Annotated in this window: 47 protein-coding genes, 7 tRNA genes and 2 pseudogenes; 9 read left to right on the top strand and 47 right to left on the bottom strand. The window is 60.9% G+C overall.

Annotated elements, in window-relative coordinates; genetic code table 11:
• The first annotated feature begins 24 nt into the window (after window positions 1-24).
• Window positions 25-3321 carry a PAS domain S-box protein gene (locus OIU19_RS23230; RefSeq protein ID WP_264236973.1) on the top strand — a complete coding sequence of 1099 codons (3297 nt, stop codon included), beginning with the start codon at window positions 25-27 and terminating at the stop codon, window positions 3319-3321.
• A gap of 177 nt (window positions 3322-3498) precedes the next feature.
• Here OIU19_RS23230 and OIU19_RS23225 read toward each other — a convergent pair whose 3' ends face one another.
• From OIU19_RS23225 to uvrB, 13 genes are all read right to left on the bottom strand, one after another.
• Window positions 3499-3945 (bottom strand): Hsp20 family protein, encoded by a 447-nt coding sequence (locus OIU19_RS23225; RefSeq protein ID WP_264236972.1) that lies wholly within the window; start codon window positions 3943-3945, stop codon window positions 3499-3501.
• Between the two features lie 179 nt (window positions 3946-4124).
• Window positions 4125-5099 carry a tRNA-dihydrouridine synthase gene (locus OIU19_RS23220; protein ID WP_264236970.1) on the bottom strand — a complete coding sequence of 325 codons (975 nt, stop codon included), beginning with the start codon at window positions 5097-5099 and terminating at the stop codon, window positions 4125-4127.
• Between the two features lie 50 nt (window positions 5100-5149).
• Window positions 5150-5584 carry a thioesterase family protein gene (locus OIU19_RS23215; protein ID WP_186557673.1) on the bottom strand — a complete coding sequence of 145 codons (435 nt, stop codon included), beginning with the start codon at window positions 5582-5584 and terminating at the stop codon, window positions 5150-5152.
• Between the two features lie 43 nt (window positions 5585-5627).
• The gene (locus tag OIU19_RS23210) at window positions 5628-6461 is read right to left on the bottom strand and encodes an alpha/beta fold hydrolase (RefSeq protein WP_186557672.1); all 834 of its coding nucleotides are present in this window, start codon (window positions 6459-6461) and stop codon (window positions 5628-5630) included.
• Window positions 6462-6486: 25 nt separating this feature from the next.
• Complete coding sequence (locus OIU19_RS23205; protein ID WP_264236968.1) at window positions 6487-7026, bottom strand: TetR/AcrR family transcriptional regulator; 540 nt, start codon at window positions 7024-7026, stop codon at window positions 6487-6489.
• 168 nt (window positions 7027-7194) lie between these two features.
• Window positions 7195-7270 (bottom strand) — tRNA-Glu (locus tag OIU19_RS23200).
• Between the two features lie 43 nt (window positions 7271-7313).
• A tRNA-Ala gene (locus tag OIU19_RS23195) sits at window positions 7314-7389 on the bottom strand.
• A 64-nt stretch (window positions 7390-7453) separates the two neighbouring features.
• Window positions 7454-7529 (bottom strand) — tRNA-Glu (locus tag OIU19_RS23190).
• A gap of 44 nt (window positions 7530-7573) precedes the next feature.
• Window positions 7574-7649 (bottom strand) — tRNA-Ala (locus OIU19_RS23185).
• Window positions 7650-7702: 53 nt separating this feature from the next.
• Window positions 7703-7778: transfer RNA gene (locus OIU19_RS23180), tRNA-Glu, on the bottom strand.
• A 76-nt stretch (window positions 7779-7854) separates the two neighbouring features.
• Window positions 7855-7930, bottom strand: a tRNA-Ala gene (locus tag OIU19_RS23175).
• Window positions 7931-8210: 280 nt separating this feature from the next.
• On the bottom strand, window positions 8211-9692 hold the full coding sequence (gltX, locus tag OIU19_RS23170; protein WP_264236966.1) for a glutamate--tRNA ligase: 1482 nt from the start codon (window positions 9690-9692) through the stop codon (window positions 8211-8213).
• Window positions 9693-9914: 222 nt separating this feature from the next.
• Entirely contained in the window at window positions 9915-11930 is a 2016-nt protein-coding gene (gene uvrB, locus OIU19_RS23165) for an excinuclease ABC subunit UvrB (protein WP_264236963.1), read from the bottom strand.
• A 278-nt stretch (window positions 11931-12208) separates the two neighbouring features.
• Here uvrB and OIU19_RS23160 point away from each other — a divergent pair, with 278 nt between their 5' ends.
• Together OIU19_RS23160 and OIU19_RS23155 are read left to right on the top strand one after the other, a co-directional pair.
• Window positions 12209-13405, top strand: coding sequence for an amino acid aminotransferase (locus OIU19_RS23160; protein ID WP_186556855.1), 1197 nt, complete (start codon window positions 12209-12211; stop codon window positions 13403-13405).
• A gap of 65 nt (window positions 13406-13470) precedes the next feature.
• Window positions 13471-13546: transfer RNA gene (locus OIU19_RS23155), tRNA-Asn, on the top strand.
• 63 nt (window positions 13547-13609) lie between these two features.
• Here the strand turns inward: OIU19_RS23155 and OIU19_RS23150 are convergent.
• From OIU19_RS23150 to OIU19_RS23130, 5 genes and pseudogenes are all read right to left on the bottom strand, one after another.
• Window positions 13610-13804, bottom strand: a pseudogene (locus OIU19_RS23150) (cupin domain-containing protein); the annotation flags it as partial.
• A 92-nt stretch (window positions 13805-13896) separates the two neighbouring features.
• On the bottom strand, window positions 13897-14457 hold the full coding sequence (locus OIU19_RS23145) for a DUF1285 domain-containing protein (RefSeq protein WP_264236962.1): 561 nt from the start codon (window positions 14455-14457) through the stop codon (window positions 13897-13899).
• A gap of 12 nt (window positions 14458-14469) precedes the next feature.
• Entirely contained in the window at window positions 14470-15075 is a 606-nt protein-coding gene (locus OIU19_RS23140; protein WP_186556859.1) for a DUF4823 domain-containing protein, read from the bottom strand.
• A 66-nt stretch (window positions 15076-15141) separates the two neighbouring features.
• Complete coding sequence (locus OIU19_RS23135; protein WP_264236961.1) at window positions 15142-16110, bottom strand: GTP 3',8-cyclase MoaA; 969 nt, start codon at window positions 16108-16110, stop codon at window positions 15142-15144.
• A gap of 106 nt (window positions 16111-16216) precedes the next feature.
• Complete coding sequence (locus OIU19_RS23130; RefSeq protein WP_264236960.1) at window positions 16217-16852, bottom strand: TetR/AcrR family transcriptional regulator; 636 nt, start codon at window positions 16850-16852, stop codon at window positions 16217-16219.
• 72 nt (window positions 16853-16924) lie between these two features.
• On the opposite strand from OIU19_RS23130, the gene OIU19_RS23125 reads away from it, so the two are divergent.
• Entirely contained in the window at window positions 16925-18061 is a 1137-nt protein-coding gene (locus OIU19_RS23125; protein ID WP_264236959.1) for an aminotransferase class V-fold PLP-dependent enzyme, read from the top strand.
• 331 nt (window positions 18062-18392) lie between these two features.
• Here OIU19_RS23125 and OIU19_RS23120 read toward each other — a convergent pair whose 3' ends face one another.
• The 12 genes from OIU19_RS23120 to OIU19_RS23065 all read right to left on the bottom strand — a co-directional run bounded on the left by OIU19_RS23120 (window position 18393) and on the right by OIU19_RS23065 (window position 28281).
• The gene (locus OIU19_RS23120; RefSeq protein ID WP_186556869.1) at window positions 18393-19175 is read right to left on the bottom strand and encodes a TatD family hydrolase; all 783 of its coding nucleotides are present in this window, start codon (window positions 19173-19175) and stop codon (window positions 18393-18395) included.
• Window positions 19176-19210: 35 nt separating this feature from the next.
• Complete coding sequence (locus OIU19_RS23115) at window positions 19211-20197, bottom strand: DNA polymerase III subunit delta' (protein WP_264236958.1); 987 nt, start codon at window positions 20195-20197, stop codon at window positions 19211-19213.
• On the bottom strand, window positions 20190-20822 hold the full coding sequence (gene tmk, locus OIU19_RS23110) for a dTMP kinase (protein ID WP_264236957.1): 633 nt from the start codon (window positions 20820-20822) through the stop codon (window positions 20190-20192). The genes OIU19_RS23115 and tmk overlap by 8 nt, the downstream gene beginning before the upstream one ends.
• Before the next feature lie 9 nt (window positions 20823-20831).
• Entirely contained in the window at window positions 20832-22037 is a 1206-nt protein-coding gene (gene mltG / locus OIU19_RS23105; RefSeq protein WP_264236956.1) for an endolytic transglycosylase MltG, read from the bottom strand.
• A gap of 3 nt (window positions 22038-22040) precedes the next feature.
• A complete protein-coding gene (gene pabC / locus OIU19_RS23100) occupies window positions 22041-22862 on the bottom strand; it encodes an aminodeoxychorismate lyase (protein WP_264236955.1) in 822 nt (273 codons plus the stop codon).
• Window positions 22862-24106 (bottom strand): beta-ketoacyl-ACP synthase II, encoded by a 1245-nt coding sequence (fabF, locus tag OIU19_RS23095; protein ID WP_264236954.1) that lies wholly within the window; start codon window positions 24104-24106, stop codon window positions 22862-22864. The genes pabC and fabF overlap by 1 nt, the downstream gene beginning before the upstream one ends.
• A 163-nt stretch (window positions 24107-24269) precedes the next feature.
• Window positions 24270-24506: an acyl carrier protein gene (gene acpP / locus OIU19_RS23090; protein WP_008096410.1), complete on the bottom strand. Its 237-nt coding sequence runs from the start codon at window positions 24504-24506 to the stop codon at window positions 24270-24272.
• Between the two features lie 214 nt (window positions 24507-24720).
• The gene (fabG, locus tag OIU19_RS23085) at window positions 24721-25461 is read right to left on the bottom strand and encodes a 3-oxoacyl-ACP reductase FabG (RefSeq protein ID WP_186556909.1); all 741 of its coding nucleotides are present in this window, start codon (window positions 25459-25461) and stop codon (window positions 24721-24723) included.
• Window positions 25462-25477: 16 nt separating this feature from the next.
• Window positions 25478-26416, bottom strand: coding sequence for an ACP S-malonyltransferase (gene fabD / locus OIU19_RS23080; protein ID WP_264236953.1), 939 nt, complete (start codon window positions 26414-26416; stop codon window positions 25478-25480).
• 127 nt (window positions 26417-26543) lie between these two features.
• Complete coding sequence (plsX, locus tag OIU19_RS23075; protein WP_264236952.1) at window positions 26544-27554, bottom strand: phosphate acyltransferase PlsX; 1011 nt, start codon at window positions 27552-27554, stop codon at window positions 26544-26546.
• A 3-nt stretch (window positions 27555-27557) separates the two neighbouring features.
• Window positions 27558-27740 (bottom strand): 50S ribosomal protein L32, encoded by a 183-nt coding sequence (gene rpmF, locus OIU19_RS23070; protein ID WP_008096416.1) that lies wholly within the window; start codon window positions 27738-27740, stop codon window positions 27558-27560.
• A 13-nt stretch (window positions 27741-27753) separates the two neighbouring features.
• Window positions 27754-28281: a YceD family protein gene (locus tag OIU19_RS23065; RefSeq protein WP_186556915.1), complete on the bottom strand. Its 528-nt coding sequence runs from the start codon at window positions 28279-28281 to the stop codon at window positions 27754-27756.
• 95 nt (window positions 28282-28376) lie between these two features.
• Between OIU19_RS23065 and OIU19_RS23060 the strand changes: the two genes are divergently transcribed.
• Window positions 28377-28955: a nucleoside triphosphate pyrophosphatase gene (locus OIU19_RS23060; protein WP_264236951.1), complete on the top strand. Its 579-nt coding sequence runs from the start codon at window positions 28377-28379 to the stop codon at window positions 28953-28955.
• Window positions 28956-28993: 38 nt separating this feature from the next.
• Here OIU19_RS23060 and sppA read toward each other — a convergent pair whose 3' ends face one another.
• The 3 genes from sppA to rluC are packed head-to-tail and all read right to left on the bottom strand — an operon-like array spanning window position 28994 to window position 31629.
• Entirely contained in the window at window positions 28994-29983 is a 990-nt protein-coding gene (sppA, locus tag OIU19_RS23055; RefSeq protein WP_264236949.1) for a signal peptide peptidase SppA, read from the bottom strand.
• A 2-nt stretch (window positions 29984-29985) separates the two neighbouring features.
• The gene (locus OIU19_RS23050) at window positions 29986-30666 is read right to left on the bottom strand and encodes an HAD family hydrolase (protein WP_264236948.1); all 681 of its coding nucleotides are present in this window, start codon (window positions 30664-30666) and stop codon (window positions 29986-29988) included.
• A 6-nt stretch (window positions 30667-30672) separates the two neighbouring features.
• Window positions 30673-31629 (bottom strand): 23S rRNA pseudouridine(955/2504/2580) synthase RluC, encoded by a 957-nt coding sequence (rluC, locus tag OIU19_RS23045; RefSeq protein WP_264236947.1) that lies wholly within the window; start codon window positions 31627-31629, stop codon window positions 30673-30675.
• Window positions 31630-32382: 753 nt separating this feature from the next.
• On the opposite strand from rluC, the gene rne reads away from it, so the two are divergent.
• Entirely contained in the window at window positions 32383-35652 is a 3270-nt protein-coding gene (gene rne / locus OIU19_RS23040) for a ribonuclease E (RefSeq protein WP_264236946.1), read from the top strand.
• 183 nt (window positions 35653-35835) lie between these two features.
• Here the strand turns inward: rne and murB are convergent, their stop codons facing one another.
• The 8 genes from murB to OIU19_RS23000 form a co-directional block, all read right to left on the bottom strand.
• The gene (murB, locus tag OIU19_RS23035; protein WP_264236945.1) at window positions 35836-36855 is read right to left on the bottom strand and encodes a UDP-N-acetylmuramate dehydrogenase; all 1020 of its coding nucleotides are present in this window, start codon (window positions 36853-36855) and stop codon (window positions 35836-35838) included.
• Window positions 36852-37316 (bottom strand): low molecular weight protein-tyrosine-phosphatase, encoded by a 465-nt coding sequence (locus OIU19_RS23030; protein ID WP_264236944.1) that lies wholly within the window; start codon window positions 37314-37316, stop codon window positions 36852-36854. The genes murB and OIU19_RS23030 overlap by 4 nt, the downstream gene beginning before the upstream one ends.
• Complete coding sequence (kdsB, locus tag OIU19_RS23025) at window positions 37316-38080, bottom strand: 3-deoxy-manno-octulosonate cytidylyltransferase (RefSeq protein ID WP_264236943.1); 765 nt, start codon at window positions 38078-38080, stop codon at window positions 37316-37318. The genes OIU19_RS23030 and kdsB overlap by 1 nt, the downstream gene beginning before the upstream one ends.
• Complete coding sequence (locus OIU19_RS23020; RefSeq protein WP_028633616.1) at window positions 38077-38262, bottom strand: Trm112 family protein; 186 nt, start codon at window positions 38260-38262, stop codon at window positions 38077-38079. Before OIU19_RS23020 ends, kdsB begins: the two co-directional genes overlap by 4 nt.
• 42 nt (window positions 38263-38304) lie before the next feature.
• On the bottom strand, window positions 38305-39315 hold the full coding sequence (gene lpxK / locus OIU19_RS23015) for a tetraacyldisaccharide 4'-kinase (protein ID WP_264236940.1): 1011 nt from the start codon (window positions 39313-39315) through the stop codon (window positions 38305-38307).
• Window positions 39315-39749: a biopolymer transporter ExbD gene (locus OIU19_RS23010; RefSeq protein ID WP_264236939.1), complete on the bottom strand. Its 435-nt coding sequence runs from the start codon at window positions 39747-39749 to the stop codon at window positions 39315-39317. Before OIU19_RS23010 ends, lpxK begins: the two co-directional genes overlap by 1 nt.
• Complete coding sequence (locus OIU19_RS23005) at window positions 39746-40381, bottom strand: MotA/TolQ/ExbB proton channel family protein (RefSeq protein ID WP_186556935.1); 636 nt, start codon at window positions 40379-40381, stop codon at window positions 39746-39748. The genes OIU19_RS23010 and OIU19_RS23005 overlap by 4 nt, the downstream gene beginning before the upstream one ends.
• Window positions 40382-40606: 225 nt before the next feature.
• On the bottom strand, window positions 40607-42826 hold the full coding sequence (locus tag OIU19_RS23000) for a DNA internalization-related competence protein ComEC/Rec2 (RefSeq protein ID WP_264236938.1): 2220 nt from the start codon (window positions 42824-42826) through the stop codon (window positions 40607-40609).
• Between the two features lie 142 nt (window positions 42827-42968).
• Between OIU19_RS23000 and OIU19_RS22995 the strand changes: the two genes are divergently transcribed.
• Entirely contained in the window at window positions 42969-43595 is a 627-nt protein-coding gene (locus OIU19_RS22995) for a DUF2062 domain-containing protein (RefSeq protein ID WP_186556937.1), read from the top strand.
• On the opposite strand, the gene OIU19_RS22990 is transcribed toward OIU19_RS22995, so the two are convergent.
• The 3 genes from OIU19_RS22990 to OIU19_RS22980 form a co-directional block, all read right to left on the bottom strand.
• A complete protein-coding gene (locus OIU19_RS22990) occupies window positions 43479-44258 on the bottom strand; it encodes an ABC transporter permease (protein ID WP_264236937.1) in 780 nt (259 codons plus the stop codon). The genes OIU19_RS22995 and OIU19_RS22990 overlap by 117 nt on opposite strands.
• On the bottom strand, window positions 44255-45187 hold the full coding sequence (locus OIU19_RS22985; RefSeq protein ID WP_264236936.1) for an ABC transporter ATP-binding protein: 933 nt from the start codon (window positions 45185-45187) through the stop codon (window positions 44255-44257). The genes OIU19_RS22990 and OIU19_RS22985 overlap by 4 nt, the downstream gene beginning before the upstream one ends.
• Window positions 45188-45331: 144 nt before the next feature.
• Window positions 45332-45955 (bottom strand): glutathione S-transferase, encoded by a 624-nt coding sequence (locus tag OIU19_RS22980; protein WP_264236935.1) that lies wholly within the window; start codon window positions 45953-45955, stop codon window positions 45332-45334.
• Between the two features lie 225 nt (window positions 45956-46180).
• Between OIU19_RS22980 and OIU19_RS22975 the strand changes: the two genes are divergently transcribed.
• Window positions 46181-48628, top strand: coding sequence for an acyl-CoA dehydrogenase (locus tag OIU19_RS22975; protein ID WP_264236934.1), 2448 nt, complete (start codon window positions 46181-46183; stop codon window positions 48626-48628).
• An 83-nt stretch (window positions 48629-48711) separates the two neighbouring features.
• On the opposite strand, the gene OIU19_RS22970 is transcribed toward OIU19_RS22975, so the two are convergent.
• The gene (locus OIU19_RS22970) at window positions 48712-51015 is read right to left on the bottom strand and encodes a hypothetical protein (RefSeq protein ID WP_264236933.1); all 2304 of its coding nucleotides are present in this window, start codon (window positions 51013-51015) and stop codon (window positions 48712-48714) included.
• Between the two features lies 1 nt (window position 51016).
• Window positions 51017-53305, bottom strand: a complete 2289-nt coding sequence (locus OIU19_RS22965) for a hypothetical protein (RefSeq protein WP_264236932.1) — start codon at window positions 53303-53305, stop codon at window positions 51017-51019.
• 210 nt (window positions 53306-53515) lie between these two features.
• Between OIU19_RS22965 and OIU19_RS22960 the strand changes: the two genes are divergently transcribed.
• A complete protein-coding gene (locus tag OIU19_RS22960; RefSeq protein WP_264236931.1) occupies window positions 53516-53926 on the top strand; it encodes a PA2817 family protein in 411 nt (136 codons plus the stop codon).
• A 22-nt stretch (window positions 53927-53948) separates the two neighbouring features.
• Here the strand turns inward: OIU19_RS22960 and OIU19_RS22955 are convergent.
• Window positions 53949-56958: pseudogene (locus OIU19_RS22955) on the bottom strand (hypothetical protein); the annotation flags it as partial.

Below are 56958 nucleotides of genomic sequence, written 5' to 3'. Positions count from 1 at the left end.
TCATTCGCCAAAGGTCTGGTAACGATGCCCAAATCAGTTAATCGCTTTGCGCGCCTGCCGCGCATTCCTGCGGCCGACCCGCAGGCGTCGGAACAGGCTTGGCAGAATGCCCCACAACTATTGGCCGCCCTCAATGGCGCACGCCTGGGCGCTTGGCTGTGGGACATCGAGAGCGGTCGGGTCAGCTGGTCGCGCGGCACCCAGGCATTATTCGGCTTCGACCCGCAGCGGCCGCTGCCCAGCGACATCGACTACCTCGACCTGCTGCCTGAAGAGGACCGCGCGCGCACCCGCCAGGCCTTTCAGGCGGTGGTCAACGGCGAACCGATCGAACAAGCCATGCGCCATCGCATCCGTTGGCCAGATGGCAGCCTGCACTGGCTGGAGATCAACGGCAGCCTGACCCAAGACCGCCATGGCCGGCGGCAGATGATCGGAGTGATCCGCGAGATCACCCGCCAACGTGAACGCGAAACCGCCCTGATCAACTCGGAAAAACGCTTCGCCACCCTCTTCCACCTGAGCCCCAATGCGATTCTCCTGACCCGCCGTAACGACGGCATGCTGTTCGAGGTCAACCAGCACTTCGAAGACATGTTCGGCTGGCCCGGCGCGCAGATCGTCGGCAAGACCAGCATCGAGCTCGGCCTGTGGGTCAATCCCGATCAGCGCCACCAGGTGCTGGAAGCCACTCGCATCACCAGCGGCCCGGTGACCATGGAAGTGCAGTTTCGCGCCAGCAGCGGCAAGATCCACGACGGCATCCTCTGCACCCAGGGCATTGAGCTTGAAGGCGTCACGTTCCTGCTCAGTACCTTCGTCGACACCAGTGAACGCAAGCGCGCCGAACAGGCACTCAAGGACAGCCAGGAGCGCCTGGACCTTGCCCTGGACTCAGCACAACTGGGCACCTGGGATTGGCACATCCCCAGTGGCATGCTGTATGGCTCGGCCCGCGCCGCACAGCTGCACGGGCTCGACCCAGTACCCTTTCACGAGTCGTTCGATGCCTTTTTCGAAGGCGTGCCGGAACAGGAGCGCAATGTCATGCGCCAGGCCTATCGCAGTTTGCGCGAAGGCCCGGCGGGCAATTACCAGATCACCTACCGGGTGGAGTTGGAAAACGGTGCCTCGCGTTACATAGAAAGCCGCGCCCGGCTCTACCGCGACGAACAAGGCAATCCGCTACGCATGGCCGGCACCTTGCTCGACATCACCGACCAGGTCGAGCGCGAACTGCGCCTGAGCGCGTCGGAAGAGAAGTTCGCCAGCCTGTTCCAGGTCAGCCCCGACCCCATCTGCGTAACCCGCCAGGATTCTGGCCAGTTCATCGAGATCAATCCGGCATTCACCCAGACCTTCGGCTGGAACGCCGAGCAGGTGATTGGCCGTACCGCCGAGGAGATTGGCCTGTGGGCCGAATCGGCCGAACGCGCGCACCGCATCGAGCGGGTAATCCGCGAGCAGGACTTGAGCAATGTCGCGGTGGTGGTCAACCACCGCAGTGGCACAGCCCTGACCTGCGTGATTTCCAGCCGCCTGATCACGGTCGACAACCAACCCTGCAGCGTCACCTCGCTGCGCGACATCACCCAACAGCAACGCGCCGAAGCGGCGCTCAAGGCCAGCGAGGAGAAGTTCGCCAAAGCCTTTCACTCCAGCCCCGACGCTATCACCATCACCGAGCGTGGGACCGGCCGTTACCTTGAGGTCAACGATGGCTTCTGCCGACTGACCGGCTACAGCGCTGCCGAGGTGGTCGGGCAGTCGGTGTATGAGATCGGCATCTGGGCCGATGACAAACAGCGCAGCGCCCTGCTCAACGAGCTCAAGGAGCGCGGCCGGGTGCATCACCGGGAGATGCTCGGGCGCAACAAGCGCGGCGATATTCTCACCGTCGAAGTGTCGGTAGAACCCATCAGCCTCAACGAGAGCGATTGCCTGCTGCTGACCGCGCGCGACGTCAGCCAACTGAAAAACGCCCAGGCGCAGATCCGCCACCTGGCCTACCACGACCCACTGACCAACCTGCCCAACCGCGCCTTGCTGATGGATCGCCTGAGCCAACAGATCGCCCTGCTCAAGCGCCACAATCTGCGCGGCGCGTTGCTGTTCCTCGATCTCGACCATTTCAAGCACATCAACGACTCGCTCGGCCATCCAGTCGGCGACACGGTGCTGAAGATCATCACTGCGCGCCTGGAAGCCAGCGTGCGCCTTGAGGATACCGTGGCGCGCCTGGGCGGCGATGAGTTCGTGGTGCTATTGACCGGCCTTGAAGGCAGCCGCGAGGCGGTCGAAACCCAAGTGCGTGAGCTGGCCGACACCCTGCGCGAGCTGCTCGCCGAGCCAATGTCGCTCGATGGCCAGCGCCTGCAAGTGACCCCCAGCATTGGGGTGGCGTTGATCCCCGACCACGGCGCAACCCCTGCCGACCTACTCAAGCGCGCCGATATCGCCCTGTACCGGGCCAAGGACTCCGGGCGCAACACTACCCAGCTGTTCCACACCACCATGCAGAAGGCCGCCAGCGAGCGCCTGCGCATGGAGAACGACCTGCGCCTGGCCTTGGCCCGGGGTGAACTGGCATTGCACTTCCAGCCCCAGGTGGATGCCCGCGACAACCGCATCGTCGGCGCCGAAGTGCTGCTGCGCTGGCACCATCCGCAACTGGGCCAGCAGCCACCGGCCCAGTTCATTCAGGTACTCGAAGAAAGTGGCTTGATCCTGGAAGTTGGCAGCTGGATCCTCGACGAAGCCTGCGATGCCTGCGCCCATATGCTTCAGGACGGCCTGATCGATGCCGACGATTTCAGCCTGTGCGTGAACATCAGCCCTCGTCAGTTCCGCCAGAACGATTTCGTCGAGCGAGTGCTGCGCAGCCTCGACGACTATCGCCTGCCACGGCACATGCTCAAGCTGGAGATTACCGAAGGCATCGTCATCCAGAACCTGGAGGACACCATTGCCAAGATGCGCGAGCTCAAGCGCTATGGCGTAAGCTTTGCCATGGATGATTTTGGTACCGGTTATTCATCGCTGACCTACCTCAAACGGCTGCCGGTGGATGCGCTGAAGATCGACCAGACCTTTGTCCGCGACGCGCCGATCGACGCCAATGATGCCGAGATCGTCCGCGCTATCGTGGCCATGGCCCGCAGTCTTGAGCTGGCGGTCATTGCCGAGGGTGTGGAATTGACCGAGCAGCTGGAGTTTCTTGAGCGGCTGGGCTGTCACCTGTACCAGGGCTACCTGCACAGCCGGCCACTGCCGCTGCAGGAGTTCCGGCAGATGCTGCTGGAAGCGCCAGCTGACTACTGAAAGAAATACGTGGTAGCGGGCTTGCCACGCGATTCTCGTTTGCGAGGCCGGCTTCGCCACTTGTGCCTTGGCAATCGCGGGGCAAGCCCGCTACCACGCTATGTACATCCATAACATGTACATCCATGACACGCAGAAAGGGCACCCGAAGGTGCCCTTTGGTACATCCCGACAAACTTAGTTCAGCGCAGGTTTGTCGCTGTTGATCGGGATGCGTTTGGCCTTGGCCTCTTCCGGGACGACGCGCAGAAGATCGACGCTGAGCAGACCGTTGGCCAGACCTGCCGACTTCACTTCGATGTGATCGGCCAGGCGGAACGACAACTTGAAGGCCCGCTGGGCAATGCCCTGATGCAGATAGGTCACTGCCGCGGCGTTGCCTGCGTCGCGCTTGCCTCCGCTTACGGTCAGCACGCCTTTTTCAACCTGCAGGTCGAGATCGTCTTCCTGGAAGCCAGCTGCGGCAACCACGATGCGATAGTGGTCATCGCCATGTTTTTCCACGTTATAGGGTGGGTAGCTGCTACCCGCCTCGTTACGTGCCGCGGATTCGAACAGGTCATTGAAACGGTCGAAGCCAACGGAATGGCGGAACAGTGGTGCGAGAGAGAAGGCGGTAGTCATGGTCATAAACTCCTGAGATTCAGCAAGTAAGTCATTACGCGACCCTACTTCGGCATCGCGTACTCAAGAGATAAGGTCCAGGGAAAAGGTTTCAAGTGCAGACCGCAAAATTTTTTTCTAGCTCTTTGTGGGAGCGGGCTTGCCCCGCGATAACGCCCGCACTCACACAACAGGTTCTATCAGGCTACCGCCTCGCACCGCGCCTCACGCCTATCCACCCCCAGCAGCTGGCTGATCCGCTCACAGTCATCCACCCGCCGCAGCTCTGCAAACATCACCACTGCCTCGGGATAACTGCGGGTCAACATCGCCATCCACTGCTTCATGCGCCCCGGCGCATAGCGCGGCGACAGCTTGGCCTGGGCCTGGCGCCAGAACTCTCGCAGCAGCGGCAGCAACGCTTGCCAATCCAACGGCTGGTAATCGCGCCCATCCCGCGCGGCAGCGATCTGTAGGGCCAGATCTGGCCGTGACACCAGCCCGCGACCGAGCATGATGTCCTCTGCCCCGCTGACCTCACGGCAGCGCCGCCAGTCATCCACTGTCCAGATTTCGCCGTTGGCGAACACCGGCACTTTGACCACATCCTGCACGCGCGCCACCCATTCCCAGTGTGCCGGCGGCTTGTAGCCCTCAACTTTGGTGCGCGCATGCACCACCAGATGCGCAGCGCCACCCTCGGCCAGTGCCGTGGCGCAGTCCAGTGCGCCGTCAGGGCTGTCGAAGCCCAGGCGCATCTTGGCCGTCACCGGTATATGCGCCGGCACCGCCCGCCGCACCTGGCTGACAATCGCATGCAACAGCTCCGGCTCCTTGAGCAGTACCGCCCCACCGCGCGACTTGTTCACGGTCTTGGCCGGGCAGCCGAAGTTCAGGTCGATCACCGGCGCGCCAAGCTCGCAAGCCAGCACGGCATTTTCCGCCAGGCACACCGGATCCGAGCCGAGCAGCTGCAGGCGCATCGGCACGCCCGCCGCCGTGCGTGCGCCCAGGCGCAGCTCCGGGGCGAGCTTGTCGAATTGCGAAGGCGGCAGCAGGCGGTCGCAGACGCGGATGAACTCGGTAACGCACCAGTCGATGCCGCCGACGCGGGTAAGCACGTCGCGCAGAATGTTGTCGACCAGCCCCTCCATCGGGGCCAGGGCAATTTGCATGAAGGGGTCTCGGCGAAAAAGGCGGCAGTCTAGCAAACAATCACAGCAGTTCAGGCACCGATCAGCGCCTGACCGTAACCCTCGATAAATTCCGTCGGCATGCGCTTAGGCTTGCCAGTGGACAGTTCGATGCAGACAAAGGTGGTCTGCGCCCGCAGCAAGATTGCACCATCGCGTGGGCGCTTTAGCTGAAAGCGCCGGGTCATGCGCAGGCGCTGGTCCCAGTCGATGATCCAGGTAGCCAGCTGCAGCTCGTCGTCTTCGTAGGCGGCGGCCAGGTAGTCGATTTCGTGGCGAACCACGGCCATGGCCCGGTCCAGACGGCGGTATTCGGCCAGGTCCAGACCCAGGCGCTGCGAGTGGCGCCAGGCGCAGCGTTCCAGCCAAGTGACGTAGACCGCGTTGTTGGCGTGGCCGAGGCCATCGATGTCGTCGGCACCGACGCGAAGGTCGATGATAAATGGCGATGCCAAATCCCAGCTCATGCCCGCTCCCAAAGTCAGTGAACGGGCGGAGTGTAACCCAAGCTCAAGCGCTTTGCCGGGTAGGTTCCTGGGTGCGCGCGAGCAAATCCAGCACCGCTTCGCTCAGGCGCGGATCGGCCAGCACTCGCTGGTGGCCGCCCTCTTCCAGCAGCATCAGGCGGCTGTCGAACCAGGCCTTGTGGATAAGCTGCGCCTCGCCGACCGGGACTAACTGATCGTCAGCCGCGTGCACCACCAGGCCCGGTAGCTCCAGCTGGTAGCCACTGACGTCCAGGCGGGCGATCTGCATGCCGACATCGTGTTCGATCTGGCGAATGAACGCTGCCCTGGCCCGCGCAGGTAGCCCTAAACGCTGAGCAAAGCCGCGCAACACGCCGATTAACTGCGCAGGCGCGGCGATACTCACTGCGGCCTCGGTGCGCAACCCCCATTGCAAGGCCAACATGACACTGGCGCCGCCCATGGAATGGCCAATCACCGCCCGCAATGGTGGCAACTCTGCAGCGGCCTCGAGCAGCGCGCGGGCGAACAGCACCACGTTGGCTTGCTGACCAGGCGACCGGCCATGGGCTGGACCTTCGAGGGAGACCACCGTGTGACCCGCATCGACCAATGCCTCGATCAGCGCCGCAAATTGCGTCGGACGCCCTTCCCAGCCATGCATCATCAACACGGTGGGGCCATTCCCCCAGCGCAGGGCCGACAGTCCGAAGCGCAAGGTGATCCGCTCAGCACGCGCCAGCAGCGGCAGTTCCCACGGTCTGGGTGGCAGGTTGCGGGGCGTCATGAAGGCCCGTCGCATCTTGCCGGCAACATGCTCGGGAGCCAGCCGACCGAGAGTTCCGTTGACGCCGCGAATCCAGCTCAGGGTAGTCATCGTCTTGCTCCAGGGTTGAGGGTGCTCAGATCACCGCCGACTTGGCGGCGCGCAGGATACGGTCGGATAACTCGGTGCCGCTCAAGGCGCGAGCCAGGGCCAAACCACCGACCATCAGGGCCAGGTCGGCAAAAGCTTTATCGATGTCTTCCGGGCAATCGACCATCTGCGCCGTCATCAACTCGACATGCTCGGCCAGCACCTCGCGAAACGCTTCAGGCAGGCGCTGCATTTCGCTCAGGGAGTTAGGTAGCGGGCAGGCGTGCTGGTGAGCGTCACGGTGCTTGCGCGAAAGGTAGAAAGCCGCGGCCAAGGCGCGACGCCCGGCACCATCCAGCGCTGGATCGACCTGGGCGAGCAAGCCTCGGCGCTCGCCGAGCAATTGGCGAAAAGCCTCCAGCATAAGCTCGTCCTTGCTGTCGAAATGCGCGTAGAAACCACCCACCGTCAACCCAGCCGCACTCATCACCTGGCTCACACTGGGGTCCGCCGGGCCTTGCTGGATCAGCGCACTGCAGGCTGCGTCGAGAATGCGCTCGCGGGTCTTGCTCTTCTTGTCGCTCATGGCCTGCCTCGCAAATATTATGGTTGAAATATTATCCCTATAATATTTTTAGGCAAGCGAAATTTTCGAACCCTGGTCGACGCTCAAGAAAAGTGAAATTACAGACAAACAAAAGGCCCATTCAATAATCGAATGAGCCTCTAAAGTCCCGCAAAACGCGGGTAAAAATGGCGTCCCCTAGGGGACTCGAACCCCTGTTACCGCCGTGAAAGGGCGGTGTCCTAGGCCACTAGACGAAGGGGACATGTAACCTTCGTAGAGATCCGCTTTCACGAATCCTGGCAAATTGGTGGAGCTAAGCGGGATCGAACCGCTGACCTCCTGCATGCCATGCAGGCGCTCTCCCAGCTGAGCTATAGCCCCGAAAACAAAAGGCCCATCCAATATGCGAATGAGCCTTTAAAGCCCCGCAAAACGCGGGTAAAAATGGCGTCCCCTAGGGGACTCGAACCCCTGTTACCGCCGTGAAAGGGCGGTGTCCTAGGCCACTAGACGAAGGGGACATTACAACCTTCGTAGAGATCCGTTTTCACGAATCCTGGCAAATTGGTGGAGCTAAGCGGGATCGAACCGCTGACCTCCTGCATGCCATGCAGGCGCTCTCCCAGCTGAGCTATAGCCCCAGATTTCTAGCCTCGCGGCCCAGCGACATCCTGAAACATCGCTTGTGTAAAACTGGCGTCCCCTAGGGGACTCGAACCCCTGTTACCGCCGTGAAAGGGCGGTGTCCTAGGCCACTAGACGAAGGGGACGAACCTTCTACCTTGAAACCCGGCGCTTAATCCGGATTTCATCCCCAGTCGCCTTGGCAGACTGAGAATCGGAATTTGGTGGAGCTAAGCGGGATCGAACCGCTGACCTCCTGCATGCCATGCAGGCGCTCTCCCAGCTGAGCTATAGCCCCACGAATGTCGCTTTGAACTGGAATCGCCGGCTGGGTGCCTGGCGCTTCGTTTCGTTCATCGCTGTGGACGGGGCGCATATTAAGAGCGGATCGCAGGGCTGTCAAACGAATTTTTGAAATTAATCAAAAGTTTTTTCACAGATAACAATCACTTACCGCCCTGCCCCATCTCTGCTGGGATTTTAACGTCCCGCTGCAGGCCTGTCCCGCGATTGCGATGGTGGATTTGCCATTGCAATCGCGGGGCAAGCACGCTCCCACGCAAATGTTACTGGGTGGTTCAGGCGATGTTCGCCAGCAGCTTTTCCCACTCTTTGTTTTCTTTCTTCGACACGCCGCCGAGCAGATCCAGCGCCTGGCGCAGACGGAAGCGGGTCAGGTCAGGGCCGAGGATTTCCATGGCATCGAGCACCGAGACCGAGCTCGCCTGGCCGGTAATGGCAGCGAACATCAATGGCATGGCGTCGCGCAACTTCAGCTCCAGGGCTTCGACCACGGCTTGGATACAACCGGTGATGCGCTCTTTTTCCCACTGGCGCAGGCTTTCGAGTTTCCACAGGATCAGCTGGATGACCTGACGCACCTGGTCTGCCGAGAGCTTCTTGTGCTCGAACAGCTTGGCATCGAGCTTGAGCCCCCCTTCGAAGAAGAAACCACCCAGCGGGGCGATCTGGCTGAAGGTTTCGACCCGGCCCTGCACGTGGGGGGCGATCTTCATCATGTAGTCGCTGTTGAAGGCCCATTTCTGCACGCGTGCGGCGAACTCTTCGACGGGCAGATCACGCAGCCACTGGCCGTTGAGCCAGGACAGTTTCTCGATGTCGAAGATCGGGCCACCCAGGGAGATGCGCGACAGATCGAAGTGCTCGACCATTTCCGCCAAGGAGAACTTCTCGCGCTCGTCGGGCATCGACCAGCCCATGCGCCCGAGGTAGTTGAGCATGGCCTCAGGCATGAAGCCCATGCGCTCGTAGAAGGTTACCGAGGTCGGGTTCTTGCGCTTGGACAGCTTGCTCTTGTCCGGGTTACGCAGCAGCGGCATGTAGCACAGCTTGGGCTGCTCCCAGCCAAAGTACTCGTACAACTTGATCAGCTTGGGCGCCGAGGGCAGCCACTCTTCGCCACGCAACACGTGGGTGATGCCCATCAAGTGGTCATCGACCACGTTGGCCAGGAAGTAGGTCGGCAGGCCGTCGTTCTTCATCAGAACCTGCATATCCATGCGGTCCCACGGGATCTCGACATCGCCGCGAAGCATGTCCGGCACCACGCAAACACCTTCGCTCGGCACCTTCATGCGAATCACGTGCGGCTCGCCCGCGGCCAGGCGGCGCTGTACTTCCTCGGTGCTCAGTTTCAGGGCGCGACCGTCATAACGCGGGGTTTCGCCACGGGCCATTTGCTCGGCGCGCATCTGGTCGAGCTCTTCGGCGGTGCAGAAGCAGTAGAAGGCATGACCGGCGTCGACCAGCTCCTTGGCATACTTGGCGTAGATCTCGCCACGCTCGCTCTGCCGGTAAGGGCCGTGCGGGCCGCCGACGTCCGGGCCTTCGTTCCACTCGATGCCCAGCCAGCGTAGAGCGTCGAAGATCTGCTGTTCCGACTCACGGGTAGAGCGCAGCTGATCGGTGTCTTCGATGCGCAGGATGAACTCGCCGCCGTGCTGCTTGGCAAAGCAGTAGTTGAACAGGGCGATGTAGGCGGTGCCGACATGGGGGTCGCCGGTGGGCGATGGCGCGATACGCGTGCGAACGGTGGTCATGGAGAGTCTCGAACGAAAGATGAAACAAAGGCAGGATGTTAGCAGGGAGCAGGCACCTGGCTCCAGCAATGGCGCGATCGTCACTTGTGATCCGACCGTCAAACGCTGCTAATCGTGTAGGGCCGGACGTGCCCGCGATAGCCTCATTGCTGACAAAGGCGACGCCCAGGTAGGCGCTACTACGGCACAAGCCCGCGCCTACAGGGGCGTGACGCTTGCCGATCAACTGGTAATCAAGCGCTCACGTAACTTGGTGATCTCGTCGCGCAATTGCGCGGCGGCCTCGAACTCCAGGTCGCGGGCAAGCTGGAACATCTTCTCTTCCAGCTGCTTGATACGCTTGGTGATCTCGCCAGGGGTACGCAGTTCGGCCTCGTAGCGGGCGCTCTCTTCGGCCGCCTTGGCCATGCCTTTGCGCTTCTTGCTGCGCCCACCCGGGATGTTGGCGCCTTCCATGATGTCGGCGACATCCTTGACCACGCCTTTGGGCACGATGCCGTTGGCTTCGTTGAAGGCGATCTGCTTGGCCCGGCGGCGCTCGGTCTCATCGATGGCGCGCTGCATCGAACCGGTCATGTTGTCGGCATACAGGATCGCCTTGCCGTTGAGGTTACGTGCGGCGCGGCCAATGGTCTGGATCAGCGAACGCTCGGAGCGCAGGAAGCCTTCCTTGTCGGCATCGAGGATGGCCACCAGCGACACCTCCGGCATATCCAGGCCTTCACGCAGCAGGTTGATCCCCACCAGAACATCGAAAGTACCCAGACGCAGATCGCGGATAATCTCGACCCGCTCGACCGTGTCGATATCCGAGTGCAGGTAGCGCACGCGCACGTCGTGATCGGCTAGATAATCGCTCAGGTCTTCGGCCATGCGCTTGGTCAGTGTGGTTGCCAGCACGCGCTCACCCGCCGCGACCCGCTTACCGATTTCCGACAGCAGGTCATCGACCTGGGTCAGCGCCGGACGCACCTCGACCAGTGGATCGACCAGGCCAGTCGGGCGTACTACCTGCTCGATTACCCGGCCGGCATGTTCGGCCTCGTACGGGCCTGGGGTTGCCGAGACGAAGATGGTCTGCGGGCTGACCGATTCCCACTCATCGAAACGCATCGGCCGGTTATCCAGCGCCGATGGCAGGCGAAAACCATACTCCACCAGGGTTTCCTTGCGCGAGCGGTCACCCTTGTACATGGCGCCGACCTGGGGAACGCTGACGTGGGACTCGTCGATCACCAGCAAGGCGTCAGCGGGCAGGTAGTCGTAGAGGGTCGGTGGCGGCGCACCAGCCGGACGCCCGGACAGGTAGCGCGAGTAGTTTTCGATGCCGTTGCAGTAGCCCAGCTCAAGGATCATCTCCAGATCGAAGCGCGTACGCTGCTCCAGGCGCTGGGCTTCGACCAGCTTGTTGGCCTTGTGCAGGTACTCAAGGCGCTCCTTGAGCTCTTCCTTGATGCCCTCGACCGCCTCGAGCAGGGTTTCGCGTGGGGTGACGTAGTGGCTTTTGGGGTAGAAGGTGAAACGCGGCAGCTTGCGGATCACCTCCCCGGTCAATGGATCGAAGGCGGCAATGTTCTCGACCTCGTCATCGAACAACTCGATGCGGATCGCCTCCAGGTCAGATTCGGCCGGGAACACGTCGATCACATCGCCACGTACGCGGAAGGTGGCCCGGGCAAAGTCCATTTCGTTGCGGGTGTATTGCAGGTCAGCCAGGCGGCGCAGCAGCGCACGCTGGTCGAGCTTGTCGCCGCGGTCGATGTGCAGAACCATTTTCAGGTAGGTCTCGGGGCTACCCAGACCGTAGATGCAGGACACGGTGGTAACGATGATCGCATCACGCCGCTCGAGCAGCGCCTTGGTCGCCGACAGGCGCATCTGCTCGATATGGTCGTTGATCGAGGCGTCCTTCTCGATGAAGGTATCCGACGAGGGTACGTAGGCTTCGGGCTGGTAGTAATCGTAATAGGAGACGAAGTACTCGACTGCGTTATTCGGGAAAAACGCCTTGAACTCGCCATACAATTGGGCGGCCAGGGTCTTGTTCGGCGCCAGCACCAGGGTCGGGCGCTGCACCTGCGCAATGACGTTGGCCACGCTGAAGGTCTTGCCCGAGCCGGTCACACCCAGCAGGGTCTGGTGCGATAGCCCGGCCTCGATGCCCTCGACCATCAGGCGAATGGCCTCGGGCTGGTCGCCGGCCGGCTGGAAACGGGTGACGAGCTGGAACTCGGACATGTCTGACCTCGAGCAACTGTAAATATAGCCAGTAGTCTATACCGAAATGAGCCCTTTCAGGATCGCTTTCAGGTTAGCTGAGTGAGTGTATGTGTCAGTGGACCTGGCAATACGACCAATGGTTGAAAAAAATTCGGTAAAAACGCCGGAAAAGCTGCGCCAGACTGTCGCAGTGACCGATGGGTATCACTATACTGACTCCCCGTTTGTGCACCGCTTCAGTGCATTCGGCTGGAGCGTGCACGTCCTATCACACTCCATTCAGAGCCAAGGTAACAATGAGCCTGTTTTCCGCTGTCGAGCTGGCACCCCGCGACCCTATCCTGGGCCTCAACGAAGCTTTCAACACCGACCCACGTACCGACAAGGTCAACCTGGGTGTGGGCGTTTACAGCAATGAGGAAGGCCGTATCCCGCTGCTGCGCGCGGTAATCGAAGCCGAAACCCAGCGTGCCGCCCAGCATGCCTCGCGCGGCTACTTGCCGATCGACGGTATCGCCACCTACGACCAGGCCGTGCAGAAACTGCTGTTCGGCGCCGAGTCGCCGCTGCTGGCCGCAGGCCGTGTAGTGACCGTGCAGGCAGTGGGCGGTACCGGTGCTCTGAAGATTGGCGCCGACTTCCTCAAGCGCCTGTCGCCCAACGCCGTCGTCGCCATCAGCGATCCAAGCTGGGAGAACCATCGCGCGCTGTTCGAGACCGCTGGCTTCCCAGTGCAGAACTACCGCTACTACGATGCGCCGAGCCACGACGTCAACCGCGCCGGCATGCTCGAAGACCTGAACAACCTGCCAGCGGGCTCGATCATCGTCTTGCACGCGTGCTGCCATAACCCGACTGGCGTCGACCTGAGCCTGGACGACTGGAAAAACGTCCTGGAAGTGGTCAAGGCCAAAGGACACGTGCCATTCCTCGACATGGCCTACCAGGGCTTTGGTGATGGCATCGCCGAAGACGCCTTCGCGGTGCGCCTGTTCGCCGAATCCGGCCTGGACTTCTTCGTTTCCAGCTCGTTCTCCAAGTCGTTCTCGCTGTATGGCGAGCGCGTCGGTGCGCTGTCGATCGTGACCGCGTCGAAAGACGAAAGCAGCCGCGTGCTGTCGCAGGTCAAGCGGGTGATTCGCACCACCTACTCCAACCCGCCAACCCACGGCGCGACCATCGTTGCCACCGTGCTGAACAGCCCTGAGCTGCGTCAAATGTGGGAAGCGGAGCTGGGCGAGATGCGCGAGCGCATCCACGGCATGCGCAAGCAGATGGTCGAGTTGCTGAGCCAGTACGGCGCGAAAACCGACTTCAGCTTCGTCGGTCGCCAGCGCGGCATGTTCTCCTACTCGGGCCTGACCGCCGAGCAGGTAGCGCGCCTGAAGGATCAGTTCGGCATCTATGCTTTGGATACCGGCCGCATCTGTGTCGCAGCGCTGAACCAAAGCAATATCCACGTGGTCACCAAGGCCATCGTAGAAGTGCTGTAACTGATTGATTGTTAAGGGGGAGCAGGCTTGACTTCCCCTTTCCAATCAGTAAGATAGCCGCAGATTCCGCGATAGCTCAGTCGGTAGAGCAAATGACTGTTAATCATTGGGTCCCTGGTTCGAGTCCAGGTCGCGGAGCCAAACATTGAAAACCTCCAGATGCGCAAGCACTGGAGGTTTTTTCATTTCTGTCGCGGGCTTGGCTTACTTCAGCGGCTCAATGACGGGCTTGCCTTGATCGACCAGGCTCCACACCAGCAACTTGGTCGACTGGCTCACACTGGCATTGCGCGAAACGCTGTGCACGGCCCCCGGCGCTTCGTACCAGTATTGCCTCGCCTTGTAGGTTTTCTCCTGCTTTTCGTTCAGCTTGGACACCACCACGCCCTCCAGCACGACGCCATGACTGCGCCCAGGTTATGCCCAGGGACTGCAGCGACAATTGGCCAATTCAGAGAAAAACGGGAGGCCGTCAGTAAAACACGTCGATATCAGTCAACACGCCCAATCGGGTAAAACTGGCCGTGACTCCATACCCCAAGCCACTCTTGGCCATCGATTTGACGCGGCACCGCCAGCTCCACCAACTGATAGAACACATTGCGGTGAATCAGCGCTTCGAGGTTGGTGCGCATGAGAATGTAGGGCGATGGCTCCTGGGTCGCAGGATCGACCTGCACCCGCAGCGGATGATCGACACCCGCCTCGGCCTGGTCGTCGACGTTACTGGTAAAGCGCAAGACCTGCTGCTCGCCACTGCTCAGCACCTCCAGCGTCACCGCAACGAACGGCACGTCATCCACCTGGATGCCCACTTTCTCCACCGGAGTTACCAGGAAGTAAGCGTCGCCATCGCGGCGAATGATGGTGGAGAACAGGCGCACCATGGGTTTGCGGCCGATCGGCGTGCCTTGGTAGTACCAGGTGCCATCACGGGCGATGCGCATGTCGATATCGCCGCAGAAATCCGGATTCCACAGATGCACCGGCGCCGGTCCTTTCGCCTTGGGGATCTGCGCCAGCAGATCATTGGCCTTGGCGGAATCGGTCATCACCCTCTCCTCTCAGCGGCTCATGCCTAACAGACTACGAGCGTACTCGCGCATGGGGGCCGCGAGCAAATCCTGCGGGGCGTTGTCGTGGAACGTCAACAAACCGCCACGGCTCTTGATGCGGGCAGTGTCGACCAGATAGCGAGTGCTGGTCTCGATCAACATCAGCTGGACCACGCCGGTATCCCAACCCAGCCGATCCACTGCCTGCTCGTCATACCATTGATCGCCATTGCCGATGCGGTCATCGGTGCGAGCGAAGCGGGTGTACAACACATAGTGCGCGCCCACCGAGCGCGCCTCGGCAATCGCCTCTTCCAAGCCAAGAGGGCCTTGGGCGCGACGCACCAGCGGGAAGTATTCGACGAAGCTCTTGAAGGCTTCTTCGGCCACCACATTCTGCCCTGGCACTGGGCCTTTGCCGGGTGGCACGAATGCGCCCTGGCCAATGAAGATGAATGAGTCGGGCTGCAAACGAATCGACAGATTACGCTGGGTATCACTGTGGTCGAGCAACCCCGCATCGCTCATGTGATAACGGACACCTTCGCCCATATCGCTGACATTCATGCAGCCGCCCAACGCCATCAGCGCCAGCAGCAAGACCAGGCTACGCATCTTTCCTCCAGAAACCGGTGACGAAAAACCGGCGAATAGCCGCCAGATGCAGCTTTTGCGCCAGAGTCAGCCGCCGATCACCTTCATCACCGTCACCCCCCCGGAAAACGCCATGTCCTGCTTGTCTGCCAGGGCCTTGACCAGCAAGCGCTGCAGCGCCGGCAGCGCTTGATGGCGCGGCTTGTCGAGCAGATCGCCGATGAAATGACGATTGCCTGAGGACAGGCAGCCATGCAGCCAGCCCGTGGAGGACAAGCGCAGGCGCGAGCAGGTACGGCAGAACGGCACGCTCTCGTTGGCGATCACTCCAAAATGGCCCCTGCCCGGGATCTGGTAGCGCAAGGCAGTGGCATCCAGGGCGGCACTGGCCTGCTGGTAATCATACGCCTGGCCAATCAGCGCCAGCAGCTGCTCCAGACTGACAAACTGCTGCAAGAAGGCATTGCCGTCACGCGCCAGGTGCCCCATGCGCATCAGCTCGATGAAACGCAGTTCGTACCCCTGAGCCAGGCAGTATTCGAGCAACGGCAGCACCTGATTCAGGTTCTGCCCGCGCATGGGCACCATGTTGACCTTGATGCTCATGCCCGCCGCACGCGCCTGGTCCATGCCATCGAGAACACTGGCCAGATCACCGCCCCGGGCAATCTGGCGGAATTTGCCAGCATCCAAGGTGTCGAGGGAGACGTTCAGGCGGCGGATACCCGCCGCGCGCAGCAGCGGCAACTTGCGCGCAAGCAGCTGACCGTTGGTGGTCAGAGAGACATCTTGCAGGCCCAGCCCGGCTAGTGAATCGAGGAAGGCTTCCAGCCGCGGGCTGATCAGCGGTTCACCGCCGGTGATGCGCAGCCGCTCGATCCCTGCCGCCTCCACCAGATAGGCTACGCCTCGGGCCAGTGCCTGGCCGCTAAGCTCATCCTGCGCTGCCACCAGGCGCTTGCCGTCGGGCACACAATAGGTACAGGCGTAATTGCAGGCAGCCGTGAGGCTGACCCGCAGGTTGCGAAAGCGCCTGCCTTGAAGATCGACGATCATGGATGACTCCGGCATGGAAGAATGGGGCGTGCAAAACCTGACTCATAAATCAGGTTTTTGCAAGCCTCCATATCGGAGCGCGCCGGACGGATGCCGGCAAAGACCTTCAGTTGGCCGGTTCTGGGTCGCGCTTACGCTTGTTGCCCATCCGCACACCGATGTCCATCAGGAACTGGAAGAAGCCTTCCTGATCTTCCAGGACATTGCTCCAGAACGGCGAGTGATAAAGCGCCACGGCGCCGTGGACCAAGGCCCAGGCTGCGCAGTAATGGAAGTACGGCGGTACGTCTTCAAGCTTGCCTTCGCTGATGCGGCCCTTGATCAGCTGGGTCAGGCGGTCGAAGTTGGACGCGCGGATGCGGTGCAACTCCTCGACCATCTCCGGCACCTGGTTGCCCTTGACCACCTTTTCTTCCAAGCGGTCGAACAAGCGGTAGCGCTGCGGATCACGCATGCGAAACTCGAAATAGGCACGCGACAGGGCCTCTTTGTCGCGGTCGACATCGGCCGAATGCAACAAGCCGTTCAAATCACGCTCGTAGTCGAGCATCAGGCGCAGGTAGATCTCTGCCTTGGATTTGAAGTGCTTGTAGATCGTGCCTTTGCCGATACCCACGGCGTCGGCGATCATCTCGACGGTGACGCTGTCTTCACCCTGTTCGAGGAACAGCCTGAGGGCGGTATCGAGGATCTCTTGTTCGCGGCGGCGAAACTCACGGACCTTACGAGGTTCTTTCTGCATAGGAAGGACTGGTTGACAATCGAAGCCGATTATTATGCCTAACTTGCAGGAAATTGCACGGATCATCCAACCATGTCTATGTTTCACGATGAGTTCGAGCAGGCCCCGGGCCTGTGCTATCTGAACCATGCCGCCGTGGCGCCGTGGCCTAGACGCAGTGCCGATGCGGTGGCGCGCTTCGCCCGCGACAACGTTTGCCTAGGCGCCAGCGAGTACCCGCAATGGCTGGCTACCGAGCGGCGCCTGCGCCAGCGCCTGGCGCGGATGATCAATGCCCCAAGCTCAGGCGATATCGCGCTGGTGAAGAACACTTCCGAGGCGCTCTCGCTGGTGGCATTCGGCCTCGACTGGCAGGTGGGCGATCAGGTGGTGATCAGCGACGAAGAGTTCCCTTCCAACCGAATCGTCTGGCAAGCCCTGGCCGATCAGGGCGTGCAGGTGATTCAGGTCAGGCTCGCTGGCGACGACGAGCCAGAAACGGCGCTGCTGGCCGCTTGCACTGAGCACACCCGCCTGCTGGCGGTCAGCGCTGTACAGTTTGCCAGCGGCTTGCGTCTGGACTTGGCCCGCCTGGGCCAGGCCTGCCAGCTACGTGGCGTGCTGTTCTGCGTCGATGCCATCCAGCAGATCGGCGCCCTGCCCTTCGATGTGCAGCACTATCAATGCGACTTTGCCATGGCTGATGGCCATAAATGGATGCTCGGGCCTGAGGGGCTCGGGGTGTTCTACTGCCGGGCGGCGCTGCGACCACGCCTCAAGCTGCACGCCTATGGCTGGCACATGCTGGAACATCTAGGCGATTTCGAGCGTGAACACTGGCAAGTCGCCCGCAGCGCACGTCGGTTCGAGTGCGGCAGCCCGAACATGCTCGGTGCTTGTGCGCTGGAAGCTAGCCTGTCGCTGCTTGAGGAAGTGGGCATGGACAGCGTTGCACAGCAGCTACAGCTGCGCATCGAGCAATTGCTTGAGGGGCTTTCGGCTATCCCAGGGGTAATGTTGCTTAGCCCGCGTGAGCCAGGACGCCGGGCCGGCATCGTGACATTCGCCATTGATGGGCATGACAGTGGCCGGGTTTTCCAGCAGCTGAGCGAGCAACGCGTGATCTGTGCAAAACGCGGCGGCGGTGTGCGCTTATCACCGCATTTCTACACGCCAGAGTGGGTCATCGACGAAACACTTCGACATATTCGGCGAATTGCCAAGCACTGAATGCGCTATGGATCCCGCACGTATTCCAAATCTGTTTAAAAAACGACCAGCTGTCGCTGGCAGTGCGCCAAACCTGACCAATACTTGAAGTGTTGGCGCGGCGCATCCCCCCAAGTGGCGCGCCGATAAAGGTGCTCAGGGACCGCGTACCTTTGTTTTACTCCTAATGGTCTTAACCCGGATTCCCCCCCCCAGAACCCGGGTTTTTTTTGGGCTGTTTACAGGGAGGATGGGCAGGTGCTGCTGTGTAGTGTTTGCTCTGGCCTCATCGCGGGCAAGCCCGCTCCAGGGGTGGCGATAACCGCTCGACCGGCGTAAACGGCCGCAGGAATCACGCAACCCGGGCTAGCGGGAACAACCGCTTGAAGTTACCGGTGGTCTGCTCAGCCAACTGCTCATAGCTGACACCGCGCAGCGAGGCGATGTATTCAGCCACTTCACGCACGTACTGCGGCAGATTCGGCTTGCCGCGGTGGGGGATCGGCGCCAGGTACGGCGAATCGGTTTCCACCAGCAGACGATCAGCCGGCACCTGGCGAGCCACCTCACGCAGGGCATCGGCATTGCGGAAGGTGACGATGCCGGACAACGAGATGTAGTAACCCAGGTCCAACGCGGCCTTGGCCATCTCCCAGTCTTCGGTGAAGCAGTGCAGCACGCCGGCTTGTGGCAGATTGACCTCGCGCAGCAATGCCAAGGTGTCAGCCCGCGCCGCGCGGGTGTGGACGATCACCGGCTTGCCGGTCTGGCGCGACGCTTCCAGGTGCAGGCGGAAAGACGCCTGCTGCAACTCAGCGGCCTCAGGCTCGTAGTGATAATCCAGGCCAGTTTCGCCGATCGCCACCACGTGCGGGTGCGCCAGCTCCTTGAGCAACCAGTCAAGCGCAGGCGTCTCGCCCGGCGCCAGATCGAGCGGATGGATTCCCACCGAACAATCGACGTCGGCATATTGCTCACTGAGCGCCTTCACTGCCCCAGCGTTATCAGCGCTGACACCAATGCACAGAAAGTGGCCCACGCCGCGCTCGCGGGCAGCTTGCAGGGCGGCATCGAGCGAGCCCTGATGGGCGCTGAGGTCAAGACGGTCGAGGTGGCAATGGGAATCTACGAGCATGGGAGCACGACACACAAAAAGAAATCTAAGAAAAATTACCGGGCGCCTGGCAATTGGACCCAATGGGCCAGCAAGGCTTCCAGCAACAGCACACGATTAAGGTTGGCCTTGCCCAGCACCTTCTGGCGCTGTTCAAGGATCCACGCCTGGATATCCAGGACCTTGCCCTGCCGGCTCTTCTGCGCGAGGTACTGCACCACCTTGCGCATATCAGCCAAGCCTAACCCCTCCTCGTCCTGGGTCAATTGATAACGCAGGATCAACTGCGACCAATCGAAGAACCAGTCGAACAGTTGCAGCAACGGCACAGTATTCCACGCCTCGGCCAGCTGGCTGGGGGACTGTTGCTGCTTGAGCAGCTTCTTCACCCCATCAGTGACCAGTGCACGCTGATCGCGTACACCCTGCGCCTGTAGGCTGACCGCCATCAGCGGTGAACCGGCCGCCAGGGTCAGCAGCTCTTCGCGCTCGACCTCGTCACTGTCAGGCAGAGCGCTGGCCAGCCAGGCCTGGCTCTGGGCCAGGCTTGGTTGCGGGCAGGTGACCTGCTGGCAGCGGCTCTTGATGGTTGGCAACAAGCGACTGGGTTGGTGGCTGACCAGCAGTAATACTGTATCGCCAGAGGGCTCTTCCAGGCTTTTCAGCAAAGCGTTGGAGGCGTTGATATTCATCGCCTCCACCGGCTCGATCAAGATCACCTTGCGCCCGCCCAACTGCGCCGTTTGCACGACGAACGCCACCAACTCACGGACCTGATCGACCTTGATCGGCTTGTCCGCCTCTTCCGGCTCAAGGATAAAGTTGTCCGGGTGACTACCAGCCTTGAGCAGCAGGCACGACTTGCACTGGCCACAGGCATCAAGCCCCTGCGGTTGCTGGCACAGCAAACGCGCCATCAGCCGCTCGGCCAGGGCGCGTTTGCCAATACCTTGCGGCCCATGCAGCAGGTAGGCATGGGCGTGCTGGCTACGACCGGCCAACTGCTGCCAGAGCGGCTGCTGCCAGGGGTAGGCCTCAGCCACGGCAACGCTCCAGGATGCCCGGCAGCAAACCGTCGATGGCCCGCTGCACGGCGTCCAGGGACTGGCCAGCATCGACAATGCTGTAACGCTGTGGCTCACCTTTGGCGCGCTCAAGATAAGCCTGACGCACCGCTTCGAAGAACGCTTGGCCCTCTTGCTCGAAGCGGTCCAGGCGACCGCGCGCAGCAGCGCGTGCCAAGCCGACCTCAATCGGCAGATCGAAGACCAGGGTCAGGTCCGGACGTAGCTCGCCCTGAACGAAGTTTTCCAGAATGGCGATGCGCTCCACCGGCAGGCCACGACCACCACCTTGGTAGGCGTAGGTGGCATCGGTGAAGCGATCGCACAACACCACCGCGCCGCGCGCCAGGGCCGGCCGGATCACCTGGGCCAGGTGCTGGGCACGGGCAGCGAACATCAGCAGCAGCTCGGTATCAGCTGCCATGCGCTCGTCACTGGGCGCCAGCAGTAGCTCGCGGATCTGCTCGGCCATGGGCGTACCACCGGGTTCACGGGTCAGCACCACGTCCAGCCCGTGCTCGCGCAGACGCTGCGCCAGGTATTCGCGGTTGGTGCTCTTGCCCGCGCCTTCGGGGCCTTCCAGGGTAATAAACAAGCCGCTCACGGGCAGTCCTTAATGTTGTTCGTCAGGTACCGGCGCATCGGCTGGCACAGGGTCGGTAGCAGGGGCGTCGGCCTCGGGCGCCGGGTTATCGCCTGGCGCTTGGTTGGCGTCGGCCGGCGCTTCACCGTTCTCAGCAGGCGCCTGGCTTGGCGCCACGCCCCCTTCTGCCCCAGGCTGGGCCTGTGGCGCGGGGCTGGAGCGGTAGTCGGCGCGGCGCTTGAGTTGGTACTCGCGCACTGCGGTGTTGTGATCGTCGAGGTCGTCGGAGAACACATGGCTGCCGTCGCCACGTGCGACGAAGTACAGGCTGGTGCCGTTGGACGGATTCAACGCGGCATGGATCGCCTCACGCCCGACCATGGCGATCGGCGTCGGCGGCAGGCCGCTGATGGTGTAGGTGTTGTAGGGCGTCGGCTCACGCAGGTCGGCACGGGTGATCCGGCCGTTGTAGCGCTCGCCCATGCCGTAGATCACAGTCGGGTCGGTCTGCAGCATCATGCCCAGGCGCAGACGGCGTACGAATACCCCGGCGATCTGCCCACGCTCCTGCGGTATGCCGGTTTCCTTTTCCACCAGCGAGGCCATGATCAGCGCCTGGTAAGGGTCGCGGTACGGCAGGTCGCTGACCCTCTCAGCCCACTCTTTGGCCAGCACCTCTTCCAGGCGCATGTAGGCCTGCTGGAGCAATTCGACATCGCTCATGCCGCGCACGAAGCGATAGGTGTCAGGGAAAAAGCGCCCCTCGGGGAACACGCCGGAATGGCCAAGCTTGTCCATCACTTCAGCGTCGGACAACCCTTCGAGGGTGTGCTTGAGCTTTTCGTGCTTGGCCACGGCGGCGCGGACCTGGCGGAAGGTCCAGCCCTCGACCAGGGTCAGGTTGTACTGCACCACATCACCCCGACGCCAAGCGTCGAACAGCTGTTCCACGGTCATGCCAGGGGTCAGGCGGTATTCACCGGTATGCAGCGGCGTGCCGGCCATATTGAAGCGCCAATACAGGCGCAGCCAGACCGCGTCGTCCAGCAGCCCTTCGCTTTGCATGCGATAGAACATACGGTTGGGCGTGGTGCCGTTGGGCACGTCGAGCATGCGTTCTTGCTCAACGTGCAGCGGCTGCTCCAGGACCGAATGGACCTTCCAGGCCGACCAGCCTAATGCCAGGCCAGCAAGGATAAGGCCCATTTCCAGCAGCAGCAGGAATTTGCGTCTCACGAATCAGGTATCCAGTAGCGTACGGGCAACGGCCTGCAGTTTACGGGTGAGCGGCCCCGGCGGCCAGTCAAGCGTGTGTGCAGGGCACGCACACACGGGCCAAATTCCATACACGCTGTTGCAAACGAAGACTTCGTCGGCCTGCTCCAGGTCCGCCAGCTCAAGGTCTCGCACCTCAAACGGGATACCCAGCACTGCCGCCTGCTGCAGCAACGCTGCGCGCATCACTCCAGCCACGCCGCAACGACTCAGGTCGGCAGTCAGCAAGATGCCATCGCGAACCAGAAACAGATTGCTGTAGACGCCCTCGATCAACCGCCCTTGGGTATCACGCATCAGCCCTTCGGCATGCTCGGCGTCCTGCCATTCGGCACGGGCCAGCACCTGCTCAAGGCGATTGAGATGTTTGAGCCCGGCCAACAGCGGTTGTTCCGCCAGACGCGTCTGGCAGGCGAACAGGCGCACGCCTTGGTCGGCATTGGCGGCGGGATAAGCTGGCAGCGGGCTGCCTTGCACAATGCGTCGCGCCGGTGATCCTGCGACGGGCGCATAGCCGCGCAGGCTGTCGCCGCGGGTGAGGATAAACTTGGCCACGCCATCGCCAAGCTGGCTGGCGTAACGCGTCAGTTCATCGCGAATCAAGGGTAGATCGGCTTCGATCGCCAGGCGCTGGCAACCCAACGCCAGGCGTTCGAGATGCAGCTCCAGCAGGCTCGGCCTGCCGGAGTGCACGGCAATGGTCTCGAACAGACCATCGCCGTAGGCCAGCCCACGATTGTGCAGATTCACCGCAGTCGCAGGCTGACCGTCGATCCAGCTGTGCATCAGTCGGCGAACCGGCGGAATACCAGCGAACCGTTGGTTCCACCAAAGCCGAACGAGTTGGACAGCACCACATCGATCGGCATGCTACGCGCTTGATGCGGCACGAAGTCCAGGTCGCAACCTTCGTCCGGCTCCTCCAGGTTGATGGTCGGCGGCGCCATCTGGCTGTTGATCGCCAGGACGCTGAAGATCGCCTCCACCGCACCCGCCGCACCCAGCAAGTGGCCGGTCATCGACTTGGTCGAGCTGACTGCCAGCTTGTAGGCGTGCTCACCGAACACGCGCTTGATCGCGGCCACTTCAGCGATGTCGCCGGCAGGGGTCGAGGTGCCGTGGGCGTTGATGTAGCTGACCTGCTCAGGCTGGATGCCGGCGTCGCGCAAGGCGTTGGCCATGCAGCGGGCAGCGCCTTCACCCGAATCAGGTGGCGAGGTCATGTGGTAGGCGTCACCGCTCATGCCGAAACCAACCAGCTCGGCATAAATGGTCGCACCACGCGCCTTGGCGTGCTCGAGCTCTTCGAGCACCAGTGCACCGGCACCGTCGGAGAGTACGAAGCCATCCCGACCCTTGTCCCACGGACGGCTGGCACGGGTCGGCTCGTCATTGCGCGTCGACAGCGCACGCGAGGCGCCAAAACCACCCATGCCCAGGCCACACGCGGCCATCTCGGCACCGCCGGCGATCATCACGTCAGCTTCGCCGTAGGCAATGTTGCGCGCGGCCATGCCGATGCAATGGGTGCCGGTGGTACAAGCCGTGGCAATGGCGTAGTTCGGCCCTTGCAGACCCAGATGGATCGACAGGAAGCCGGAAATCATATTGATGATCGAACCTGGCACGAAGAACGGCGAAATGCGCCGCGGGCCCTGCTCGTGCAGGGTCCGGCTGGTTTCTTCGATATTGGTCAGACCGCCAATGCCCGACCCCATGGCCACGCCAATGCGCTCGCGGTTGGCATCGGTGATGTCCAGCCCGGCGTTGCGCACTGCCTGAAAGCCTGCTGCCAGCCCATACTGAATGAACAGGTCAAGCTTGCGTGCTTCCTTGGCCGACAGGTACTGCTCGACTTCGAAGCCCTTGACCGAGCCGCCAAAACGGGTTGAGTAAGCGGTCAGGTCCGTGTGTTCGATCGGACCAATGCCACTGCGGCCAGCCAGAATGCCCTGCCAGGTGCTCGGTACATCGGTACCCAGTGGCGACAGCATACCCATACCGGTGACCACGACGCGTCTACGCGACACAGTACTCTCCTCATTTTCTAATAACAGAGTCTCTTGCCATTGCATCCAGGACTCGGAATGCAATGGCAACAAACTCTTGATTCACGGTTCTCGCAAAGAAAAAACCGCACGCCGGCAAAGGCAGTGCGGTTTTTCCCGACAAGAAGCGTCGACTACAAACGTCTTAGGCCTTGTGGCTGTTGACGTAGTCGATGGCAGCTTGAACGGTAGTGATCTTCTCGGCTTCTTCGTCAGGGATTTCGGTCTCGAATTCCTCTTCCAGAGCCATCACCAGCTCAACGGTGTCAAGCGAATCGGCACCCAGGTCATCGACGAAGGACTTCTCGTTGGTCACTTCCTCTTCCTTGACGCCCAGTTGCTCGGCGACGATTTTCTTGACGCGTTCTTCGATGGTGCTCATACCTAGTTTTCACTCCTAATGGACATATGTCAGGCAGCTGGCCGGTGACCAAGTTTATAGCAAGACGTTTGCTTTTCAAGCGGAACGCGCCCTGCCATACCCTATTGAATAGTCACCCAACCCTCTGTCCGGAATCTGGTTGCAGCTTTATAACGGATTTTAGGCTCGGAGTATGACTCTTTTTTGAACCAATCCGTCACATTGAGTTGCGGTGTTACATGTACATCCCGCCGTTCACCGGCACCGTAGCGCCAGTGACGTAGGCTGCGCCATCGGATGCCAGGAAGGCCACCACTTTGGCGATTTCATCAGCCTGACCCAGGCGGCCCAGCGGAATCTGGGTTTGCAGCGCTTCACGCTGCGCTTCGGGCAATTCACGGGTCATGTCGGTATCGATGAAGCCTGGAGTGACCGAGTTGACGGTGATATTGCGCGAACCCACTTCACGCGCCAGGGCGCGGCTGAAGCCTTCCAGGCCTGCCTTGGCGGCGGCGTAGTTTACCTGACCGACGTTGCCCATGGCACCCACAACCGAACCGATGCTGATGATACGACCCCAGCGCGCCTTGGTCATGCCACGCAGCACGCCCTTGGACAAGCGGTACAGGCTGTTGAGGTTGGTATCGACCACGTCGAACCACTCGTCGTCTTTCATCCGCAGCATCAGGTTGTCGCGGGTGATGCCGGCGTTGTTGACCAGGATCGCGGTAGCGCCGAATTGCTCCTGAATGGCCGCAAGAACGGCGGTGACCGACTCTTCGCTGGTCACGTTCAGTTCCATGCCGGTACCGGTGATGCCGTGCTCCTTGAGGGTGGCGGCGATGCGCTCTGCGCCCGAGGCCGAGGTCGCGGTACCGATCACGGTCGCGCCCTGGCGGCCCAGTTCGAGGGCGATAGCCTGGCCGATGCCACGGCTAGCGCCGGTGACCAGTGCAACTTTACCTTGCAGGCTCATGCAAGCTTCTCCAAATTCAGGCCAGCGCCGCACGGGTGGCGGCGACGGCGTCAGGGGTATTGAGGTTGTAGGTGGTCACGCCGTCAGCGCAACGCTTGTTCAGGCCAGCCAGGACCTTGCCCGGGCCGCACTCGACCAGGTTGCCCGCGCCGTTGGCGGCCAGGGTCTGCACGCACTCGACCCAGCGCACTGGCTTGTACAGCTGCTCGAGCAGGTCGCGCTTGAGCGCATCGAGATCAGCGGCGATGCCAGCGGTGACGTTCTGTACTACCGGGATCTGCGGGGCTTTCCAGTCGATGGCGTTGACGTGCTCGGCGAAACGCTCGGCGGCCGGCTTCATCAGGGCACAGTGCGACGGTACGCTGACCGCCAGTGGCAGGGCGCGCTTGGCACCGGCCTCTTTGCACAGCTCCATGGCACGATCGACCGCAGCCTTGTTGCCGGCAATCACAACCTGGCCCGGCGAGTTGAAGTTCACCGCGCTGACCACTTCATCTTCAGCCGCCTTGGCGCAGATCTCGACTACCACGGCGTCGTCCAGGCCAAGGATCGCAGCCATGGCACCGTGACCGGACGGCACGGCTTCCTGCATCAACTGACCGCGACGTTCGACCAAGCGAACGGCGTCTTTCAGCGACAGACTGCCAGCGGCGACCAGCGCGCTGTACTCGCCCAAGCTGTGACCTGCAACGAAGGCAGGCTGTGCGCCGCCCTCTTCCAGCCACAAGCGCCACAGGGCGATGGAGGCGGTGAGGATCGCCGGCTGGGTCTTGTCGGTTTGATTGAGTTGTTCTTCCGGGCCTTCCTGAACCAGCTTCCACAGGTCGTAACCCAGAGCCTCGGAGGCCTCCTTGAAGGTCTCGATGATCACCGGCTTTTCGGCGCCGAGTTCAGCAAGCATGCCCAGCGACTGGGAACCTTGGCCGGGAAAGACGAATGCGAGGGATGCAGACATTGAACAAGCCCTTATGATCTTGTCGTCGGATAGGGTGCGCCAAGCCCGAAGCTGGACGCGCAATCTGAAAACTTGGATGAAAACGAAAACCAAGCGGTCACATTTAACCACTTCATGGCGATTATGCCTAAGGCAGCAAGTCCTCCAGGCGACCATGCAAGCGCTGCGGCAGGTTTTCCTGGATCTCGATCAGCGCGCGCTGGATTGCGCTCTGCAAGCCCTCTACGCCCGCCGAGCCATGACTTTTTATGACGATACCCTGCAAGCCGAGAAAGCTTGCGCCATTGTGCCGCGCGGGGGCCAAATCGGCTTGCAGACGTTTGAGCAGCGGCAAGGCCATGGCGCCGACAGCTCGGGCGAACACGCCACCCTTGAACAGCGCCTCGATGCGCGCACTGATCATGGTCGCCAGGCCTTCGCTGGACTTGAGCAGGATATTGCCGACAAAACCGTCGCACACCACCACGTCAGCCTCACCCCGGTACAGGCCGTCACCTTCGACGAAACCTATGTAGTTAAGGCCGCGGGCATTCTGCAACAGTGTGGCAGCCAGCTTGACCTGCTGGTTGCCCTTGATGTCTTCGGTGCCAATATTGAGCAGCGCCACGCGCGGACGATGAATCCCCAGCGCCTGGGCCGCGACCGATCCCATTACCGCGAACTGGAAGAGGTTGTCGGCGCTGCAATCGACGTTAGCGCCCAGGTCGAGCAACTGACAGAAGCCTGATTGGGTCGGAATCGCCGCCACCATCGCCGGCCGATCGATGCCCGGCAGGGTCTTTAGCACGAAACGCGACAAGGCCATCAGCGCACCGGTATTGCCGGCACTCACGCAGGCCTGTGCCTTGCCGTCACGCACTAGTTCGAGGGCGACGCGCATCGACGAGTCAGGTTTACCGCGCAATGCCTGAGAAGGCCGCTCGTCCATGCCCACCACTTCGCTGGCGGCCACGATTTGCAGGCGCGCGCGATCCGCAGCCGAGAGGCCACTGACAAGATCTTCAAGAAGGGAGGGTTGACCGACGAGGGTCAGGTGTAGCGAGGGAGTAGCCAAGAGGCAAGCGATACTTGCCTGGACAATGCTGCGGGGACCGAAGTCCCCGCCCATTGCGTCGATCGCGATGATCTGAGCGGACAAGATTTACTCGTCAGCGCCCTTGTCGATCACTTTGCGACCACGGTATACGCCTTCTGGCGATACGTGGTGGCGCAGGTGTACTTCACCGGTGCTTTTCTCTACCGACAGCGCGTTTTCCGACAGGGCGTCGTGCGAACGGCGCATGTCACGGGCAGAGCGGGATTTTTTGTTCTGCTGAACAGCCATAATTGATTAACTCCTAAACGTTTGGGTCACGCTTTAACTGCGCCAAGACACTGAACGGGTTGGACCGCGTTACCTCGTCCTTGCTCGATTCGGGCTCGTCTGCGCCCGCCGGCTGCTGGCATTCTTCCGGATGATGAGCAGGCACGATGGGCAAGGCGAGCAAAAGCTCTTCCTCGATCAGCGCCTGCAGATCCAAAGGATCTTCGCCCAGTTCCAGCACGTCATAGCCTTTCGGCAACGACTGGGTATTCGCACCCTCCTTCACCACAGCGTAGGAACACTCGCTGTGAATCGGCAGGGTGACCAGCTCAAGACAACGCTGGCAAACCATTTTGACTTCGACGTCGAGTTCACTGTGGATAACCACAGCGTTCTGTTCGTCTCGTTCAAAATCGAACTTCGCCTGCACCGTACCGACATTGTCGGAAAGCGGGTCGCAGAGTCTTTCCAAATCAGCGAGTTGCAGCGAACCTTGGAGGGTTACGCCACGATCGGCTAATTTGCGCGGGTCAACGTGAGGTGGAATCGGGTCATTCAACATAGGCGCAGCATTCTAGGGATGCCCCCCGCCCCTGTCAAAGGAAATTCGGCGGCATCTGCCATGTTAGAATCGGATGATCTGCCCAGGAGTCTACCATGCTTCCCCTGTTATTGGCTTCCAGCTCCCCTTACCGGCGCGAACTGCTCGAGCGCCTGCAGCTGCCCTTCACCTGGGCAAGCCCCGATATAGACGAGCAGCGCCTGGATGACGAGCCGGCTGTCGAGCTGGTTCGACGCCTGGCGCGGCAGAAAGCCGAGGCACTTGCGGGCAGCCACTCTGATCATCTGATCATTGGCTCTGACCAGGTTGCCGTGCTGGGCGAACAGATCCTTGGCAAGCCGCACACCTTCGATCGAGCGTGCGAGCAGCTGCTTGCGGCGAGCGGGCAGCACGTTACTTTCCTCACTGGCCTGGCGCTGTACAACAGCCAGACAGGCCAGTGCCAGGTCGACTGCGTGCCGTTTACCGTTGCAATGCGTGAATTGGACCGAGGACGCGTTGAGCGCTATCTGAGGGCTGAGCAGCCGTTTGACTGTGCTGGCAGCTTTAAAGCGGAAGGGTTGGGCGTGAGCCTGTTTCAGAGCACCCATGGCTGCGATGCGACCAGCCTGGTCGGCCTGCCACTGATTCGGCTGGTGGATATGCTGCTTAAGGAAGGGGTGCAGATTCCTTGAGAATTCTGGGGGCGCTTAGCCCCCAGACTCGTTCAACCTTAACGCAGGGTCGGCCCCTGGAACCCCATCCACATGGCCAAATGCTCAGCCACACTGGCACCAATGCGCTTGGAGAAACGATCGAACGGCGATTCCTGGACAGTGAAATCGACCAGGTTCTTCTCACCGACAATATCCCGCGCCACATAGCTGGCACTACCCAGACCATCCACCAACCCCAGCGCCTTGGCCTGTTCACCCGACCAGATCAGGCCGCTGAACAGCTCTGGATGCTCCTTGTCCTTCAGGCGCTCGCCGCGACCCTGCTTGACCATGGCAATGAACTGCTGGTGGGTCGTGTTGAGCACACCCTGCCAGAACTCGGTCTCTTCAGGCTTGGCTGGCGAGAACGGATCAAGAAACGCCTTGTGCTCACCGGCGGTGTAGGTACGACGCTCCACTCCCAGCTTGTCCATGGTACCGACAAAGCCGTAGCCCGCTGCGGTCACCCCGATCGAACCGACCAGGCTCGCCTTGTCGGCGTAGATCTCGTCCGCCGCACTGGCGATGTAATACGCACCCGAAGCCCCCAGATCGGCGATCACCGCATACAACTTGATCTGCGGGTACTCGGCCCGCAGGCGACGGATCTCGTCATACACATAACCGGACTGCACCGGACTGCCGCCGGGGCTGTTGATGCGCATCACCACAGCCTTGGTCTTGGCGTCCTTGAACGCCTCACGCAGGCTCTTGACGATATTGTCGGCACTGGCGGCCTCCTGGTCGGCAATGATGCCACGCACTTCGACCAACGCCGTGTGGCTGTCGCTGCGCGAGGCAGTGCTATCCATGCTCATCAGCGGCGAGAACAGGAACAGGATGCCGAACAGATAGAGGAACGTCAGCAGCTTGAAGAAGATGCCCCAGCGCCGCGCTCGGCGCTGCTCTTGCACTCCGGCCAGCAAGGTCTTCTCCAGCAGCTTCCAGCTCTTGCGATCTTCATCCTCGACCACCTCGGTCTTGGGCGCTTTCCACTCGTCAGCCATGCTCACCTACCTTGGAATTGAAGTTGCGCCGAACCACTCAACCACTGGCGCAACTGGGAAAAATGATCGATACAGACCTGCGGACCAAATTCAGCCAGCGCCTGCAGCGACATCGCGCCGTAGCCCACCGCCACCGAATGCATCCCGGCATTGCTGGCCATCTGCAGATCGAACGCCGAATCTCCGACCATCAGCGCCTGTCCGGGTTCGACCTGGCAATGCGCAAGAATCTCTTCGAGCATCAGCGGATGGGGCTTGCCGCGGGTTTCGTCGGCCGCCCGAGTGATGTCGAAGAATTGCTCCCAGCCATTGGCCTTGAGCACCCGATCCAGCCCGCGACGCGCCTTGCCGGTCGCCACCGCCAGACGATAACCCTCGGCACGAAAAGCATCCAGCGACTCCAGCACGCCTTCGAACAACGGCGAAGGCTGCTGATCGAGCGCCATGTAGACGTCGGCATAGTGCTGGCGGAAGACCTCGACCTGGACCGGCTCAAGATGGGGATAGAGCACCGAGATCGCCTCGCTCAGCGCCAGACCAATGATGCCCTTCACCGCATCTTCGGCGCTTGGCGCCTCGCCTGCACGCTCGGCCGCCAGGTTCATGGCCAGGACAATGCGCCCGATCGAGTCGGCCAACGTGCCATCCCAATCGAAGACCAACAGCTCATAGCGTTTACTCATCGACAATCAGCTCGCACTCAAGCGCTCCACGGTCTTGGCCCACATCTCATCGACCGGCGCCTCGACCTTCAGCTCGCCGCCATCGGGCAGCGGCACGGTCAGGGCATAGGCATGCAAGAACAGGCGCTTGCCCCCCAGCTCACGGATCTCGCGAGTGAAGTCCTCGTCACCGTACTTGCTGTCGCCGGCGATCATGTGACCGGCATGCAGGGTGTGCACGCGGATCTGGTGCGTACGACCGGTAATCGGCCGCGCCTCGACCATGGTGGCGAACTCGCCGAAGCGGCGCAGCACGCGGAACAGGGTCAGCGCGTCCTTGCCTTCGTCATTGATTTCGACCATGCGCTCGCCCGAGCGCAAGTTGCTCTTTTGCAGCGGCGCATTGACCTGCTTCTTCGATGTCGGCCAGTGACCGCGCACCAGCGCCATGTAGCGCTTGTCGACACCATCGCCGCGCAGGGCGGCATGCAGGTGGCGCAACATGCTGCGCTTCTTGGCGATCATCAACAGGCCGGAAGTGTCGCGATCCAGGCGATGGACCAGCTCCAGCTCCTTGGCATCCGGGCGCAGCTGACGAAGCGCCTCGATCACCCCAAAGCTCAGGCCGCTGCCGCCATGCACGGCGATACCGGCTGGCTTGTTGAGCACGATCAGCGCCTTGTCTTCATAGACAATCGCTGCCTCCAGGCGCTGCAACAGCGCCTGGGCGACCGGTACCGGCTCGTCGCGCTCAGGCAGCCGGACGGGCGGTACCCGTACGATGTCGCCGGCCTGGATCTTGTACTCAGGCTTGACCCGCCCCTTGTTGACCCGCACCTCACCCTTGCGCAGGATGCGGTAGACCAGGGTCTTGGGCACGCCCTTGAGGGCCGTGATAAGGAAATTGTCGATACGTTGGCCGGCAAGCTCCGGCGCGACTTCGATCAGCTGAACGCCGGAAGTCGGAGGGGTATTGGTCGTCATTGCTCGATCATAACAATTTTTTATGGAATTGAAGCACTTAATCATTACTGCTATAGTCGCGAACGCCGCCAAAAGCGGCAGGCCAGCGGCACCTGGCTCTACGCCGGGCCCTGACCATCGCAATTCTCGAGGACGCGAGGCCGTCCTACGGGGTTTTCGCCAGTTTACCGAAATGCCTGGAATCGCCACCAGCGCCGAGTAGAGAAGACCGAAAAAAAACGACAAGCGCGGTGTTTCACCTGCTTTCCCGCTTCTTTTCGCTGGACCTCTGCCCCGCCACCGTCGCTTCCGCGTCACACCCGGCGAATGCTTCGGAAATACCTGCCTTGGACATGAATGGCGTCAGCTTCTGAATCGAAGCTGGCGAAAAATGCAACCCGTTGCGGATTCAGCGCGCGGCAGCACCCGAATTTTCAGGGATACGTGCAGGGTGGAGATGTACAGCCTCCCGGATCGTGTAGCACGGCGTTCGGCCACCGGCCCTCTGTAATGGCCCGGCGAGCGAGCCTCGATGTTCTCCAGATGCCTACGGGCGTCCACGATTCACTGGCTGATTCCTCCTCCTGACTGAGTGCACTTGGCACCGCAGCAACAGGACGCGTCGTCGCGACCACGGCAGGCTGGGCAACCGGCTGGTGCCGAATGTCGCCGACACGGGGGTGGCTCGCTACCCTTTGCGCACCTTGGCACCGACCATGAGAAGTCGTGTGTGCCGAACGCCGTTTCCGGCAGCCCGGAAACCGACGGTACAACATGAAAAGAATGCTGATTAACGCAACTCAACCCGAAGAGTTGCGTGTAGCTCTGGTGGATGGCCAACGCCTCTACGACCTGGATATCGAATCCGGCGCCCGTGAGCAGAAAAAGGCCAACATCTACAAAGGCAAGATCACCCGGATCGAGCCCAGCCTCGAAGCCGCCTTCGTCGACTTCGGCTCCGACCGTCACGGCTTCCTGCCGCTGAAGGAAATCTCCCGCGAGTACTTCAAAAAGGCCCCTGAGGGCCGCGTCAACATCAAGGAAGTGCTCAGCGAAGGCCAGGAAGTCATCGTCCAGGTCGAGAAGGAAGAGCGCGGCAACAAAGGCGCCGCCCTGACCACCTTCATCAGCCTGGCTGGCCGCTACCTGGTACTGATGCCTAACAACCCCCGTGCAGGCGGTATTTCCCGTCGCATCGAAGGCGAAGAGCGCAATGAACTGCGCGAAGCCCTCAATGGCCTGACCGTGCCGGGTGACATGGGCCTGATCGTGCGCACCGCCGGCCTTGGCCGCAGCAGCGAAGAAATGCAGTGGGACCTGGACTACCTGCTGCAACTGTGGACCGCGATCAAAGAAGCTTCGCTGGACCGCACTGCGCCGTTCCTGATCTACCAGGAAAGCAACGTCATCATCCGCGCGATCCGTGACTACCTGCGCCAGGACATCGGCGAAGTGCTGATCGATAGCATCGATGCCCAGGAAGAAGCCCTGACCTTCATCCGCCAGGTGATGCCGCAGTACGCCAGCAAGGTCAAGCTGTACGAAGACAGCGTACCGCTGTTCAACCGCTTCCAGATCGAAAGCCAGATCGAGACCGCCTTCCAGCGCGTGGTCGACCTGCCTTCCGGCGGCTCGATCGTGATCGACCCGACCGAAGCCCTGGTGTCCATCGACATCAACTCGGCGCGTGCCACCAAAGGCAGCGACATCGAAGAAACCGCCCTGCAGACCAACCTGGAAGCGGCCGAGGAAATCGCCCGCCAACTGCGTCTGCGTGATATCGGCGGCCTGATCGTCATCGACTTCATCGACATGACCCCAGCCAAGAACCAGCGCGCCGTCGAAGAGCGCGTGCGCGAGTGCCTTGAAGCTGACCGCGCCCGTGTCCAGGTTGGCCGGATCTCGCGCTTCGGCCTGCTGGAAATGTCTCGTCAGCGCCTGCGCCCATCGCTGGGCGAAAGCAGCGGCATCGTCTGCCCACGCTGCTCGGGCACCGGCATCATCCGTGACGTCGAGTCGCTGTCGCTGGCAATCCTGCGTCTGATCGAAGAAGAAGCCCTGAAGGACCGCACTGCTGAAGTGCGCGCCCAAGTGCCAATCCCGGTGGCCGCGTTCTTGCTCAACGAGAAACGCAACTCGATCACCAAGATCGAACTGCGTACGCGCGCACGGATCATCATCCTGCCGAACGATCACCTGGAAACCCCGCACTTCGAAGTCCAGCGCCTGCGCGACGACAATCCGGACGTGCTGACCAACCAGTCCAGCTACGAAATCGCTGCCACCGAAACCGAGGAAGCGCCGCAACCGACCGCCGCCACTCGCACCCTGGTTCGCCAGGAAGCAGCGGTCAAGACGGCCCCGGCGCGCACCAACGCTCCGGTTCCTGCCGCAGCACCAGAACAGCCCGCCGCCCCTGCCGCAGCAGCTGCCAATGCGCCTGAGCCAAGCCTGTTCAAAGGCCTGGTCAAGTCGCTGGTCAGCCTGTTCGCCGGCAAGGACGAGCCTGTCGCTGCACCCGCTGCTACCACCGAGAAGCCTGCTACCGAGCGCCCACAGCGCAACGAAGAGCGGCGCAACGGTCGCCAGCAGAGCCGCAACCGCAACGGCCGCCGCGATGAAGACCGCAAGCCGCGCGAAGAGCGTGCCGAGCGCGCCCCGCGCGAAGAGCGGCAACCGCGTGAAGAACGCGCTCCACGTGAAGAGCGTGCACCACGCGAAGAACGCGCTCCACGCCAGGACCGCCGCGGCAACCGTGAGGAACGCCCAGTTCGCGAACTGCGCGAACCTCTGGACGCCGCACCGGCTGCCCGCGAAGAACGCGCTCCTCGTGAAGAGCGTGCACCTCGTGAGGAGCGCGCACCACGCGAAGAACGCGCCCCTCGTGAAGAGCGCACACCACGCGAAGAACGTGCTCCTCGTGAAGAGCGCGCACCACGCGAAGAACGTGCTCCTCGTGAAGAGCGCACACCACGCGAAGAACGCGCCCCTCGTGAAGAGCGCGCACCGCGTGAAGAACGTGCTCCTCGCGAAGAGCGCGCGCCACGCGAAGAACGCGCTCCTCGTGAAGAGCGTGCACCGCGTGAAGAACGCGCTCCTCGTGAAGAACGCCAGCCACGCGCTGCCGAACAGGCCGCCGAGCAGGCAGCGGAAATCGCCGACGAGCAACTGCCAAACGAAGAGCTGCTGCAGGACGAGCAACTGGAAGGCGCCGATGGCGAGCGTCCACGTCGTCGTTCCCGTGGCCAGCGTCGTCGCAGCAACCGTCGCGAGCGTCAGCGCAACGCCAATGGCGAGCTGATCGATGGCGATGAAGAAGCCACTGATGAGCAGCAGCCACAGCAGCCACAGCAGCACCGAGCGACCGAACTGGGTGCCGAACTGGCAGCTGGCCTGGCCGTCACCGCTGCCGTTGCCACCAGCAACATCAGCGCTGAAGCTGAGGCCCAGGCCAATCAACAGGCTGAAATCGCCACTGCCGAGGCCCCAGAGACTGCGACAGGCGAAGTCATCGCCCTGCCATCTGAGCCTAACGCCCAGGTAGAACAAACCGTTGCCGCCGCACCTGTGGTCGAGCAGCCGTTCAGCGAGCCGGTAGCCGTGGTCGAGCCAAGCGCCGAGCCAGTTGTCGAAGTGGTGCCGCAAGCTGTCGTTGAAGCGCCTGTCGCTGAAGCTGCTGAGCCACAAGTTGCTGTCGAGGCAGTAGCCAGCGAAACTCCAGCGGTTGAATCGGGTGAAGCCGAGAAAGCGCCGGAAGTTGCCGAAGCTGCACCGGTCGCACCGGTCGAGGCGCCAGCAGTTGAGCAACCTGCTGCTCCGGCTGTCGAAGCCAAGCCTGAGGTTGTCGAGCCAGCACCGGTTGCCGCTGAACCTGCACCGGTCATGCTGCCTAACGGCCGCGCGCCAAACGACCCACGTGAAGTGCGTCGTCGCAAGCGTGAAGCCGAGGCCGCCGCTGCTGCCGCAGCCGCAGCACAGGCTGCTGAAGCTGCGCAACCTGAAGCCCTGGAAACAACCGAAGAGCAGAAGCCTCATCACGGTTGATTGCAACGGCTGAATGAAAAAGCCCCGCCAGTGTGAACTGGCGGGGCTTTTTCATGGCTTTTGGTAATGTGCGGCCTGTACAAGCCTTATCGCGGGGCAAGCCCGCTCCCACGCAATAGATTCGATTACCTGGGGTACGTGGGAGCGGGCTTGCCCCGCGATAAGGCCATCACAGGCAGGCCCTCAATACAGATTTGGCTCCATCTCCAGCTCAACCCCAAACCGCTCGAGAATATCCGCCTGGATCTTGCGCGCCAGCTCATGCAACTGCACCCCGGTCGCCTGGCCATAATTGACCAGCACCAGCGACTGCAAACGATGCACGCCCGCATCACCCTCACGATGCCCCTTCCAACCCGCCTGCTCGATCAACCAGCCCGCAGCCAGCTTCACCTGGCCATTGGCCTGGGGATATGCCACCACACTCGGATAGCGCGCACGGATCTGTTCAGTCAGGGCAGCACTGACCACCGGATTCTTGAAGAAACTGCCGGCATTGCCCAGTTCGAGCGGATCCGGCAGCTTCTCGCGACGAATACTGCAAATCGCATCACTGATCGCCTGGGCAGTGGGCTGCTCGATGCCCTGCTCACTCAGACGCTGACGCACCGGCCCGTAGTCCAGGTGCGCCCGCAGCGTGCGATCGAGGGCAAAGCGCACCCGCAGAATCAGCCAACGCCCCGGCTCGCGCTTGAACAGGCTGTCGCGATAGCCGAATGCGCACTCTTCAAGGCCAAAATCACGTAGCTCGCCGGTCTGGCGATCCAGCGCCGTCAGCCCTGCGAATACATCCTTGATCTCCACCCCATAGGCACCCACGTTCTGCATCGGCGCAGCGCCTACGGTGCCCGGGATCAAACTGAGATTTTCCAGGCCGCTCAGGCCTTGCTCCAGGCTCCACTGGACGAAACCATGCCAGGGCTCGCCAGCCTCGGCCTCGACCACCACCCGATCGCCCTGCTCGCTCAGCACCCGGCGACCTCGGCTGGCCATATGCAGTACCAGGGCATCGATGTCATGGGTGAGTAACAGGTTGCTGCCACCACCAATCACCAGCACTGCAACATGCCGCTGCGCCGCATCGGCCAGCGCCGCACGCACGTCAACGTCATTGCGCGCTTGAGTGAAATAGCGCGCCTTGACGTCGATGCCGAAGGTGTTGAACGGCTTGAGCGAGACCCGCTCCTGCCACTGCGCGGTCATAGCCGCCCCTTGATTTCCACGACCAGCTCCTGGCAGGCCGCCTCGATCAGGTCCAGGACCTGCTCGAAGCCGTCGGCGCCGCCGTAATACGGGTCGGGCACTTCGTCCAGCGCCGCGCCATAGCGGCGCAGGAACAGATCGAGCTCAGCGCTTGCCGCGTGCGGGCGCAACGCCTGCAAATGGGCAAGGTTGCTCTTGTCCATGGCCAGCACCAGATCGTACTCGGCGAAATGGCCAGCACTGACCTGCTGGGCACGCTGCGCCGACAGGTCGTAGCCGCGGCTTAGCGCTGCACGGCAGGTACGCGCGTCGGGCGCCTTGCCCACGTGCCAGTCGCCCGTCCCGGCAGACGCTACGTGGACCTGGTCAGCCAGGCCGGCAACCTGCAATTGATGGCGCAACACACCCTCGGCCGTTGGCGAACGGCAGATATTGCCCAAGCAGACGAACAGAACGCGCATCAAACCTCCAGCAAGCGCCGAACGCGCTCCAGGTCTTCAGGGGTATCGACACCCACGGCAGGCGCCTCGATGGCGTCCTCGACATGAATGCGCACGCCATGCCACAACGCCCGCAGCTGCTCCAGCGCCTCGGTTTGCTCGAGCCAGCACGGGCCCCAGCTGACGAAGTCTTGCAGGAAGCCCACGCGGTAGGCGTACATGCCGATGTGGCGACGATAAGGCACTGCATTCGGCAGTTGCTCACGATCCTTGGCGAAGGCGTCACGCGCCCAGGGCAGCGGCGCGCGGCTGAACGTCAAGGCCAGGCCATGCTTGTCGCTGACGACTTTGACCGCATTGGGGTTGAACACCGTCTGCGGCTCATGGATCGGCTCGGCCAGGGTGGCGATGCCCGCCTCAGGGTGCGCCGCCAGGTTGGCCGCCACCTGATCGATGATCACTGGCGGAATCAGCGGCTCGTCACCTTGCACATTGACCACGATGGCATCGCTGGGCAGACCCAGGTGCGCGGCAACTTCGGCCAAACGGTCGGTGCCGGATTCATGATCGGCGCGCGTCAGCAGCACTTCGGCGCCGAACGCCTGGCACGCCTCGACGATGCTGGCATCGTCAGTGGCGATGACCACGCGGCTGGCACCGCTCTTACGCGCCTGCTCCCACACGTGCTGGACCATCGGCTTGCCGGCGATCGGCAGCAATGGCTTGCCCGGCAAGCGCGTCGAGCGCAGGCGAGCGGGGATCACCACGGTGAAATTCAGGCTCATTTGTCCAGACGCTCGTCGTCAGTCAGGGTGCGCGCTTCGCTTTCCAGCATGACCGGGATGCCGTCACGCACTGGATAAGCCAGGCCTGCGCCTTTACTGATCAGCTCGGTCTTGTCGGCGCTGAGCTTGAGCGGGCCTTTAGTGATCGGGCAGGCCAGGATGTCGAGCAGTTTGGTGTCCATGGAAGCTTCCTTGAGGCCAGTGGCCGGAAAAATGAATAGGGCTCAGGGCTGACGGCGCGCAGGCAGCAGGCGCTCGAGCTGAGCGTCGAACCAGCCGACGAAGGCTGGCGAAGGCTGCGCTTCGACCGCCAGGTACCACCAGTCGTCAGCGGCGAACGCGCGGCACTTCACCGCATCTTTTTCAGTCATTACCAGCGGCAAAGCCGGGCTGAACGTCAGCGCCTGGGCAGAGAACTGCGCATGGTCGGCGAAAGGATGCGGCACAGGCTGCCAGTTTAGCCCCAGCAGGGTGTTGAAGAAACGTTGTGGGTTACCAATACCAGCCACCGCGTGCAGGGCCTGGCCGGGCGGAAAATGCTCAAGCGAATGGCGCTTGCCGCTGCGCAGGTTGATCAGCGCTGAGGGCTGCAACTGGAAGGCAAAACCGCCATCACGGTCGCCGCTCGCGCCGTTGTACAGAACGGCATCCGCGTCTTGGAGACGCTCGACCGGCTCACGCAGCGGGCCTGCCGGCAGGCAGCGGCGATTGCCCAGTCCACGCGCAGCATCGATCAGCACCAGCTCAAGGTCGCGGGCCAGGCGATAATGCTGCATGCCGTCGTCACATAAGATCAGGTCCAGCGGCTCGCTGGCCAACAGCGCCTGCACGGCGCGGGAGCGATCAGGGTCGATCATCAGCGGCACGCCGGTGCGCTGGACGATCAGCAACGGCTCGTCGCCTGCCTGCTCTGCACTGTGAGTCGCCTCGACCCGCCAGGGCAACTGCGCAGGCTTGGCGCCATAACCGCGACTGACCACGCCCACCCGCAGCCCCTGACGGCGGCAGTGCTCGATCAGCCAGAGGATCATCGGCGTCTTGCCGGTACCGCCAACAGTGATATTGCCCACCACGATCACCGGTACGGGGGCGCGGTAGCTGGCACTCTCGCCGCTGAGAAAGCGCGCACGCTTGCGCAGCACTACGCGCCGGTACAGCGCCTCCAGCGGGCGCAACAGGGCCAAGGCCGGATGCCCGGCATACCAGGCCTCCAGCAGACGATCGGCGAAAGCCATCAGGGCGTCCCCGGCGCCGCCTCGACGGTGGTTATGCGCAGTTGGCTGAAACCGAGCTTGCCGGCAGCATCCATTGCGGTAACCACAGCCTGGTGCGGCGTCTTGCCATCAGCACTGATCGACAGCGGCAACTGGGTGTCGCCACCGGACTCCTGCTGCAGCGCCTCGGTCAGGGTCGCCAGGTCGCTCTTGGGCAGCAGGTGGTTGTTCACCGAATACACGCCGTCGGCGCTGATGGTGATGTCCACCCGCTTACCCTCGTCGGCGCTAGGCGGCGCGGCCGTGGTGGCCTCCGGCAGCTCGACGCGCAGCTGGTTCTCGCGGGTGAAGGTGGTGGTGACGACGAAAAACAGCAGCAGCACGAACACCACGTCGATCAACGACGCCAGGTTGATGTCGACGTTCTCGCGCTGGCGATTGCGCCGAAACTTCACGCCTTGCCTCCAGCCACTTCCACTTCGCGGTCACCCTGCACGACCTCGACCAGCTTGATCGCCTCTTGCTCCATGCCCACCACCAGCTCATCGATACGACGCAGCAGGAAGCGGTGGAAGAATACCGCCGGGATACCGACCATCAGGCCTGCGGCCGTGGTGACCAGGGCCTTGGAGATACCGCCGGCGAGCACCGAGGCGTTGGCCGTCATCTGCGAGCCCATGAAGGCGCTGAAGATATCGATCATGCCCAGTACCGTGCCGAGCAGGCCGAGCAGCGGTGCCATCGCAGCGATGGTGCCCAGGGTGCTGATGTAGCGCTCCAGCTCATGAATGACGCGCGAGGCGGCCTCTTCGATGCACTCTTTCATGATCTCGCGGCCATGGCGCGAGTTGGCCAGGCCTGCGGCAAGGATCTCGCCCAGTGGCGAATCGGCGCGCAGGGCCTTGAGCTTGTCACTGGTGAGCTGCTTGTCCTTGATCCACATCCACACCTGGCCGAGCAGGTGCGGCGGGGTCACGCGACTGGCGCGCAGGGTCCACAGGCGTTCGGCGACGATCGCCATGGCGGCGATGGAGCTCAGAATGATCGGCAGCATCATCCAACCACCGGACTTGACCAATTCCCACACAGTAAGCATCCCCTCGGAAAAAGGCCGCCACTCTAACATAGGACGCAGGTCGCCTCATCTGCCGGAGGTCGCAATGCGCAGCAGCGCATCGCTCCAAATCCGCTGACAGGCCACAGGCACTGGGCTACCCCCGAGAAGCTGGATTGGTATCCAACTTCTCGGGGGCCGTCCACACCGTGGGAGCGGGCTTGCCCCGCGAAGAGGTCGGCCCAGCCTATGCTCTACTCAATCCCCAGTACGCCAGAACCGCCGCTGCCCCCGCTGCCCCTCTACACCGCCAAAGCTACCCAGGCGCAAACTCAAGGCCCCCTCGATCGCCGTGTCGTGAATCACCATCCCATGCCGCTGATAACGCTCGATCACCTGCGCATGCGGATGCCCAAAACCGTTGTACCGCCCCCGCGAAATCAATACCCCACGCGGCGCCGTGGCGCGGATGAACGGTTCAGTGGAAGAACTGCGACTGCCATGATGCGGCGATTGCAGCCAGTCGATCCGCGTCTGGCCATTGGCCGCCAGCCAGGCCCGTTCGGCCCCGGCTTCAATATCCCCGGCCAGTAGCAGCCGCTCGCCATTGGCCTCGACCAGTAGCACGCAAGAGCGCTCATTGCTCCCTGGCCCCTCGGGCCAATGCCAGAGCGAAAAACTCACCCCATCCCACTCCCAGCTCTCGCCTGTCAGGCACGTGTCCGCTTGCAATACCGCTGGCAGTTCAGCGGGCTCCCCGGCCAGCACCCGGGCAATCGGTAGACCGCGGTGAACAGCCAACGCACCCCCAGCATGATCGGCATGGGCATGGCTAATCAGCATGGCGTCCAGCTGATTCACCCCCAGCTTGCGCAGGGTGGGCAGCACTACCGTCTGCCCCAGATCACTGTCGCCGTGCGCGGGACCTGCGTCGTAGAGCAGGTTGTGCAGGCGGGTACGCAGCAGTATCGCCAGCCCTTGCCCGACATCCAGTTGCAGCACTTGCACCTGGCCATGCGGCACTGACTCTTTCGGCGCCCACAATGCCAGCAGCATCACGGCCCCCAAGCCTCGTAGCGGCAAGCCACGAGGCAGCAGCACCAGCCAGGCGCCGCTGGCGACCAGCAGCCAAGCGACCAGCGGCAAAGGCCGAGGTATCCAGGCGGGCTGCCAGTGGGCCAAGTGGCCGAGCGCGCGAAACAGCCAATCCAGCGCCCCGCCCGCCAGCCACAAAAGCGACTCGCCTACCCCCGCCACAGGCAGCAGAACAGTGCCAAGCAATGCCAAAGGCAGGACCAGCAGACTGATCCAGGGCACAGCCAGCAAATTGGCCATAGGTGCGCTGACACTGATCGGCAGCCCCACCGCTAGCAACACCGGGAGCAGGCCGACAGCGATCACCCATTGCGCCCGGGTCCAGGCCTGCCAAGGCCGCCAGCCACCGAGCCGGTGGGCGAAGCAGTAGACCAGCACCGCCACCGCCGCAAACGACAGCCAAAACCCTGGCAACAGGCTGGCCAACGGCTCGATCAGCAACACGCCGCCCAACGCCAGCAATAGCGGCACGCCGGTGCCCAGATAACGAAAACGCAAGCGCCAGGCCAGCACTACCGCCAGCATCAGGCAAGCGCGCTGCACCGGCACGGCGAACCCCGCCAGCCAGCCATACGCCAAACCTGCCGCCATTGCCAGGCCACAGGCCCAGGGCAACCATGGCCAGCGATGCGGCCAGGCGCCACAACGAGCCATGAACGCCACCAGCCCATACATCAGCCCCGCAGCCAGGCCGATGTGCTGCCCGGAGATCACCAGCAAGTGAACTGTGCCGCTGGCCTGCAGGGTCTGCCAGTCTTCGCGCGCCAGCCCCGAGCCATCCCCGAGTACCAGTGCGACCAAAGCGGCTTCGCGGCCCTGGCCATCCACCGCCAGCAAGCGCTGACGCAGACTGTCGCGCCAGCCGCCGGAGACTGGCGTCAGCAGTTGCCCGGCCTTGACCGTACCGGTCGCACCGATCCTGCGAGCCAACAGCGTCGCTTCGCGGTCTGGCCCGTGGGGGTTGAGCAGGCCGTGCGGGCGCTTGAGTGTGACCGCCAGGCGCCAACGCTCGCCGGCCTGCACGTGCGGCCCGGCAAACCAGCTCAACTGCAGGCGCTTGGGCAGATCAGCGCGGCGCGACACTGCCTCATCCAGCTCAAAGCGCACGCCTCGGCCAGTTTGTGCTGGCAGCCCCACCACCCTGCCCTCCAGCCACAAGGTGCGGCCATCCAGATTGGCCGCCAGACGGTCATCCAGCGCTTGCTGCGCCGACCAACACGCCCAGCAAAAGCCCAGCAGCAGCCAACCCAGCGGCCAAACGCGCGTGCACAAGCAGCCCAGCCCAAGTAAAAGCAGGATCAGCAGCCATCCGACCGATGGCAAAACCGGGAGAAAACGCAGGGCCAGCAACCCCGCGGCGAGCGCAAACATCCCTGTGCGCATGAGGTAGAGCTCCGCAAGCCGATAAGCCTGCACAGCAATAGCGCAATTGGCGCCTAATCTTGCTCAACAATTGTCACAAACTCTGAACAAGCCGGTCAGGGAATCAAGGCATACTGACCCCCTTCAAACCCGGGGAGCCTACATGCCGCGCCGCCTCTTCAAACGGTACATGCCGGATCCGACCAGCATTCGGGAACACAAATCCTTACGCTTCTTCGGAAAATTGCTGCACGATCCCAACCTCTGGCACCTGAATCGCCATTCAGTGGCGCGGGCCATGGGGGTAGGCCTGTTCGCGGCGTTGATCCCTATCCCGATGCAAATGCTGCTGGCCGCCAGCCTGGCCATTCCGCTGCGCGGCAACTTGCCAATCGCAGTCAGCCTGGTCTGGCTGACCAATCCGCTGACCATGCCACCGGTGTTCTTCGTCACCTACATGACCGGCGCCTGGCTGTTGCAGACGCCACCGCGCACCCTGCCCGACGACCTGACCTTCGAATGGATCACCGATCAGCTGTCGACCTTGTGGCAGCCGTTTCTGCTCGGCTCGGTCGTCTGCGGCGTGGTACTCGGCATCGCCGCCTACTTCATCACCATGTTCTATTGGCGCTGGTGGGTTGGCCGGCAGTGGCGCCGGCGCAAACTCAAGGCTTCATGCACGCATGCCGCGGCCGCTGACCAGCAAGCGGATGCACAGGGTATACAGCACTGCGGTAGCAACCAGCATGAAGGTGATCGCCGTACCAATGCTGATATCCGACACCCCTAGGATGCCGTAGCGGAACGAGTTGACCATGTGCAGCACCGGGTTGGCCAACGACACGGTTTGCCAGAAGGGCGGCAGCAGGTTGATCGAATAGAACACCCCGCCCAGGTAGGTCAGCGGCGTCAGCACGAAGGTCGGGATGATCGATATGTCATCGAAGTTGCGCGCGAACACCGCGTTGACGAAGCCCAGCAGCGAGAAGATGGTTGCCGTGAGCAACACCACCACCACGGTAACGCCCAGGTGATGCACTTGCAGATGGGTAAAGAACAGCGACAGGATGGTCACGATCACCCCCACTGCCAGGCCACGCAACACCCCGCCCAGCACATAACCGATGAGAATGGTGTGCGGTGACACCGGCGAAACCATCAACTCCTCGATCGAACGCTGGAACTTGCTGCCGAAGAAGCTAGACACCACGTTGCCATAGGAGTTGGTGATCACCGACATCATGATCAGCCCGGGGACGATGTACTCCATGTAGGTGAAGCCACCCATATCGCCGATCTGCCGGCCGATCAGGTTGCCGAAGATCACGAAGTACAAGACCATGGTGATCGCCGGCGGCAGCAAGGTCTGCGGCCAGATGCGCAGGAAGCGCCGGACTTCGCGGTAGACGATGGTATTGAGGGCCACCCAGTTGGTGCGCAGCTCCACATTCATACCGCCACCTTCGACAGGTTCTTCTCCACCAGGGACACGAACAGCTCCTCAAGTCGGTTGGTCTTGTTGCGCAGGCTCTGCACCTCGATGTTCTGCAGGGCCAACTGGCCGAACAGCGCGGTGATACCAATATCCTTATCCACCTGCACCTCCAGGGTATGCGGCGTGATCAGCCGGCACGGGTAGCCCTGCAAGGTGGGGGCAACGGCCAGATCCTGCTTGAGGTCGAGCACGAAGGTTTCCACATGCAACTTGCTCAGCAGCTTACGCATGCTGGTGTTCTCGACGATGGTGCCGTGGTCGATGATGCCGATGTGGCGGCACAATTGCTCGGCTTCCTCGAGGTAGTGGGTGGTGAGGATGATGGTGATGCCTTTCTGGTTCAGCTCGGTCAGGAAGCTCCACATCGAGCGACGCAGCTCGATGTCCACCCCTGCGGTTGGCTCATCGAGAATCAGCAAGCGCGGCTCGTGGATCAGCGCGCGGGCGATCATCAAGCGGCGCTTCATGCCACCGGACAGCGAACGCGACTGCACATCACGCTTGTCCCACAACCCCAACTGGGTCAGGTACTGCTCGGCGCGCTCCTTGGCAAGCTTGGGCGGGATGCCGTAGTAACCTGCCTGGGTGACGACGATGTCGAAGGTCTTCTCGAACTGGTTGAAGTTGAATTCCTGCGGCACCACGCCCAGGCAGCGCTTGAGCGCGGCTGGCTCGCGGTCCAGGTCATGGCCAAACACATTCACCGTGCCGCTGGTCTTGTTGACCAGGGTCGAGAGAATGCCGATGGTGGTGGATTTGCCGGCACCGTTGGGGCCGAGCAAAGCGAAGAAGTCACCTTCGGCGACATCCAGATCGATGCCCTTGAGGGCCTGGAAGCCATTGCCGTAGGTCTTGGTCAGCTGTCTTATGGACAGGGCAGAACTCATAGCGGGTCACGTACCATGCGAAGAGGTTCAGGACACGCCAGATCAGGTCACTGGCGCAGTGAGTGCGGCCATGGTGCAAGGCCTGGCCGCACAAGTACAGTCATGTGTATTGATAGTGACTATCGAAATAGTCCAGGTGTTCGATCAGGTCAGCGCAGTCATCACCGCCGCCTGGTACGCCGGGCGCTCTTGCAAACGCTGGTACCAGGCTTGTAGGTGGTGCATGTCCGGACGCTCGATAGGCATTTCGAACCAGGCGTAGACGAAGCTGCCCAGCGGAATGTCACCCATGCCGATCTGCTCACCGGAGAGGTAGGGTTGCCTGGCCAGGGTCTGGTCGGCAATCGACAGCAGCTCGGCGCAGGCCTTTTGCGCAGCATTGATCGCGATCCAGTCGCGCTGCTGCTCGGGGGTGCGCAGCAGGCCCCAGAACAGCGGGCGGAAAGGCGTGGCAAAGGATGAAGTGGTCCAGTCCATCCATTTATCGGCCAGGGCGCGCTGGCGCGGGTCGTCCAGATACCAGCCCTGCTCGCGGCCGTACTCGGCGCAGAGGTAGCGCACGATGGCGTTCGACTCCCACAGCACCAGGTCGCCATCTTCGAGCATCGGCACCAGGCCGTTGGGGTTGCGCGAGCGGTACTCGGGGTCGTTGACCACACCGAAGGCGCCGCCGGCGTTGATTGACTCAAAGTCCAGGCCCAGCTCGTGGGCGATCCACAACGCCTTGCGTACATTGCTCGAATTCTTGCGACCCCAGATCTTCAGCATGACAACGTCCTTATGAATGCGCGAATTCGGCAGTTTACTCCAGAGCCCGATCGTCTGTACCGGCCTGATCGCAGGGCCAGCCCAGGCAATCCAGACACATACCCTGACAACCCCCGGCGAACTCCTGCCGCCACACCCTGTCACTGATCTGACAAGGCCGTTCGCCGGATGCCGTCTAAGCTCTGTGGGTTCGGCCCACGGCCAAGGTTCCAAGGAGGAAGGATTATGTTGCTGTTGTGGTTGGTGGTTCTGGTGATCGGCGCGGCGTATCTCACCCATCGGCGCCTGCCGCCCTTGCAGATACTTGGCATCATCGCCGCCTACACGCTGCTGATGGGCATTTTCAGCAGCGCCCCAGGCTGGCTGCTGACGCTGATCTGGCTGGTACTGGCCGCCAAGGCCGCGCTGCTGGTGCTGCCCGACTGGCGCCGCAAGGTCTTCACCGGGCCGATCTTCAAATGGTTCCAGCGCACCTTGCCGCCGATGTCACAGACCGAGCGCGAGGCGATCGAGGCCGGCACCGTGTGGTGGGATGGCGAGCTGTTCAGCGGCCGTCCCGCTTGGAACACCCTGCTCGACTACCCCGCGCCCAAGCTCACTGACGAAGAACAAGCGTTCATCGACGGCCCCACCGAGCAACTTTGCGCCATGGTCAGCGACTGGCAGATCGGCCAGGACATGGACCTGCCGGCAGAAGCCTGGCAGTTCATCAAAGAGCACGGCTTCTTCGCCCTGATCATCCCCAAGGAATACGGCGGCAAGGGCTTCTCGGCGTATGCCCACTCCCAAGTCGCCATGAAGCTGGCCACCCGCAGCGGTGACCTGGCCTCCACGGTCATGGTGCCCAACTCCCTCGGCCCGGCCGAGCTGCTCCTGCACTACGGCACTGATGAGCAGCGCAACCATTACTTGCCGCGCCTGGCCCGTGGCGATGAGATTCCCTGCTTTGCCCTCACCGGTCCGCTGGCCGGCTCCGACGCGGGTGCCATGCCCGATACCGGCATCATCTGCAAAGGCCAATGGCAAGGCGAAGAAGTGATCGGCCTGCGCCTGAACTGGGAGAAGCGCTACATCACCCTGGGCCCCATCGCCACCCTGCTGGGCCTGGCGTTCAAGGCCTACGACCCCGAGCACCTGCTGGGCGAACAAGAAGAGCTGGGCATCAGCCTGGCGCTGATCCCCACCGACACACCTGGCGTCGAGATCGGCAAACGCCACCTGCCGCTGGGTGCGGCGTTCATGAACGGCCCCAACAGCGGCAAGGACGTGTTCGTGCCGCTGAGCTTTCTGATTGGCGGCCAGGAAATGCTCGGCAAAGGCTGGATGATGCTGATGAACTGCCTGTCGGTGGGCCGCTCGATCTCCCTGCCGGCAGTTGGCACGGGTGCGGCCAAGTACACCAGCCTAGTGACCGGCCAATACGCCAATATCCGCGAACAGTTCAACGTACCGCTGGCCGCTTTCGAAGGCATCCAGGAATCGCTCGCCCGTATCGGCGGCAATGCCTGGTTGATGGACAGCGCCCGCCTGCTCACCGCCAAGGCGGTGGACCTGGGCGAGAAGCCCTCGGTGCTGTCGGCGATCCTCAAGTACCACCTGACCGAACGGGGCCGCGAGTGCATCCAACACGCCATGGACGTGCATGGCGGCAAGGGCATCATCATGGGGCCGAACAACTACCTGGGCCGCAACTGGCAAGGGGCGCCGATCTTCATCACTGTCGAGGGTGCAAACATCCTGTCACGCAACCTGATGATCTTCGGCCAGGGCGCGATCCGCTGCCACCCCTTCGTGCTCAAGGAAATGGCCCTGGCCGGGCGCGAAGACCGCGATCAGGCCCTCAAGGAATTTGACGAGCTGCTGCTCAAGCACATCATGTTCGCCGCCGGTAACGCCGCCAGCACCCTGGTACTGGGCTTGGGCCTGGGCCACTTCGAACGGGTGCCGGGCGATGCTTTGAGTCAAGGTTACTTCCGCTCATTGAACCGCCAGGCCGCGGCTTTCGCCTTGTTGGCAGACCTGTCGATGATGCTGCTGGGCGGCGCACTGAAACGGCGTGAACGCCTCAGCGCGCGCCTGGGGGATGTACTGAGTTACCTGTACTTGTCCTCGGCCGCGCTCAAGCGTTACCACGACCTGGGGTCGCCGGAGCACATGCAGCCGTTGTTGCGCTGGGCCATGGAAGAGAGCCTGGGTAAAGCCGAACAGGCGCTGGACAAGCTGCTCGACAACTTCCCCAACCGGTTTATCGGCTGTGCGCTGCGTGTGCTGGTGTTCCCGTTTGGGCGCCGGCATACCGGGCCAAGTGATGAGTTGGATGCCGAGGTTGCACGGTTGATTGGGCGCAGTAAGGGGGATCCGGCGTTGGAAGAGCTGTTGGCAGGCTGCTTCCGGCCTCAGGCCGAAGGTGATCCGGTGGCGGCGTTGCAAAGGGCCTGTGACTTGTTGGACGAGACTGCGCCGCTTCGCAAGACCCTGCATCAGGCTATTCGAGAGGGAACAGTGCAGGCTCAAGCCGGGCGCTCGGTGATCGAGGCTGCAATCGAGGCTGGTGTGTTGCAGGAGACGCAAGGACAGCAGCTAAGCGATGCTGAAACCGCTCGACGTGCGGTCATTGATGTGGATGCCTTCGATAAAGATCAGTTATTACCAGGGACGGATAAGATACGCTGATCGCAGGGGGCCGCTTAGCGGCCCTCGTTTCGATCCAGCAGTTGCAATGATCACTTCAACCGGTCGCCATCACGCTTGCTCGACTAAACGCCTTCTTCATCTTTTGCCTCCCATTTGAGGGTGGCCCGTGCTATTTGAGTTTTGCGTAATTCAGCAAAACTACTCAAGGGCAAAGGAAGGGTCAGGCTGCCCTCATAGGTTTTGGTTAATGTTTGTTTTTTCGCCAGGATGACGACGAAACGTGCCTCTCCCTGTGGGGTGTAGACTCCCGTTGAATCTATCTGGCCGGTTCCTGCCAGGGGCAGTATCCACTCCACTTCGAGTGGCGTTGTACTCCCTTGCACTCTCGCTTGGATTTTCAACCCCGCTCCTGTCCATTGCTCATCCACGGACAAATGCAAATCGGGTTCCTTATGCGTTACCAAGACATACCCGGTAGCAGTACGCCCTGAAGTTTTACCCGTGACCTGTATTTGGTCGATTACATACCTCACATCAGCAGGGGCTGGCGCCGCCTGGTAGTCAGCGATAAGGCTGCCAGCTCCCGAGCTTGAGATGGTTCCACTGCCCGCACCGTCCGTCAGCACCTGCCACTCTAGCTCTTCAGCGGCCATGCTGGGGCCTTCAAGCAGATCCGCACGCAACTGGAGCGAAGTGCCGCTAAAACAGGTGGCGAACTTCGGATTGAAATCCAGCGAATGCCCTATCACCATGACCAGTGACTCGCTACGCTCCTCGGCATCGGCAAGTTTTGCAACGACCCGAACCATCAGGTTTTTACCCCCCAGCGCCGCAGCCGTTGGCGCCTGGTAATGACCTGTGGCTTCATTGATTTCACCCATCTCACCTGTAGTTCCCGGCAAGGGTTCGATGCTCCATTTCACGCCGTTGCTTGGCGGTTCAACGCTGAATGTAGTTTCAGCCGCAGCTGATAACTCTACGTTCTGCTCAACTATTCGGAACGAACTATCCGTAGACCTGAATCCGCCCATCAGCCACAGATTGTTCGTTCTGTTTCTGACGAGAGGCTGAATAAAACGCCCATCAGGCTGGCGCAGGCACCGTAGGATTTGGCTATCGATATGAGCGGTCAGGCGGGTGGATAGCGCGTTCAAAAACCCCCTTCGCACCGCATAATCCGCCAAGGCTTTAATGGCGTCTTCATGAGTCGATGGCGGGACGGACTGGTCATCTATGCTCGCAGCGGCTTGCTTTACCATGCTGTCCAGCCGCCCCGTCAACCCAGCCGTGGCGTCGACTGCAAGTTCAAATGCGTAATCCAGTAGAGGCTCAAGCGTAATCTGGCTACTCTTCCACTCTCCTGTTGCACCCACACGCCGGTATTTATATCCCACTGTACAGCTGGGCTGCCACGCTTGACTGATGCGCCCCTCAGCGAATGCTATCTTGAGTGCAGCCTTACCGCCGCTCCCCGGCACGACAATCTCATCGAACAACACCTCCCACCCCAAGCCCTCGCACCTTCCTACCGGGATCGAAAGTTGCCCTTTCAGTGCCTCCATACTGTCCAGGCCTTTCTCTGGGGGGTCGCTCCGGACATAGCGATACTCTCCTCCTTGCAAGACGCCCAAAATGCTTTGCGCGTAGGCATCCCGATGCAAAAGTCGCCAAGAGAGAATGGCAGTGCTCGCATACCTGTCATCGGCACTGTTCGCCAGCAATGAGGGGAAATCAAGGCCATCTTGTGGCATGCGCCCCTGTCCCCCGTGAGTAAAGTTGACGAAAAACAGCAACGCCGGTGTCAGCCCATCGCTCCCTTGCACCGCAGGCAAGGCCCGCGATACCTGGCGAAACGGGTGGTCTTTGCTACTTATAACATCGGCAAGCGCTAGCACCTGCTGCGCAGGCTCCAAGGCATCGAGGCCGGCCTTGAGCATTTTGGGGCCTAGCGATTCAAGATCCGCAGTGCTGTTCAACACCAGGGTATGGTCCTGTCCCTGGCCAAGATCTAGCACCACTTGACCGTTCTCCAAGCGCACCGGCAAGTTCATCGTGGCCTGCAGCCGACTCACCGAGTCATGCACCGCTATACTCATCACCTCCCCCAGATAACTGGACTTCACATAGCTACCGCCCTCCAGGCTCAACTGGACACGGAGCATAGGCCGCTCATAGCCGTTCGCCTTAATATGTACATCCGTGAGGCGGACAATGTAGTTATCCAACTCATGTAGAGAGTCATCTTCTTGACGTAACGCTTGGCCACTGATGAATGCGACAGTCTGCTCCGCCAATCGCTGCAACTCTTGCTGTTGCACGGTGTATTGAAGTAGTGAAAGCGGTTGGGAGGCGATCATGTCCCAGTTGAGCATTGACGGGTTTTTACCCATCCACGCCACCAGCGCTTCTGGGGGGGACATGCTCATATCAATGTCCTCCCAGGGATGCAGCGGCAGCCTTATTTTCCAAAAGTTTGCCATAGGCTGTTTTGTATTGGGTGAGCGGCAAAGGAAGGAGGATAAAGCCCTCTTCCTCTACACCGAGCTCCGGGTGAGTCCCCTTGTAAACAATCAGCGCGAAGTGCTCACTCGCTTTAGGGTCAACCTTGTACACACTCGTTGTACCTTCAGCGCTTATCTGCCCCGGTCCAAACCTAACCTCCCAGGTCGGAGGCTCAGGTTCTGCTACACGCGCATGCGCAACCATCAGATGCACCGAGTGCTCTTTATCACCCTCTTCAACGTGGGTGACGTAGATCGTGGCAAAATTACCGCCAGAAACCAGACAGGTTTCTCGGGTCAGTTTTGTCTTGGGGTCATGCACCAACACTACATCAACATGAAAGGTCCCAACTTTGCCTGCGGTATACCGAACCTTGGCACCGCTGCGAGCGCTTAAAGTGCCTTTTGCATTGTCTTCGTCCTTGAACGACCAGATTAATTTCGAGGCGTCTTCAGTTGTACCTGCCATCAGGTCGACACCGCTGCCCTCCGTGCCGAGATGGTACGCCAGGGGGGTTAAACTGAGCGCTTCACGCACTACCGTTAGCAACGCATAGCCGCTGGCACCGCCAGCCGTTGTGGCCTTGACCCGATGACGCATGAAATCACCACTGAATGCAGCATCTGCGGGCGCAGTATATCTGCCCGTTTTTGCATCGATAGTACCGATGTTCGGGTCGTCTTTATGCAGCGGTTCTATCTCCCACTTGGCGATGGGCACGCCATTAGACACACTAAACGCATGAGTAGCTCCCGCCATGATGATCAGCTCTTCGACATTCAACCGGGGTAATTCAAGGTGCGAACTAAACCACCCTAGGAGAGCAACATTGGGGGTAAAGGGCGACTCGCCGATCAAAAAGTTATTACCAAAGCTCATTTTAATAAGCCGTTCCACTGCGGGACGCGAGACGTGCGCTATCACGCCATTAAATACTTCATTGACACACGCTTTCGAGAGCGCCACCAAAACCCCCACCCAGATGGGGGTAAACCATGGGTAATCTTCCGTATCGAGATCTATAACCTCAAGCTCAACGTCATATTGTGGCGGCTCCCCAGATAGCTTGGCGACGACCCGTTTATGAAATTTATACGGCCCCCACGTCGCAACTGCATCTCTATTGAAGAATTTAACCTGCCCCTCGACCTCCCAGCTGACATCAGCTCCCCCATGTTCATCTGCGGATACGCTAAACTCACCGCCTGGGACTTCCCACATCGAAAAATCATGGAAGGGAATCGCAATAGGCGGGCCATCTGATTGCTCAGATTCAACCACTCCATCCATGACAATTAATTCAAGATTTTTCAGTTTGAAAGACCGAATTCTACCGTCAGCACCATACACCAGATCATAGGGCGTTACAGCGGCGGAATGATGTGTAATGCTTTCGACAATCGAAACAAATATCGCATACTGTGGATGGAACAGCACAGTACCCGTGTAGGCCTCGTCACCTGAAGGGAGCAAATATTTGAAGCCAGAGTTATCGCCGGGCAATTCAGTTGATTCCTGCCCTGTTGAGCTAATAAATACCTCGACTGCCCCCTGCCCCTCTACATCTTTATCTGCACGCGCTCGTAACCGGTAAGTCTGCGGTGCAAACCCAACCGGCAAGTCGAGTGCAATCTGCCCGAACTCGAACGTTTGGTGATTAGCATCCAACCCGCGAAACCAGTCCTCAAAACTCTCCCCGTGCAACTTTTGAACGGAGGAATCCTCGCCAAACACCAACTGGAAATTTGTACTTTCACTTAAATCAACCAATAGCCTCCGTTCATCGCCCACCTTTATAACGGTGTCATCTAATTTAAGGTCCATCGTTAACAGCGGCGCATGCAGGGGCTTTATCCACTCCACGCGATGCACCAACCAGCGTTCCGCGCGCCGCGTCAAGCCGACATCCCCCCCGGCAAGCAATGCCATGCTCAGCCGGGCAATACTGTCCTTCGAATCATCCGGTTTGATGAAGGTCAGCCGTGGCCTGTCGAGAAGCGCGCCATGCAGCAGATAAATGGCATCGCTATCGTCTGCCTTTTCTGGATCACTAGAGAACGGCTCAAAGTATGTATTTTCCGCAAAGCGCTTGACATATTCTTGAGCGAAGACTTCGTTAACCGTTGACTGATCAAGGCTCACCACTACATCCCAAGCTGGCGCGCGCACCCCGCCTACCAGCCATTTGATCAACTGCTGTTTATCGAGCGCCATGGTAAATCCCTCACTGTATTTAGGCCGGGGGGCTATTTCCTTGTTTTACGCATTATTCTCGGCGGGCAAAACTGGCAAATTTACCAGTTGCGTCGTCAAGCACTTATTCCTTAGCTCGCCGCCCCTCATCAAAAATATTCCTGGCGGCGTGAAGCGATCACTGCAAGCGGCGTATACTGCACCCTGTTTTTCAATACCAAGGACACCACCATGGCCACTGCCCAACTTGACTATCACCTGCATCTACTGCAGCACCTGCGTACCATATTGGCCGCACTGGGCGAGGCCGAGCAGGTGCCCGAGGAGAGTCACGCCCTGTTCCTTGAGCGCTTCGACGAATTGCTGACGTTGCTCCCCAAAGACCCACTGGAAAGCCAATACCTGGGTCAGGACCTTATCTGCCAGGTCATTCAACGCTACCCGCAAATCGCCCATTTGGTGCCACGCGATCTGCTGTGGTTCTTTGGCGGCGACTGCCTGCACTTCATGCCGGATGAAGAGCTCGATCTTTACCAAACATTGGAAGAGCGTCGGTACCAAGCCGAACAAAATGGCGAAGCGTTCGACTGGCACCAGCAAAAGCGGCTGCTGGCTCAGCCTGAAGAAGGTAGCCAGCACTGATCACCGCTCAGCAGCCCGTCCCTCAACGGGCTGCATCTCCCTGTTCGGATTGAAGGCCATTCTCGTCCTGCAGCTCGCCGAGAATCAGCCCCTCTGTTCCAAATAAGGTAATGGAGTTACCGGCCTGTTGAAGGCTTGCGAGCCTGCCCCCCTGGTAGAGACGATTTTGTGTGCCTAGCCCATCCCGGCTCATACCCGTGAGAAGGTCTTTGCCATCGTAATGATATTCAGCCAACACGATGTCACCCTCGGCAGATGGCCGGCTAACCTTGATCAAGCGGTTGACACGATCATAGTCAAGCAGATGCCCTTGTTCGTCGCAGGTCATATTGCCATTACCGTCGTAGGTCAAGATTATTTCGTGCAGGGCAGGAAGATCCCAGAGCACGCTTAGATCAAGAGGCTTGATAAGCTTCAGTGCCTTGACCAGCAAACGTGCGCCGGCAAGATCAAGTGCTTTTAAGCCACTATGGTGACTGACAACGTCCAAGCCCACCAGCTGGGCAGGGTCGTCATCAGAGAATGAATAGAATATTAATTGCTCCCCACCTTCCTGATATTCCGTTATACACATATCGATATTATCAAGTTCGTCGTAGGTGAAGTATTGGACTTTGATCGCTGCGCCTGAGGGGTCAACAGGCAGCTCGGAACCTGTGCACTCGTAGCTGGTCAGACGCTGCCTGTCGTCATAACCATACGTTTCCTCCCGCAGGACCGCTTGTGTCTTTGTATTACGCAGCGTGCGCTTGATCAACGCATCGACATCGTTATAGGTATGTTCAAGGCATTGGCCATCGCCACTGTCGGGTACGAACGTACGCTTCGACTCACGATCAAACTGATCATATTCCAACTGGGTATTCAAGGACTGTTGTTTGTTATCTATACAGAAAGAAGACAGCCGACCAAAGCTGTCGTAAAACAATTCACTGTTCAGGTCGTCCCCCAAACCAGTGCCTGTTAACTGACCACTTGCTTTGTCGTAACCGTACGATTGCTGCAGACCTTTAGCATCGATATATGACGTTATACGTCCACGCTGACTGTGCTGATAATTCACTTCATAGGTCACGCCTGCTTGCTTACGCTTCTCCCATTTGACAGTACCGTTAAGATAATGGGTGCGCTCAAAAGCCTGATCCGTCACGGAGCACATATGCAAGCGAGCATTTTTTTCATGGTATCCAAAGGTTGTTTTCTGAACAACCTCTTCAGCATCACCAGGTGTAATGTCGATGAATTCTCTTGTCACAGGTTCTTCGGTCAGTCTGAACTCATAGGTATAGCGGATGACCTGCCCGAGCGGCGTAACCACTTCGCTGGGTTTACGCTCACTGCCTTTGTACTTGTAGGTCTGTTTGCGCTTGCCTGTCGTGGTACTTTTCAGGCGATCCAGACCGTCGTACTCCTGCAGCCCCAGCTCTTTACCCGCGACACCGATGGAAACTGGCAAGTCCGCGCTACTGTGCTCAGCGTATGTGCGCACCACTTTTGCGCCGTCGGCCAAGGTATGCTCGATCAGTCGGCCGAATACATCGTAGACATACCTGTTGACCCTCTCTCCCACGAGGCCAACCGCTTCGCTAAGTGTGCGGCCCAGGCCATCGTATTGGTTTTGCTGCAGGCTAATCCGTGTTTCTTGGTAGTTTCCCTCCGCCCTAGACCATTGCAGACGCTCTGTGCGCGCAGGCTGGTTGAAGAGGTTCAACCAGGTTTTGCTAATACCACTGCTCTCGCCGCCAGTGCTTTCCCGCCAACGTTTGACGATACGTTGTTTGGGGGCGTCTACCGGTTGCCCAGGGTTGTTTTCGCCAACAGGATCGTTTTCCTCTATCACCTTGACCCCATCGGGTCCGGTGACTGCGCGTTGTTGGCCCCAATAATCGTAGTCATACCTGTGAATCAGCGTTAGATCATCCGCTGCTTGCGCGCTGCGCCAATCAGTCTCAGTTTCGCTTTGCAGCCTTCCAAACGCATCGTATGTGGCTAGGTATAGCGCACGGAGCGGCTCCTCCTTCCCCTCCTGCCGCGACGTGGCATTGTCGAGGTCATTACGCTGTTCTTTGACCGGCCTGTTCAGTCCGTCAAGGATGGTGTGTGTCAAAACACCATTCACATCGGTGCGTTTCTGGCTGGCTCGGTCATCATCGTTTGCACAGAGCCGATACGTGTAGCTACGGTCAGCCTGATAGGGGGATTCGGGGGCGACGACTTCCTGGATGACCCGGCGCAGCACATCATATCGGTAGTTAATCCTCACGCCATTGTCGTCTTCGTTAAGTAGGTTCTGTCCAGTGAGCAGCGAGTGTTCGCTGGTCGTGGTTTTTTTGATGATGTTCGTGGCGCTGTTGTCGTGCCCGGTGACCGTCTGGGTGGTCACCAGCACCGTTTCTTTATTGTCATCGTTGGCAAAGGTCGACAACCGAGTGGCGTAGGTGTAACTGGTCGTGGTGGCCAGGCCGTTCATGGTGAGCGTGTACTCCTCCACGCGACCGTAGGTAAGAGGCTGTTGCTGGTTCTTGAAGTACGTGTATTGGGTGCTCTGCAGCTCTTGGAGCACCTGCGCTTGCGCATCGACTTCCTCCAGCGTCTCTACCTCGATTACCGGCCAGTCGGTGGTGCTTGCATTACCGTCATATGCAGGCAGCGCGCTATAGCGATACCTTTGGCGCAGTATGGGTGCGATCGGCGTTAGCGCACTAGGCGCCGGTGTAATGGTCTTGCTCTTGAGGTGGCGAACGAAGTCGCTCGGATCTGGCGGGCACGCGCCTTGCTCTCCGCCAGCGGGATACCAGAGACTGGTCTCGATCACCCCGCTGGGGTGCTCTACGAAACGCAGGTTGCCGTCTTCGTAATAGTCACGCTTGAGCACCTCTGTTCGGGCAGTGTCGGTTTTAGCTTTGCGCCAGGTGGTAGTGGTGGTCAGCGGGAGCTGGCAATAGGCACGCTGGTCCTTGAAAGGCTTGCCTTCCTCATAGGCATAGCTGGTCTCCACGGTCTGGATGTGCAGGTCATCCGCAGGCCCTTGG

Source organism: Pseudomonas sp. BT-42-2 (assembly GCF_025847435.2).
GTDB classification, from domain to species: Bacteria; Pseudomonadota; Gammaproteobacteria; order Pseudomonadales; family Pseudomonadaceae; genus Aquipseudomonas; species Aquipseudomonas urmiensis.
This window is presented reverse-complemented; position numbering and strand designations above follow the sequence as displayed.

What these genes read in the sequence shown, in the direction of transcription:
- rpmF (WP_008096416.1), bottom strand. Translation starts at nt 27,740, where the DNA reads ATGGCTGTTCAGCAGAACAAAAAATCCCGCTCTGCCCGTGACATGCGC.
- fabG (WP_186556909.1), bottom strand. Translation starts at nt 25,461, where the DNA reads ATGAGCCTGCAAGGTAAAGTTGCACTGGTCACCGGCGCTAGCCGTGGC.
- fabD (WP_264236953.1), bottom strand. Translation starts at nt 26,416, where the DNA reads ATGTCTGCATCCCTCGCATTCGTCTTTCCCGGCCAAGGTTCCCAGTCG.
- murB (WP_264236945.1), bottom strand. Translation starts at nt 36,855, where the DNA reads ATGACCGCGCAGTGGCAGGAGCGGGTCTCGCTCAAGCCGTTCAACACC.
- gltX (WP_264236966.1), bottom strand. Translation starts at nt 9,692, where the DNA reads ATGACCACCGTTCGCACGCGTATCGCGCCATCGCCCACCGGCGACCCC.
- OIU19_RS23050 (WP_264236948.1), bottom strand. Translation starts at nt 30,666, where the DNA reads ATGAGTAAACGCTATGAGCTGTTGGTCTTCGATTGGGATGGCACGTTG.
- OIU19_RS23145 (WP_264236962.1), bottom strand. Translation starts at nt 14,457, where the DNA reads ATGACCGATTCCGCCAAGGCCAATGATCTGCTGGCGCAGATCCCCAAG.
- OIU19_RS23220 (WP_264236970.1), bottom strand. Translation starts at nt 5,099, where the DNA reads ATGCAAATTGCCCTGGCCCCGATGGAGGGGCTGGTCGACAACATTCTG.
- OIU19_RS23120 (WP_186556869.1), bottom strand. Translation starts at nt 19,175, where the DNA reads ATGCTCGTAGATTCCCATTGCCACCTCGACCGTCTTGACCTCAGCGCC.
- OIU19_RS22995 (WP_186556937.1), top strand. Translation starts at nt 42,969, where the DNA reads ATGCCGCGCCGCCTCTTCAAACGGTACATGCCGGATCCGACCAGCATT.
- OIU19_RS23230 (WP_264236973.1), top strand. Translation starts at nt 25, where the DNA reads ATGCCCAAATCAGTTAATCGCTTTGCGCGCCTGCCGCGCATTCCTGCG.
- sppA (WP_264236949.1), bottom strand. Translation starts at nt 29,983, where the DNA reads ATGGCTGACGAGTGGAAAGCGCCCAAGACCGAGGTGGTCGAGGATGAA.
- OIU19_RS22970 (WP_264236933.1), bottom strand. Translation starts at nt 51,015, where the DNA reads ATGAGCATGTCCCCCCCAGAAGCGCTGGTGGCGTGGATGGGTAAAAAC.
- OIU19_RS23065 (WP_186556915.1), bottom strand. Translation starts at nt 28,281, where the DNA reads ATGTTGAATGACCCGATTCCACCTCACGTTGACCCGCGCAAATTAGCC.
- acpP (WP_008096410.1), bottom strand. Translation starts at nt 24,506, where the DNA reads ATGAGCACCATCGAAGAACGCGTCAAGAAAATCGTCGCCGAGCAACTG.
- OIU19_RS23215 (WP_186557673.1), bottom strand. Translation starts at nt 5,584, where the DNA reads ATGAGCTGGGATTTGGCATCGCCATTTATCATCGACCTTCGCGTCGGT.
- uvrB (WP_264236963.1), bottom strand. Translation starts at nt 11,930, where the DNA reads ATGTCCGAGTTCCAGCTCGTCACCCGTTTCCAGCCGGCCGGCGACCAG.
- OIU19_RS23140 (WP_186556859.1), bottom strand. Translation starts at nt 15,075, where the DNA reads ATGCGTAGCCTGGTCTTGCTGCTGGCGCTGATGGCGTTGGGCGGCTGC.
- OIU19_RS23030 (WP_264236944.1), bottom strand. Translation starts at nt 37,316, where the DNA reads ATGCGCGTTCTGTTCGTCTGCTTGGGCAATATCTGCCGTTCGCCAACG.
- OIU19_RS23135 (WP_264236961.1), bottom strand. Translation starts at nt 16,110, where the DNA reads ATGATCGTCGATCTTCAAGGCAGGCGCTTTCGCAACCTGCGGGTCAGC.
- rluC (WP_264236947.1), bottom strand. Translation starts at nt 31,629, where the DNA reads ATGACGACCAATACCCCTCCGACTTCCGGCGTTCAGCTGATCGAAGTC.
- rne (WP_264236946.1), top strand. Translation starts at nt 32,383, where the DNA reads ATGAAAAGAATGCTGATTAACGCAACTCAACCCGAAGAGTTGCGTGTA.
- kdsB (WP_264236943.1), bottom strand. Translation starts at nt 38,080, where the DNA reads ATGAGCCTGAATTTCACCGTGGTGATCCCCGCTCGCCTGCGCTCGACG.
- OIU19_RS23060 (WP_264236951.1), top strand. Translation starts at nt 28,377, where the DNA reads ATGCTTCCCCTGTTATTGGCTTCCAGCTCCCCTTACCGGCGCGAACTG.
- OIU19_RS22965 (WP_264236932.1), bottom strand. Translation starts at nt 53,305, where the DNA reads ATGGCGCTCGATAAACAGCAGTTGATCAAATGGCTGGTAGGCGGGGTG.
- lpxK (WP_264236940.1), bottom strand. Translation starts at nt 39,315, where the DNA reads ATGGCTTTCGCCGATCGTCTGCTGGAGGCCTGGTATGCCGGGCATCCG.
- OIU19_RS22980 (WP_264236935.1), bottom strand. Translation starts at nt 45,955, where the DNA reads ATGCTGAAGATCTGGGGTCGCAAGAATTCGAGCAATGTACGCAAGGCG.
- OIU19_RS22975 (WP_264236934.1), top strand. Translation starts at nt 46,181, where the DNA reads ATGTTGCTGTTGTGGTTGGTGGTTCTGGTGATCGGCGCGGCGTATCTC.
- OIU19_RS23225 (WP_264236972.1), bottom strand. Translation starts at nt 3,945, where the DNA reads ATGACTACCGCCTTCTCTCTCGCACCACTGTTCCGCCATTCCGTTGGC.
- OIU19_RS23205 (WP_264236968.1), bottom strand. Translation starts at nt 7,026, where the DNA reads ATGAGCGACAAGAAGAGCAAGACCCGCGAGCGCATTCTCGACGCAGCC.
- OIU19_RS23125 (WP_264236959.1), top strand. Translation starts at nt 16,925, where the DNA reads ATGTCTATGTTTCACGATGAGTTCGAGCAGGCCCCGGGCCTGTGCTAT.
- OIU19_RS22985 (WP_264236936.1), bottom strand. Translation starts at nt 45,187, where the DNA reads ATGAGTTCTGCCCTGTCCATAAGACAGCTGACCAAGACCTACGGCAAT.
- OIU19_RS23130 (WP_264236960.1), bottom strand. Translation starts at nt 16,852, where the DNA reads ATGCAGAAAGAACCTCGTAAGGTCCGTGAGTTTCGCCGCCGCGAACAA.
- OIU19_RS23020 (WP_028633616.1), bottom strand. Translation starts at nt 38,262, where the DNA reads ATGGACACCAAACTGCTCGACATCCTGGCCTGCCCGATCACTAAAGGC.
- OIU19_RS23210 (WP_186557672.1), bottom strand. Translation starts at nt 6,461, where the DNA reads ATGACTACCCTGAGCTGGATTCGCGGCGTCAACGGAACTCTCGGTCGG.
- pabC (WP_264236955.1), bottom strand. Translation starts at nt 22,862, where the DNA reads ATGCACAGCTGGATCGACGGTCAGCCTGCGACTGCGGTGAATCTGCAC.
- OIU19_RS23160 (WP_186556855.1), top strand. Translation starts at nt 12,209, where the DNA reads ATGAGCCTGTTTTCCGCTGTCGAGCTGGCACCCCGCGACCCTATCCTG.
- OIU19_RS22960 (WP_264236931.1), top strand. Translation starts at nt 53,516, where the DNA reads ATGGCCACTGCCCAACTTGACTATCACCTGCATCTACTGCAGCACCTG.
- OIU19_RS22990 (WP_264236937.1), bottom strand. Translation starts at nt 44,258, where the DNA reads ATGAATGTGGAGCTGCGCACCAACTGGGTGGCCCTCAATACCATCGTC.
- OIU19_RS23000 (WP_264236938.1), bottom strand. Translation starts at nt 42,826, where the DNA reads ATGCGCACAGGGATGTTTGCGCTCGCCGCGGGGTTGCTGGCCCTGCGT.